The following is a 55403-nucleotide window of genomic DNA, read 5'->3' on the forward strand; positions in this document are numbered from 1 at the left end:
CAGTCGGCGGGCTGGCTGGCAACCAGATTGATCTGGCTCGCTTTTTTGAAGGCTTCGGTGGCGCCATTGCGGCGAGCTTCACCGGAGGCGTTACCGGCTTTACCTTCGATAATCGCCACTTCGCCGCCTTCCGCACCCAGCTTGTCGATAATAAAAGCCGCGCCCTTCGCCCCAACCGCCACGTTATCGGTGGTGACGAAAGCCTCGACGTTGCCGCCGGCTTTCTTCAGGTTATCCATATCGATTTTTTCATCGAGGTTGACCAGATAGATGCCCTTTTTCCAGGCTTTAGCCACCGGCATCACCAGGTTTACCGAGGAGAGGGGCGCAAAGGCGATACCTTTGTAGTTTTTGTTGCTCAGGTCTTCAAACAGCTGCAGCTGCGACTGAAAATCGCCTTCGGAAGGGGAGGCAAAAATATCGACGCTTACGCCCAACGTTTTGGCTTCGTCTTCTATGCCCTTTTTCATATCCACCCAAAACGGATTGGATAAGGTTTTTAAGACCACAGCATAATCGGCGGCGGCAAAGGCGCTGGTGGATAACATTACGCCCATGAGCGTGCCGCTGAAAATTTTCAGATATTTATTCATGGCAGTATTCTCAGTGTAGGATACAGTTATATTGATCCCACCAACGTGGGATCGGTTTTTTATTTAAGCGCGCCGGGTGAAAAGAAATTAACAATCGCGCCGGTTTTTTGCATATTTAAATTCGCTTGTTCAATATTCAGCTGGGCAACGGAAACAAAAAAAGCATCTAATAATGTGAGTTGTAATATACGCGCTGAGGCGTTACGGCCTAATAAAGGCGTCTCTGGTGCTGGCGAACAAATAATAAAATCAGCTAGTTTGGCAATCGGTGAATGATAGCTATGGGTGATACAAATAATTTTTGCGCCGTTCTTTTTCGCCAGCTCCACCGCCGATTTGATATCGCTGGTGCGTCCGGAGTGCGAGACCACCAGTACCACATCGCCTTCCTTCAGCAGCGAGGCGGACATCATCATGATATGCGCGTCCGGGTAGGCCTGGCAGCGCACGCCGATGCGTAAAAACTTATGCTGCACGTCCGCGCAGATGGCGTTTGAACCGCCTGCGCCATACAGGTCACGCTGGTTGGCCTGGGCGAAAAAGCGCGCCGCGCGATGAATTTCGTCGACGTTAACGATCGACTGGCCTTCCATAATGGTGCGCAGGGTGATGTTAAACACCTTATTCACCACATCCTGCGGCGCTTCATCAAAAGAGAGCTCAGTCGGCAGGACCTGCTCAGACTGCGAGAAATAGGCTTCCAGCGCGCTGCGCAGATTACGAAAACCGCTAAAACCAAGCAGTTTAGAGACCTTAACGATCATGGCCTCAGACACCGACAGCGCCTCTGCGACGTCCTTAATGGCCGGCGCATCGCTCAGATTGCCGGGGGTAAGCAACCATTCGACGATGCGGCTTTCATTTTCGGTCATCCCTTCCTGCTTCATGCGAAGCCAGGGGGCAAGGCCGATACCGTTGGGGAGCGAACTGGATTCTGACTGACTCATCGCTTTCTCATTGTCCATAAAATGAAGACGTCACTATATCACCACAGGCAAAACAGAAAAGATACAATCAACTTCACAAATTTTATATTTTTATAAAGTATTGTCTGTTGTGAAGTTTTGGGTGGGCGGATTTTTCGTTTTTTGATTTGTTATTTATTAAATATCAATAAATTATATGGTTAATATTGATGTTTTTAACGGCGTGATTGTTTGAGGCAAAAGAACACTGACGCTTGATTTGTGAAATTACAGCGTGTAGAACAGGCCCTGGCTGCGGTGTTTTTGACGCTTATTTGGCCGATAAATGCCGTTTAAATCACAACATAAAGCATTTCCGTAAAGTGAATAACAGGCGAGGCTACGTATGAAAAGGATTGCAATTGGCTGCGATCATGTCGGGTTTATTCTGAAAGACGATATTGTGTTGCATCTGCGTCAGCGCGGAATGGAGGTGGTGGATAAAGGCGCATGGTCAACGGAACGCACCGATTATCCGCGCTATGCCAGCGCCGTCGCGCAGGCGGTTGCCGCCGGCGAAGTTGACGGCGGGATTCTGATCTGCGGCACCGGCGTCGGCATCTCCATCGCCGCCAATAAGCACCCGGGCATTCGCGCGGTGGTGTGCAGTGAGCCTTACTCCGCGCAGCTTTCACGCCAGCATAATGACACCAACGTTCTGGCCTTTGGCGCCAGGGTGATCGGCCTTGAACTGGCGAAAATGATCGTTGATGCCTGGCTGAGCGCCGAATTCGAGGGCGGACGCCATCAGGGCCGGGTAGACGCCATCGGCGCGATTGAACAGCAGCGGATTTGAGATTCCTCCGCTACTCGCCGCGATAGCCCTTGATTAACGTAGAGCCAGCCCCCTGATGAGACTGGCTTTATGAAACGTTACTCTACTGCTTTGCTTTTCTGCGCTCTTTCCTTCGCCAGCCAGCTGGCGCACGCCGATATTATTGACGACGCGATCGGCAATATTCAGCAGGCCATTAATGACGCTTATCAACCCAACGGCAGCCGTTCCGATGACGATGATTATGATGATGGACGCTATCAGGGCAGCCGTCAGCAAAACGCCGATCGCCAGCGGCAGTATGACGATCAACGGCGACAGCTGGAAGATCGTCGCCGCGAACTTGATGAGCGTCAGCGCCAGCTGGACCGGGACCGCCGTCAGCTGGAAAGCGACCAGCGCAGGCTGGATGATGATTATTGATGCGGCGCGACCCGCGGCCTTCGTCGCGCCCGGTTAATCCAGCACAATCTCCATACCGTCAAATCCCGCTTCAAATCCCGCAGGCAGAGAATTTTCCATCATCCACGCATCGAACTGGTGGCTGATATGGGTAAGGATCACCCGCGGGCAGCCAATCACCTGGTTAATGGCCCGCACGGTGTTGAGATCGCAGTGGTTGCGCGGGGGCTGCGGGCGCGGCTCGTGGCTACAGTCGATGATGATAAGCTGCGGTCGGTTGTTAAGCAGGAACTTGAGGGTTTTTTCCGGCAGGGCGGCGGTGTCGGACAGCCAGGCGACCCGGCTATGGGCCGATTCCAGCAGGTAGCCGAAAGTGAGCTTTGAGTGGTTCAGCGGCAGCGGCGTAACGCGCAATCCCTGAAGTTCAAACATCACGAACGGCTCAACGGTATGGCTGAAATCCAGCAGGCCCGGATGCCTGAACAGGTCATCGCAGCCCTGTTCATCGGGCGGGCCGTAAACCGCAATAGGTTCGCCCACTCCCCAGCGCAGGGGGAACAGGCCCTGCACGTGATCCATATGATAATGGGTGAGCAGAAACTGCTGAAAGCTGCCGGCGGGCCACCGCTCCAACAGATCCGGCAGCCCGGCATCGAGCAGCGTCACCGCGTTGTTGAACTTCACCGCCGCGCTACAGGGGCGACGGCGATGCGCGTCGTCGGCGCGGGCGCGGCGGCAGGCGCGGCAGTCGCAGCCGAAAACCGGCACCAGCTGCGCGCCGCCGGTGCCGGTCAAGCGGATCGTCAGGCTCATGTTTTCTCCTCGTCTCAGGCAATTTGCTGCTCGCGTCGGTTGCCGTGAACGCGAATCAGCGAGACCAGCGCATCCACCGACTGGCTCAGACGGCCATCGTTATTCAGGGTCAGACACGCGCTCGGCGTATAGCGCGCCGCGCGTTCCAGCCGCTGGGCGATTTCCGTCTCGTTCTCCCTTCCACGCTGCTCCAGGCGCTGTCGCAGCACCTCCGGCGAGACCTGCAAACAGATGGGCAGCAGGGCGTCGGCATAGCGCGCCTGCGCCTGCGCGAGGTGGGCGCGGGAGCCATTAGCGACCACGTCAAACCCGGCGTGCAGCCACAGGTCAATCTCGATGCCGATGCCGTAGTAATTATTGTTAGCGTGCCAGCTAAGGGCAAACAGATGCTGCTCGGCGCGGGTAAAAAACTCATGTTCGCTGAGGGCGATATGGTTTTCACAACCCGCGTTGTGCGGGCGGGTAATGTAGCGGTGCGCTACCAGCAACTGGGGATGTTCCCGCTGGCGCAGCGCCGCCAGCAGGCTGTCTTTACCGGAGCCGGACGGGCCGACCAGCCAAATCAGTTTTCCTGTCATCAGAAGACCCTCTTGCCTTGCCGCCAGACGCGATCAATATGGATATGCTCGCCGCGACGGTGCGCCAGCACCAGATCCGCCCGTTTACCTTCGGCAATCACCCCGCGGTCATGCAGCCCCAGCGCCTGCGCCGGGTTTTTGCTTACCAGGCGAATGGCCTGCGCGAGGGTAAAGGCGTTGCCCTCGTCGTCGGCGATGCGGAAAGCGGCATCCAGCAGGCTGGCGGGATAATAGTCGGAGGAGAGAATATCCAGTAGACCGCTGGCCGCCAACTGGTGAGCGGCGATGTTGCCCGAGTGGGAACCGCCGCGCACGATATTTGGCGCGCCCATCAGAACGTTCATGCCGTGCCGGCGCGACGCCTCCGCGGCAGCAAGGGTGGTGGGAAATTCGGCGATGGTGCTGCCAAGCTGGCGTGATTCGAGCACATGTTCGCAGGTGGCGTCATCGTGGCTGGCCAGCGCGATATTGCGCTCGCGGCAGATAGCGGCGATGCGCTGCCGGTTGGGCTGCGACCAGGCTGCCGCCAGCGCCATCTGCTCCTGTTCGAAGTTGTCCATCTGTTCGTTGGTCAGATGGTATTTGCCCTGATAGTAGTCGCGATATTTGCTGAGGTCGGCGTACTGGCGCTGGCCGGGGGAGTGATCCATCAGAGAGACCATGCTCACCGGCTCGCGGCCTACCAGCTTCTCAAACAGCGGCAGGGTGGTGTGATGCGGCAGTTCGCAGCGCAGATGCAGTCGGTGTTCGGCGCGGTTGAGGCCGCGCTTTTGCGTCTCTTCGACGGCGTTGATCATTTTTTCCAGGTTTTCCAGACGGTCGCCGCCGTCGCGCACATCGCCAATAGCCACGGCATCGAGCACGGTGGTGATGCCGCTGGCGACCATCAGCGCGTCGTGGCTGCTCATCGCCGAGTGGGCGGGCCAGTCCACCTTGGGTCGCGGGGTGAAAAACTTGTCCAGGTTGTCGGTATGCAGCTCGATAAGCCCCGGCAGCAGCCAGCCGCCTTCGCCGTCAACCGCCTCCGCCAGCCGGCTCTGGTTTTCGGCAAAGGCTGAGATTCTGTCGTCGTGAACTTCCAGCGAACCGTTAACCACCTCGTCTTCGAGGACCAGCTTTACGTTATTAATAATCATGCTGAAATCCCCATCGGGTGCAGGCGGTCGGCGACCTGGTTGCGCGTGGCCTCGTCGTGGAAAATACCGACGATCGCCGCGCCGCGGGCTTTGGCTTCGTGAATCAACGCCACCACCGCGGCGCTGTTGTTAGCGTCCAGCGAGGCGGTGGGTTCGTCGAGAAGCAAAATCGGGTAGTCGACCGCGAAGCCGCGGGCAATGTTGACCCGCTGCTGTTCGCCGCCGGAAAAGGTTGAGGGGGCGAGGTGCCACAGGCGTTCGGGAACGTTCAGGCGCGTTAGCAGGCGGGCGGCTTTCGCGGCGCTCTCTTCGCGCGAGGCGCCCAGTTCGAGCAGCGGTTGCATCACCACGTCGAGGGCGGAGATACGCGGGATCACCCGCAGAAACTGGCTGACCCAGCCGATGGTAGTTTTGCGCACCTCCAGCACTTTGCGCGGCGTGGCGGTAACCAGGTCGACCCATTCGTCGCCGTGGCGAATATGAATGTGGCCGCTATCGGGAAGATAGTTGGCGTACAGCGAGCGCAGCAGGGTCGATTTGCCGCTGCCGGAGTGGCCGTGCAGCACCACGCATTCACCGGCATTCACGGTCAGCGAGGCGTCGGCGAGGACCGGCAGACGGACGCCGTGCTGCTGGTGCAGAACAAAGGTTTTATGGATGTTTTCAACGCGGATGGCGTTCATTTTTAGCCTCATCGTGCCTGAATTTCCCCGGATCGCGGCGTAAACGCCTTATCCGGGCTACCTGATGCATTAACTCACGAAGCGCGACCGGGGATTCCCGGAGGCGGCGCGTTGCGCCTGTCCGGGCTACCGGCTCGCAGACGGTCCGGCACCCGTAACCCCGGTAAGCGCAGCGCCACCGGGGAGTGGACCTATGTTCAGTTCTGCAACACTGACGACACCAGCAGCTGGGTGTAGGGGTGATGGGGATCGTCGAGCACCCGGTCGGTTAAGCCGCTTTCCACCACCTGTCCTTGTTTCATCACCAGCAGACGGTTAGCCAGAAGGCGGGCGACGCCGAGGTCGTGGGTCACAATTACCACCGCCAGGTTTAGCTCCACCACCAGGCCGCGCAGCAGATCGAGCAGGCGCGCCTGCACTGACACGTCCAGCCCGCCGGTGGGTTCATCCATAAACACCAGCTTCGGCTGGGTCACCAGATTGCGGGCGATTTGTAGACGCTGCTGCATACCGCCGGAAAAGGTGGTGGGCAGGTCGTCAATGCGCGAAGGCGGGATCTCCACCTCCTGCAACCACTGCTCGGCGGTGGCGCGAATATCACCGTAGTGCCGCGCGCCGGTCGCCATCAGGCGCTCGCCGATATTCCCCCCCGCCGACACCTGGCGGCGCAGTCCGTCCATCGGATGCTGGTGCACCACGCCCCATTCGGTGCGCAGCAGGCGGCGGCGATCCGCTTCGCTCATCGCGTACAGCGAACGGTTCTGATAGCGCACGTCGCCCTGCTGCGGCGTCAGGCGGGCGGAAATCGCCTTTAGAAGGGTGGTTTTCCCGGAGCCGGACTCGCCGACGATACCCAGCACCTCTCCCGGCCACAGTTCAAACGAGACGTCGCTGAAGCCTTTGCCCGGCGCGTAGAGGTGGGTCAGATTATTGACCGCCAGTAACGGATGACTCATTTTTTCTGCTCCTCGCTCTGCTGGCGGCAATAATCGGTATCGGAACAAACAAACATCCGTTTGCCGCTGTCGTCGAGCACCACTTCATCAAGATAGCTATGGCGCGAACCGCAGATGGCGCAGGGTTCATCCCACTCCTGAACGGTAAACGGATGATCGTCGAAATCGAGGCTTTCTACCGGGGTGTACGGCGGCACCGCGTAGATGCGTTTTTCACGTCCGGCGCCGAACAGCTGGAGGGCGGGCATCATATGCATCTTCGGGTTATCGAATTTCGGAATCGGCGACGGGTCCATTACGTAGCGGCCGTTGACCTTCACCGGATAGGCGTAGGTGGTGGCGATATGGCCGAAGCGGGCGATATCTTCGTACAGCTTCACCTGCATCACGCCGTACTCCTCCAGCGCGTGCATGGTGCGGGTTTCGGTCTCGCGCGGCTCGATAAAACGCAGCGGCTCCGGGATCGGCACCTGGAAGATCAGGATCTGATCTTCAGTCAGCGGCGTTTCCGGGATCCGGTGGCGGGTCTGGATCAGCGTCGCGTCTTCGGTGCGCTCGGTGGTCGCGACGCCGGTGACGCGTTGGAAAAACTGGCGAATCGACACCGCGTTGGTGGTGTCGTCGGCGCCCTGGTCAATCACCTTCAGCACGTCATTTTCGCCGATGACGCTGGCGGTAAGCTGGATACCGCCGGTGCCCCAGCCGTAGGGCATCGGCATCTCGCGACCGCCGAAGGGCACCTGGTAGCCGGGGATGGCCACCGCTTTCAGGATGGCGCGGCGGATCATGCGTTTGGTTTGCTCGTCGAGATAAGCAAAGTTGTAGCCGGTCAATGCGTTAGCCACGTTGATTCTCCCGTTGCAGGCGTTTAAGCAGCGCCAGTTCGGCCTGGAAATCGACATAGTGGGGAAGTTTAAGGTGCGAAACGAAACCGGCCGCCTCGACGTTATCGGCATGCGCCAGCACAAACTCTTCATCCTGAGCGGGGCCCGCCACTTCTTCGCCGTACTCCGGCGCCTGGAGCGCGCGGTCCACCAGCGCCATCGCCATCGCTTTACGCTCGCTCATGCCGAACGTCAGGCCGTAGCCGCGGGTAAAGTGCGGCGGTTCATCCTCAGGGGCGACAAAGCCGTTAACCATTTCGCATTCGGTCATCAACAGTTCACCGATATTGACGGTGAATCCCAGCTCTTCGGGAGCGATCTCCACCGCGACGTAGCCGCTGCGAATTTCACCGGCAAACGGGTGGTTGCGCCCGTAGCCGCGCTGGGTGGAGTAGGCCAGCGCCAGCAGATAGCCCTCGTCGCCGCGCGCCAGCTGCTGCAGGCGCGAAGAGCGCGAGCAGGGATAGACCGGCGGATGGCGGGTGATATCGTCGGGCTGCGCGTCGGTATCTCGTTCGGCTTTCGCCAGTTCTTGCTGAACCAGCAGATTAAAAACGTGCGGCGCGGCTTCCTGCGGCGCGCTATCGGTCGCCAGCGGCGGCGTTTCGCCGTTGGCCAGCAGGGTAAAATCGAGCAGGCGGTGGCTGTAATCGTAGGTTGGGCCGAGCAGCTGGCCGCCGGGAATATCTTTATAGACCGCCGAAATACGGCGCTCAAGGCGCATTCCGGCGGTGTCGACGGGCTCGCTGACCGCCAGCCTTTGCAGCGTGGTGCGGTAAGCGCGCAGCAGAAAAATCGCTTCGACGCTATCGCCGCTGGCCTGCTTCAGCGCCAGCGCCGCCAGCTCCCGGTCGGCGATACCGCCTTCGGTCATCACCCGGTCCACCGCCAGATTAAGCTGCTGGCTAATCTGGTCAACGCTGATTTCAGGAAGCCGTCCATCGCCTCGGCGTTTCTGTTCCTGTAGGGCGTGAGCGGCGACGATCGCCTTCTCGCCGCCTTTGACGGCTACGTACATTAGCAGACCTCGACATGGGTGGTGCGCGGGATAGCCAGCAGGCGTTCGCCGCAGGTGAGGATCAGATCGATGCCCAGCGGGAACGGATGCGGGCGCTCGGTCAATTCTTCAATAATGCATTCCGGCAGCTGCGGGGCGATCATCCGCTCTTCGGCGATCCCCGCGCCGGTCAGCCGCAGCATTCGGCCGCCGCTCAGGCTGGCAAGCTGGACCACCAGCGTGACGCCGGTTTCCGGGGCGACGACGGTTCCGGCGGAAAGCACGTTAAGCTGCTCGGCGCTGATGGTGTCGCTGGCGACGGCGAAGATCGCCTGCTGCGGCTGCTCAACCAGCGGCGCGCCGGTATGAAAGCGCAGATTCTGGCCGACGAGATCGTTATGCAGCGCCGGAGCCAGCCAAACCGGCGTGTCGTGATCCACCAGCGTCAGCAGCAGGCTGGTGGAGGCGACGTTCAGCGGCTGCCAGCCGTGCTGAAGCTGTTGCAGGGAGACAATCACTCCCGGCTCGCTCATCGCTTTCAGCAGGCGGCGGAAACTGTGCTGGGCGTCCTGCACAGCCAGGGTAAAGGCGGGTTGTAGTGTCATGCGTTATCTCCGCGAACCAGAGTAAAGAAGTCGACCCGGCTGGCGTTGACTTCGGCGCGTCGGGCTTCAATGCGCACGCTACGTTGTTCTTCCAGCGGGGTTATCAGGGTTTCCATCAGGGTGTGAAAATGGTGTGGCGACTGCATCAGGGCATCGATAGCCGCGCAGCGTTCAGCGTGCGGACGGTCGCGGCCCAAAATCCAGCTATAGCCGAGCGTTCCGTCGGCCAGGCGAATGGCGGCGCGGGTTAAGGTAGCGTCTCCGGCAAAGAACCGGTCGCCGATGCCGCCCATACGCGCCTGCAGCTGAACCAGTCCGGTTTCCGGGGCGCGAATCAGCTCATACTGCGGCGCGAGCTGCAGGGTCTGCATCCGCGCCGCCAGTTCTTGTGGTTCACTGTGGGCCAGCACGGACATCCAGCGCTGGCGGATAGCGGTATCAAAGTGCATTCAGTGCTCCATGGTGAATTCAATCATGTCGGCGCGGGTCAGGCTGACGGAGTACTCCGTCGCGTTCTGCTCGTCCTGGCGATGATTCAGGGTGCGCACGCACAGCAGCGGCGCCATGTTGGGAATGCCGAGAATAGTGCTCTCTTTGGCCTGCGCGCGGCGGGCGCTGATTTTGGTGCGTACGCGGGTCAATTCGATATCAAGCCGGTCGCGCAGCAGGTCATGGAGAGAGCCGTGGGTAAAGGTTTGCAGAACCGGCCACAGTCGCAGGTCGGTAAAGTAGTGGTCTATCAGGCACAGCGCGACGCCGTTAACGCGGCGCAGGGTGCGCAGGTGGATGACGTTATCGCCTTCATTAATGACAAAGGCTTCGGCAACGTGGCTGCTGGCCGGGCGTAACACCGACAGCAGCTTCTCGCTGGTCGGATGGCTGCCCTGTTCGAGAAGATTCTGGCTAAAGCGGGCCTGGGCGTTGAGCGGATAATCGATCGGGCGCATCAGAACCAGCACGCCGACGCCCTGGCGGCGCTGGACCCAGCCGCGTTCGACGAGCTGATCGATGGCCCGGCGCAGGGTATGGCGGTTAACTTCAAAGCGGGTCGCCAGCTGCTGCTCGGCGGGAAGATAGTCGCCGCAGCGGTAGTGGTGGCGAAGCTCTTGCTCAAGTTTGGCGGCAATTTCCTGATATCGTGTCGGGTAACTGGTCGGATGTCTGGATAAGTACATGTCAATCGAGCCTCACTATGGACATGAAGGAGTTTCCCTCTGAGCGTGGGCCGATCCTGACGGTTTTTTGTTACATTTCGGTTAACTCATGATGACCGGGGGATGAAGAGTTAATGCCGGTGGGATGACAGGGGGAGGGGGAATGAACGCACGGATGCCCTCACCCCGGCTCTCTACCGGAGGGTGAGGGGAGGAAGGTAAGCGTTAAGGCTCTTTCACCACGTTGACCATCCACGGGACGCCAAAGCGGTCGATGACTTTACCGAAGCCGTGCGCCCAGAACGTTTCCTGCCAGGCCATCTCTATCTGGCCGCCGTCGGCGAGGCCGTCAAACCAGCGTTTACCCTCGATAACGTCTTTTGGGTCGAGCACGATGGTAAACCCGGCGTAGCGCTCCATTTTGCTGGAGGGGCTGTCGCTGAGCATCAGGATGCCATCCGCGATGCGCAGGCTGGCGTGGGCGATACCGTCGGCAGCCAGGTGCTGGCCGGAAGGGCAGCCATCTTCGGCGTCCTGGCTATTCTGCGGCATTTCACCCCAGGTGATTTTGTGGAGCAGCTCAGCGCCCAGCGCCTGCTGGTAGAAAGCGATGGCGGCAGCGCAGTTGCCGCTAAAAGCGATATAGGGACTTAAGGGCATAAGCATTACCTCAGGTAACGAATATTCCATTAAGCGTAGAAGGGGATTGCGGAATTAAGCCAGGCGGCAGCGACGGGTAAAGTGAGTACGAATGCGGGAAGGCTGGCCAGAGCGCGGAAAAAATATATTTCCCCCGACGATAGGCGTCGGGGGAATAAAATCAGTTCTTTTTAACAAATTCGGATTTTAGCTTCATTGGGCCAAAACCATCAATTTTACAGTCAATATTATGATCGCCTTCCACCAGGCGGATATTTTTAACTTTAGTACCAATTTTTAGCATCGAAGAGCTGCCTTTAACCTTCAGATCTTTTACTACGGTGACGCTATCGCCGTCGGCCAGTAAATTGCCGTTGGCGTCTTTGACAATCAGCGCGTCGTTATCGTCCACAGGCTCGGCATTGTTCCATTCGTGGGCGCATTCCGGGCAAACAAACATGCCGTTGTCTTCATAAGTGTATTCAGAATGGCATTTTGGGCAGTGGGGCAGTTGCATGACGTTCCTCGCGATTACTGGGTAAAACAGGACGTTGGTCCTTTAAATGGCGGCTGATAGCCGAAAGTGATGCTGATTATAGCGCAATCCCGCACTTTTGTCGGGCCTTTTTTATGACACTTCCCAGCGGAGAAAGAGAATATATATTGTGGGGATAGGCGGGGTTATTTCCTTAAAAACCGCCAGTTATTTCCGGAAATGTATCGCTAAGTTCCAATATTCATTGAACTTATTGGTTTGAGATGACTCTGTTTAAGGGTAGGTAAATTTTTGTGAAGTTGATCCCAAATTTAAACGCTGTTAGGGTAAAAAGGCGAGAACGCAAATTCACTACACTTATTAGCGGCACCGCTTATTTGATTATGGCCAGAGCAGGCGTCAACAGGTTCGGTTGTACGGACTGTCAGCAGACAGTGCAGGCAAACCTGCTACGCTTGAAATGTGGAGCACAGCAATTCGCCGCTCCCAACGCATGACGCGAATGACCTTGTCATTCGGCGGAGATTCGTGCGCTCAAGGCGAGAGCAAAAGAGGAAAATTATGCTTAAAAGGAAAAAAGTAAAACCCATCACGCTTCGGGATGTGACCATCATTGATGATAGCAAACTGAAGAAAGCGATTACCGCAGCGTCGCTGGGTAACGCGATGGAATGGTTCGATTTTGGGGTTTATGGTTTTGTTGCGTATGCCCTGGGTAAAGTCTTTTTCCCCGATGCCAACCCCAGCGTGCAGATGATCGCCGCGCTCGGTACCTTCTCGGTTCCCTTCTTAATTCGTCCATTAGGCGGCCTGTTCTTCGGGATGCTGGGCGATAAATACGGTCGACAAAAGATTCTGGCGATAACCATTGTCATCATGTCGATAAGTACATTCTGTATCGGTCTTATTCCGTCGTATGCCACGATTGGCATCTGGGCGCCAATACTGCTGCTGCTGTGTAAAATGGCGCAGGGTTTTTCGGTGGGCGGAGAATATACCGGCGCATCGATCTTTGTGGCGGAATACTCGCCTGACCGTAAACGCGGCTTTATGGGCAGCTGGCTGGACTTCGGTTCAATAGCCGGTTTTGTGATGGGCGCGGGCGTGGTGGTACTGATTTCCAGCGTGGTGGGTGAAGAGAACTTCCTCAGCTGGGGCTGGCGTATTCCGTTCTTCCTGGCGCTGCCGTTAGGGATTATTGGTCTTTATCTGCGTCATGCGCTGGAAGAGACGCCGGCGTTCCAGCAGCACGTTGATAAAATGGAGCAGGGCGATCGCGAAGGCCTGCAGGAAGGACCGAAAGTCTCCTTCAAAGAGATTGCGACCAAACACTGGCGTAGCCTGCTGACCTGTATCGGTCTGGTGATTTCCACCAACGTGACCTACTACATGTTGTTGACCTATATGCCGAGCTACCTGTCGCATAACCTGCACTATTCAGAAGATCACGGGGTGCTGATCATCATCGCCATCATGGTCGGGATGCTGTTCGTTCAGCCGGTTATCGGTATGCTCAGCGACCGTTTTGGCCGTCGCCCGTTTATTCTGATTGGTAGCGTGGCGCTGTTCGCGCTGTCGATTCCTGCCTTTATCATGATTAACAGTAACGTTCTCGGCCTGATTTTCGCCGGTCTGCTGGTGCTGGCGGTAGTGCTGAACTGCTTTATCGGGGTGATGGCCTCGTCGCTGCCGGCGATGTTCCCGACCCACATCCGCTTTAGCGCTCTGGCCAGCGCCTTTAACATCTCGGTGCTGATTGCCGGTCTGACGCCAACCCTGGCGGCGTGGCTGGTAGAGAGCACGCAGAACCTGATGATGCCGGCTTACTATCTGATGGTGATTGCGGTTATTGGCCTGATTACCGGCCTGTCGATGAAAGAGACCGCCAATCGTCCACTGAAAGGGGCGACGCCAGCGGCTTCGGATATTCAGGAAGCGAAAGAAATTCTCGGCGAGCACTACGATAATATCGAGCATAAAATCGAAGATATCGATCAGGAAATCGCCGACCTGCAGGAAAAACGTTCTCGCCTGGTGCAGCAGCATCCGCGCATCAACGACTAAATCGTTTTGCTGGTAACTCATGCCGCCGCGGGCTTCCCCCGGCGGCATTTTTTATGCCCTGCTGAGGTTATTCGCGGACCGCCCAGGCCCGGTAAGGACCGGGCGATGCCGCGGCGAGGGCTTAGCTATGCGTCAGAAAGCGCGCCAGCCGCTGCTGCAGGATTTGATTTTCGCGGCTCAGGCGCGCGTTCTCGTCCAGCAGCGTTAAGGCGACAGCGATACCCGGCCAGTCCAGCTCCAGCTCTTTGCGCAGGCGTACGGCGCGGTGCACGATGGTCACCGCGCTATCGTCAAACAGCCAGTTTTCCCGCTGCGGCTGGCGCGGCTCAATCATGCCGAGGCCGACAATCTCGTTAAGCTCCTCTTCGGAAAGGCCGGTGTGGAGACAAAACTCGGTAATCGTGAACGTCACTGTTATCTTAGCCATCAGGCTTTCCCCCATGTCTTACGCGGCTCGAAGCTGGATTGCGCATCCGCCAACTGCTGCCAGAGCGCGCGGCTCTTCTCATCTGGTTTTGGCGGCATGACGATTTTAATCACCGCATACAGGTCGCCGGTGGTGGTTTTGCTGGTCAGCCCTTTGCCTTTCACGCGCAGCCGCTGACCGGCCTGGCTGCCCGGCGGAATGGTTAGCAGGATGCTCTCTTTCAGCGTCGGGATGGTAACTTTAGCGCCCAATGCGGCTTCCCACGGCGCCAGCGGCAGGACGATTTCAAGGTTATGGCCGACGACATCAAACAGCGGATGCGGGGCGATATGGATCACCAGCCACAGATCGCCGTTGGGGCCGCCATTTTCACCGGGAGTACCCTGGCCTTTCAGACGGATGCGCTGGCCGTCGACGACGCCCGCGGGAATTTTCACGTTCAGGGTTTTCGGCGTTTCGCTTTCGACCATGCCAAAGACGTTATAAACCGGCAGCTTATAGCTGATGGTGCGCGTCTGCTCCGCCAGGGTTTCTTCAAGGAACACCGCGACTTCTATCTCTAAGTCATGACCGCGGACGCCGTGCTGGCGGCGGCTATGGTGCGCCTGCTGGCCAAACATGGTGGAGAAGATGTCGTCGAAGTCCTGCTGGCTATAGCTCTGCTCGCGGGAATGCTGCTGCTGCCGGCCAAACTGCGGATCGTTGCGGTGCTGCCAGAGCTGGTCGTATTCGGCGCGGCGCTGGTCATCTTTAAGCACTTCCCAGGCTTCGGCGAGATCTTTGAATTTGGCTTCGGCATCGTTTTCTTTGCTGACATCGGGGTGATATTTACGTGCCAGACGGCGATAGGCGGTCTTAATGGTTTTCAGATCGTCCGTTGGCTGAACCCCTAGAATGGCATAATAATCCTTTAATTCCATGGTGTTATCTCATTTATGCGCAATATGACGGTTACAGATCCCTGGATCAGGTGTCTTTATTAAGCTTAGGGCAAATGAGGGCGGATGGGGCGGAAAAGTGGCGCAAACTTGACGCCGTCGGGATTGACGGCGGCCGATCGATAATATCCCTATTCGGTGGAGCGCCTGCGGTTTCTGCGCAGCCCTTCGAGCAGCACCAGGGCTGCGCCAATGGTTCCACCCATCAGTGGGAGAGCGGCGGGCGCGTTGGGGAAGAGATGAACGATGGTCACATCGGTCACCATCATTGAACCGGCTATCCAGCCGATGAGCGCACCGCCCAGCATCACCACGGACGGGAAACGGTTGAGGATTGCCAGCACCAGTTTGCTGCCGAGGACGATAATCGGAATGCTGATTAATACGCCCAGCGCGACCAGCAGCAGATGGCCTTTCCCGGCGGCGGCAACCGCCAGTACGTTATCCAGCGACATAATGACGTCGGCAACGGTAATGGTGACCGCGGTACGCCACAGGCTGCTGGAACTGCTGACCTCGCTTTCTTCTTCCTGATTAGTCACCAGCTTGATGCCAATCCACAGTAGCATCAGCGCGCCGACCACTTTAAGCCACGGTAGTGAGAGTAAATAGATGGCGACGGCCAGCAGCAGCACGCGTGCCGCAATCGCGCCGAAGGTACCGATAATAATGGCTTTGGTACGCTGCTGCGGCGGCAGCTTACGGCAGGCCATCGCGATCACCACCGCGTTGTCGCCGCCCAGTAACAGATCGATAGCGATAATTTGCAGCAGAATAACCGCCACGTCCCACTGACTGAAAAACTCATTCATAGCCAACTCATCGAACCACCAAAAAAGACCCTACAGGAAAACGCAGGGGCGAAGGGTACTCTCGTTCGGGCGCCTTGACCACCTGTCCGAGAACCCGAACGCAGCGAGTTATTGAAAAATATAGTTACCAATCATTGCCTCGTCCGGCAATGATTCGCAGGTAAAGGATGATATTTTGTTCGTAGAAACACATCTGCCGTTCACCTATCGCAAGGACTAACCACATGCCCGGCCACAAGAATTTACTCACATTTGCCTTTATTGGCGCCTCCCTGTTTCCGGTTATGGCGACCGCTGCTGACGCACCGACCTTTACGCCTGAACAAGAGGCCCGTATTGGCAAAATAGCCGCGGATTATTTAGTTGCGCATCCGGAAGTGCTGCTGCAGGCCAGCCAGAAGCTGCAGCAAATTCAGCAACAGCAGCAGGCCAGCGCCGCGACCCAGGCGGTACTGAAGAACGCGGCCGCGCTGACCCAGGATAAAAATACGCCAACCTACGGCCCGAAAGAGGGCAAAGTTACGGTCATTGAATTCTTTGATTATCAATGCGTTTACTGCAGCCGTCTGGCGCCGGTAATGGAACAGGTGATCAAAGAGAACCCGCAGACCCGCTTTGCCTTTAAAGAGTGGCCAATTTTTGGCAGCCGCTGGGAAACCTCGCTTGCAGCAGCGAAAACCGGCCTGCAGATTTATCAGCAGAAGGGCGCCGAGGCTTATCTGACCTACCATAACGGGATCTATTCCACCGGGCATAACGAAGGCAAGCTGACGGCCGCCGACATCCAGCAGCAGGCGAAGAAAGTGAATTTCGATGCCGGGAAAGCGGCGGACGTTGAACCGGCGCTGGAAAGCATCAATCAGCTGGCGCAGGAAATTGGCCTGAGCGGGACGCCTGGAGTTATCGTGATGCCCACCACCGGCGCCACGGAAGCGACGATCACCGTGTTCCCGGGGCTGGCGGATAAAGCCTCGCTGGATGCGGCGATCAAGAAAGCGGGCGGCTGATAATCATCAACGCGACCGCCGGGCGGCGGGCGCGGCTTAGCGATGGCAGCAGCGCTGCAGCATCGACATAATCACCTGAAAGAGCTCATCTTTAGCCTGCTGCTCCGTGATAACGCCGTTCACGACCGCGGCCGATAGACCGTCGGCGGACCCGAGCATGGCGAGAATGGCCGCTTCGCTGAGGTTGTCACTTTCGCAAAGCGGCGCAAAATAGTCCCGGCATTTCCCGGTAAAAGTGGCGATGCACTCTTGTTTGATCTTCTCCAGCTCGGGCGTCCCGGCGAGCGCGGCCATGACGCTCGGCATCTCGCGCCCTTGAAGCAGCACGCACTCGATATAGGCGTTGGCGATCGCCGCGGCCAGTTTATCCGCATTCGGTTCGGTATTGCGCAGTATTTCATCCATTCGCGCCGTCTGGCGCTGGTCGTATTCCGTGTATAGCGTCGCGAAAAGTCCCGAACGGCTGTCAAAATGATCGTAAACCACCGGTTTAGTGACTCCCGCCTGCGTCGCCAGGTAGCCCAGCGTCAGGGCATCGGTCCCTTCTTGCCGAATAATCTGCCAGGCAACATCAATCAGCTGTTTGCGCCGCTCTTCTCGCGTTAAACGCTGCCGTACGAGTGGTTCAGACATAGAAGCATTCTCCCGTTGACATGCTTATATACCAAAGGTAACTTACTATTGGTAGGTTACTGTTAGTATATAAGACTACGTCCAATATCGTTGTATAGCAACTGGGGTATCCGTCATGCATGCATTAATCGTGGTTTCTCATCCTCTTAATACTTCTCTGACTCACAGCGTTGCGGCGGCGATTGCGCAGGGGGTTGCCGAATCCGGCTCGCATCACAGCGCTGAAATTGCCGATTTAACCCGGGAAGGCTTTAGCCCGGTTTTTGCCGAACCGGATATTGCCGCCTTTCGGCAAACCGGCGCTACGCCGTCCGATGCGATCGCTGAACAGGCCAGAATCGATAACGCCGACGCGCTGGTGCTGGTGTTTCCCATTTACTGGTGGTCGATGCCGGGGCTGCTGAAAGGCTGGATTGATCGGGTGTTTTCAAACGGCTGGGCCTATGAGGAGACCGCCGACGGCAACGTAGTGAAGAAGCTGGGACGCCTGCGGGTACATCTGGTGGCATTAGGCGCAGCCAGTCAACAAACGTATGACAAGCACGGGTTTACCGATGCTTTTAATGCGCAAATTGTCCACGGCATTTTTGATTACTGCGGGGCTACGGTCGCCAGTTCGCAGATGTTGCTATTGCCGGACCTGCAAACGACGGAAGCGCATCTGGAGGCGGGGCGCCAGCTAGGAAGGAAGATGTTTGGCTGAGGCGCGTTTAGCTACCGAGCCTGGATTTCCGCCGGGTGGCTTTATCCGCCCCGGCCTGAAAGAATATATTATCTATGAAAATCTCACAGCATCCTGACAGGATATAATTCTTGATCAATAGTATGATATTTGTTTTCATACTGAAATGTATAGTGATAATAAAGATGATGGCTGGGTCTGGCGTTATACCGAACAGGAAAATGATCTTATCTATTCCAGAGAAATGGATAAGATTCATTGCTTGATAAATAAATTTAAGAACAGCCTTGCTGATGAGAATAAAATTTTTGTCGTAAAAAGCAATGGCAATAATCTTGATGATATAGTATTCGCTTTAGCAAAAGAGTTTAAGAGGCACGGTAACAGTAAAATACTTTACGTGAAAAGTAACGTGGAAAGTTCAGCTGTAGGCGAAATCAAGAAAGTGACTGATAATCTTTTTATTGGCGCGATCGATAAATTCGCCGACTATAGCCGGGCAAATGAATACTCGCGTGAAGGCTGGCAGGCAATAATTGATAATGCTGTAAAGGTGATGTGAATTTTTAGCAGCGTATTAATATACGCTGCATTTTTTAGCTGGTAGTAATAAAGCACGTTTTTGGGTAATGATTTAACAGCGAGTAATTATAAACGGCTTCATTTTTGTAGTATGAGTTAGGGTAGAAATTGACTTCTTTTCCCAGCAGGGATGCTAAAATTGCTACATGCAGTCTATCGGTATTTACAACTTTATACTCTTCAAGGAAGTTGATCATGCAACGGGTAGAGTTTCGTGCCAGAAATTCATTATCCCAATAGTCGCCATTCCACGTGAGCGAAATATCATGATTGTTTTCTTTATGTTCTCCTGTTAGAGACTCTGAGTCTGTTCTGAAACAGTTTGCCTGTTGTTTATAGGCCGGTTTAAGAGACAGGTATTTACTAAGATCGAGATAAAATGCCATGTCATCAGCAATGAATACGTTCTTATTTGGCTCATAGCTGAGAGATTTTATATAATCGAAAGTGGTATTTTCACGGCAAAACACTACTAATTTATCGATATTATTAGTGAATAAATCGCTATACCCTCTGATTGTCGAAGGCATAATGATCGTTTTGTGAAATTTATGAATATTATTTTGGATGAAATCGCGGCCTTCAGCATATAACCCTTCGATGAGGTTTCCTCCGCCACCAAAAATTAAAATATCAGTATCAGCGCTGTAACGCTCATCGGCTCTGTAAGGAACATAGGTAAGCGCATTTCGTTCGAAAAAATCGTACGTTGCAGATGCAATCACGCCATCGCCCGCGTTACCGGGGTTTGCCTTATAGACAAATCGATGAGATGGATGATAGGATTTTAGAAATAAATCAAATTTTAACTCTGCACTGGTCATTTTTTATCCTGTTTAACAGAAGCTATTGATTGCTATCTTAATATTACTTCAACTCACTCATTATTATAGAAAAGTCTAGGTTACTAAGGAAAGATCACAATGAAGAAAGTTCTTATAATGACGCCGGACATAGAGGGGCCTGTCCGTAACGGCGGCATTGGTACTGCTTTCACAGCCCTTGCCACTACTTTGGCAAAAAAGGGGTATGATGTCGATGTATTGTATACATGTGGTGACTATTCAGAGTCATCTGCATCAACTTTTAGCGATTGGTCACGTATTTATAGCACCTTTGGTATTAATTTGCTGAGTACCGGTCTGGTAAAAGAGATTAATATCGATGCTCCCTATTTTAGAAGAAAAAGTTACTCAATTTTGCTCTGGCTGAAAGAGAATAATGTCTATGACACTATTATTTCTTGTGAATGGCAGGCAGATCTTTATTACGCTTTATTAAGTAAAAAGAATGGCACTGATTTTGAAAATACCAAATTCATTGTCAATACCCATAGCTCAACGTTATGGGCTGATGAAGGTAACTACCAGCTCCCATATGATCAGAATCACCTTGAACTCTATTATATGGAAAAAATGGTAGTTGAGATGGCTGATGAAGTCGTTAGTCCGTCTCAGTATTTAATTGATTGGATGTTGAGTAAACACTGGAATGTTCCTGAAGAACGCCACGTTATTTTAAATTGCGAGCCATTTCAAGGGTTTGAAAAGAGAAGTGATGTTGTCGTTAAAGCCAATGAAAAAACCGCTTCAGGCGTTGAGCTTGTATTTTTCGGCCGACTTGAAACCCGTAAAGGGCTCGATATCTTCCTGCGCGCATTAAGAAAACTCTCTGCCGAAGATAAAGAGACGATCTCTGGTGTGACCTTCCTCGGGAAAAACGTCACGCTGGGTAAAATTGATTCATTTACCTATATCATGAACCAGACCAAAAACCTGGGTCTGGCAGTCAATATCATCAGCGATTATGACCGTACCAATGCAAACGAATATATAAAAAGAAAAAATGTATTAGTCATCATCCCATCGCTCGTTGAAAACTCCCCATATACCGTTTATGAATGCTTGATTAATAACGTTAACTTCCTCGCCTCAAACGTTGGAGGGATTCCAGAACTTATTCCACAGGAGCATCATGCTGAGGTTCTGTTTACCCCAACGCCGGTTGATTTATACGGTAAAATTCACTATCGCTTAAAAAATATAAACATCAAACCCGGACTGGTTGAATCACAAGAAAATATCCAGGCAGCGTGGTTTGCCGCCATTGAAAGAAAAGATAACTGCGTCTTCAAGAAAATTGATGAATCTAATCGTCCGTTAGTGAGCGTATGTATTACTCATTTCGACCGTCATCATTTGCTCCAGCAGGCACTTGCCTCAATAAAAACGCAGACGTACCAAAATATTGAAGTTATCTTAGTTGATGATGGAAGCACAAAAGAAGAATCTCATCGTTATTTGAACCTTATCGAGAACGACTTTAACGCTCGAGGCTGGAAAATTATCCGCAGTTCTAATAACTACCTGGGCGCGGCACGAAATTTGGCCGCTCGACACGCCTCCGGTGAATATCTGATGTTTATGGATGATGATAATGTCGCTAAACCTTTTGAGGTTGAGACATTTGTCACGGCAGCATTAAACTCCGGAGCCGATGTGTTGACCACCCCAAGCGATCTCATTTTTGGTGAGGAGTTCCCTTCGCCATTCCGTAAAATGACGCACTGCTGGCTCCCGTTAGGCCCTGATTTAAATATCGCCAGCTTTAGTAACTGTTTTGGCGATGCTAATGCTCTGATCAAGAAAGAAGCTTTCGACAACATCGGCGGTTTTACTGAAGATTACGGTTTAGGTCATGAAGATTGGGAGTTTTTTGCGAAAATATCCTTACATGGCTATAAATTGCAAATCGTCCCTGAGCCGCTATTTTGGTATAGAGTAGCAAACTCCGGAATGTTGTTAAGCGGGAATAAGAGCAAAAACAACTACCGTAGCTTCCGTCCATTTATGGATGAAAATGTGAAATATAACTATGCGATGGGCTTGATTCCTTCGTACCTCGAAAAAATTCATGAACTGGAGAATGAAGTGAGCCGACTGCGCAGCATCAATGGCGGCCATTCTGTCAGTAATGAACTACAGCTTTTAAATAATAAGATTGATGGTCTAATTTCTCAGCAAAGAGATGGCTGGGCCCACGATCGCTTTAATGCTCTTTATGAAGCGATTCATGTCCAGGGCGCAAACAGAGGCAGGAGCCTGGTTCGCCGTGTGGCCCGCAAAGTAAAGTCATTGTTGAAATAGCCTAATCCGCGGAGCTCGAAAGAGCTCCGCAAAAAATAGTTTTAATGAAGCTTAATTGTTCGACGCACTCAACTCACCCCGGATACCAACGTCTGCTTATTCCGCGATTAGGCTGCTTTTAGGCGGGTTCTTTAAATAGTGGTGCCCGGACTCGGACTAACGCCGCAGGCGTTGAACTGCGCTTGTCGCGCTGCCCCCGAAGGGGTGAGCCGCCGTGCGGCGAATCATCGAACGCCGTTTGATGGAGTGTCCGGTCGTAGAAAAGCAAAAACCCAGCCATAGGCTGGGTTCTCTGAATAGTGGTGCCCGGACTCGGAATCGAACCAAGGACACGGGGATTTTCAATCCCCTGCTCTACCGACTGAGCTATCCGGGCAACGGGGCGCATTAAACCGTAATCCGTACGCCCCGTCAATCAAATTTCTCGTTTTATCTACTGGTTGCTTAACTTTGCGGCAATTCTGCGCCCAAAGGCGCTTTTTTGCTGAAAATTACATCATACCGTTGTCGCCTTCGCGGATTTTCCAGCCGCTGGTCACCGAGATAGCGCGGCGCAATCCGGAGATCGCGTAGTCGCCAACGATGTCTTCGTCATCGCGCGGCGAGCTGAGCGTGATTTCCGCGTCGACGCCGTGGCGATAGGCGCCATGGTGGCTAAAGATGGTGCCGATAAAACATTTATCGTTGAGCCAGACCGGGATATACGCCACGGTTTCGTAGATATAGTTCGATGGTACGCCGCTGTAGTAGTTTTCCGCGTCGTCGGATGACGTGCCAGGAGGAATAGGACAAATCGGCGCGTCATTGTCGCTCTGCGGCTTATCCTTGAGCAGGCTGCTCTGCATCACTTCCAGCGACTTCAGCAGGTCTGATTTTTCCCTGTCATTCAGCGCCGGCGTCAGGGGTTGACCTTTTTCCGGCGAGCTGATGTCGTTGAGGGTGTAGCGGTAGCGGATCGTCACTGCTGGCGTACTGCCTGAGGGGCCAAACGGGCGCAAGAGATAGAGATTATCTTCGCCAAACTGGCCGTTGTACCAGAGCGCATAAACTTGGCCATTAATGCGTACCCAGTGGCTCCACTGGTTGGCGCCGCGGCCGTTAAGAGAGTAGAGCGCGCCCGGAACGCCTGCGTCAAAATCATCGCCGTTGCCGCTATCATCGCTGTTGACCGCAGCAAAAGCGTCGTCGCTGCGTTTTAATATCCCGGTATAGCTAAAGAGTCCGGTACCGCCGACGTAGCTGTCGATGATTAAATCACGTTTACCGTCTCCGTCGAGGTCAACCAGCGTAAAGCTGACTTTGCCGTTTTCGGAGTCGGCGCTGATATCGGACTGGAGAAACGTCTGCCACTCATCATCGCTGATATCGGCGGAGGGCTTCGTCGTCGAGACCAGAGAGTCGTCCGCGTAGGTCAGCGTAAAATGGCTGACGTTGCCGCTGAGGGGAAACTGCTCGGCGATCTTATTCAGATCCAGTTCAGGATTGACCTTCTGCTCTTTTAACACCGCGTTGTATAACGCTTTCAGCGCGTTGTTATCGGCATCTTTCTGCTGCTTTGGGATAACCTGGCCCACAAAGGTGGGCAGCATCCACGCGCCTCCGGGGGCGATTTCCCGGCAGTCACCGGTGGTGTACTTCAGGCTCTGGATAAACGTTTTACCGTCCCAGACGCGCTCTTCGCCGCTGATGCAGTCGGCGATACCGCGGCCTTTATTGAAAAAGGTGAGCACGCCGTCGGCATAGCTGGAGGCGTCGGTGGTGACCAACTGAGGCGGGGTCATAAATCCTTTGTCCACGACCCACACTGCATAGCCGTCGTTGTAGGCCGCGCGCCAGCACAGGGCCTGAATCAGCGTGTGGTTTTTATCCAGCGGGGTTGCGGTGAGTTGGCGCTCAGACGCCGGGATATCCGCGTTTTGCCAGTCGTCACAATGGCTGTTCAGGAGCGGGACGAGCTGGGGAAGGAGTTTCTGCCGCTGCTTTGCCGTCAGCGGCGCGGTAGCGGCATCGTGAACCGCCGGCGCGGCGATAATTTCCGGCGCGGGCGCTGCCGTTAAAATATTGTCATCACCGGCGTCGCCCTGGCGTAACAGCGCATCGGCAGTGCCCAGGCGCCGCTGGAACTCATCCATCTTCAAAAATACGGCGCTGCTGCCTGCGTCGGAAAGCGTCTTACGCTCGCCGTTAAGCGCCAGCTCAATTTTGCCGTTGTGCTCAAGGGCCTGAATCAGGGCCGCCGTCTGGGTATCATCGAAGCGAAAGTGGCTCTCGTCGGCGACCTCAAGCGGACCGTGATCCCGATCGTCAATAAACAGGTTTACCGCGGCATCGGGAGGAATATCGCGTTCGGTTTGCGCGAAGGTCGCGACAGCGATGACGTGCTGCGCCACGCCCGCATTGCGGGTCAGCAGAACGCTGACTTCGCCCACGGTGGTGCCATACCCCGCGGCCCGACAGGTCCCGGTGTTGTCGCAGGCGAGCTCCCAGTCTTTATGCGCGAAAGAAAAGCCTTGCGGAGAGGCTGCCAGGAGCGGTGTTGAACACAGCCCCATGGCGGCAAGCCAAAGAAGAGAGCGCATATCAAACCCTGTCAGCATATCGATGAAGGGGAATTATATGCGCGATGAATCAGTTAAGATATCGGAATCAGGTCAGGGCGCCGCCCATACGGCACTGGGCAAAACGCAAAATGTCTTCAGCCAGGCGACGCGCGGTATCGACGTCCGTCTGGCTGCGTTTGATCAGCAGTCGGCTCAGGCAGCCTTCGATGATCAGCTCCATCTGCTTCGCGACCATTGCTGGATCGTCAACTTCGAGCTGGCTAAGCAGTTCGTGGGTATAGGCCAGCGAAGCCTGCTTTTGCTGCTCGGCCAGCTGATGGATCGGATGCTGAGGGTCCGGGTAAAAAGTACAGGCGGCGATAAACAGGCAGCCGGGATAACGATGGTTGCTCACGCAGGTGGTCAGCGCGGCGTAGCGGGCCAGCAGCTTCTGCTCCGCGCTGAGCGACTCGTCCAGCAAAAGCTGGCGGCGCCAGGCATCGACCTGATGGCTGAGATAGCGAAGCGCGTCATATAACAGCGCCTCCTGGTCAGGCCAGAAACGTTTGAGGTCATTGAGCGGGTAAGCCACGCGCTCGGCGACCATTTCAAGCGTGGTGTTAGCGATACCCTCGATTTCGAGGATTTGGATGGCTTCACCCAGGACATCTTCACGTTGCACGGTCTTTTCCTCCATTTTTCCTCCTACAGTGTCGCTCACGGTTGTCGATCGCGCAAATGGGCGCTGAATGCCGCGGCATCCATAAAGCCGGTGACGCGCTGCGCGGGCTGCTCCTCGCCCCGTTCGTTGAAAAACAGAATCGTGGGCAAGCCGAGCACCTGGAGGTGCTTCAGCAGCGCCGCGTCCTGCTCGCTATTCTTCGTGACATCAACCTGCAGCAGAACGGTCTCTTTCAGGGCCTGTTGAACGTCAGGTGAACTGAAGATGTATTTCTCGAACTCTTTGCAGGCCACGCACCAGTCGGCGTACAGATCGAGCATCACCGTTTTGCCTTTCGCCTGCGCCAGCGCCTGATTGAGCTCATCGACGTTATGGATGCGGGTAAACTGGAGATGGGCCTGCTGTTGGGCGACCGGCGCATCGAAAGCCCAGTCCTGCAGTGGACGGGCGCTGACCAGCGCGGCGCCGAGCATCGCTATTTGCACGATACGCAGCCAGGGGCGCGTGCCGCCCAGTGAGGTGATAAACGCCCAGCTAAAAAAGGCGACGCCCAGCAGCGACCAAAGCCGCAGGCCCCACGGTTCGCCCACGATACGCTCCAGTAAAAAGACCGGCAGCGCGAGGATCACAAAGCCAAAGGCGGTTTTGACGTGGGCCATCCACGGGCCGCTTTTCGGCAGCAGGCGGTTACCGAATACGGTCACCAGGATCAGCGGCAGCCCCATTCCGAGCGCGTAGAGGTACAGCGTTCCGCCGCCCAGCCACAGATTACCGCTCTGGGCGATATAGAGCAGAATGGCGCTCAGCGGCGCGGTGGTGCATGGCGAGCAGATTAATCCAGCAATTGCCCCCATGGCGAATACGCCGCCGGTTGAACCGCCCTGGCGTTTGTTGCTCATCAGCGTCAGACGCGTTTGCAGCGACGAAGGCAGCTGGAGCGTAAATAGACCAAACATCGACAGCGCCAGCAGGATAAACACCACCGACAGGCCAATCAGCACATAAGGGTGCTGCAGCGCCGCCTGGAATTGCAGGCCCGCAGCGGCAACAACCAGCCCCAGCGAGGTGTAGGTTAAGGCCATACCCTGAACGTAGATAAAGGCCAGCAGCAGCGCGCGGGCGGTGGAGAGGCGTTTTTGACCGCCCAGCACGATACCGGAAATGAGCGGATACATCGGCAGAACGCAGGGGGTAAACGCGATGCCGATACCAATCAATAGCGCCCACAGCGCGCTAAAGGGCAGATCGGCGCTTTTTTCGTCCGTAGCGGGGGGCGCAAGGTCAGCGGGTGACTCGACCGGCAGCGCCGGGCGCGTTTCCAGCGGCAGGGACGGATTAAGCATCGGTTTTTTATCGCCGGATTGCGCCAGCGCGTTGCCGAGCGGCACGATTTTGGTTTCCGGCGGATAGCAAAAACCGGCATCCGCGCAGCCTTGCCAGGTGACGGTCAGGGTCGCCCCGGCGGCGGCGTGAGTCAGAGTGACCGGCACGGTCAGGCGCTGGCGGTAAATTTCGCTTTTACCGTAAAACTCGTCCTCATGCCATTCGCCTGCGGGCAGCGAAGGTTCGCTAAACGCCGCATCGGCGGACGTCAGCTTTATCTGTTTACGGTAAAGATAGTAACCATCCTTGATTTGCCAGGTCAGATTAAGGTCGTGTTGATTCTGCTGAAAATCGAAGGCAAAAGCCTGGTCAGCAGGAACAAAGTTCGAACGGCCAGGGGCGTCGAACAGGCCGGCAATGGCCGAAGTGCTGCAAAGCAGCAGGATCAGCGTAATGATGCGTTGAGCCATGAGAGGTAATCGTTGTCTCCGTGAATAACGGGCAGAACCAGAAGTTCAGGGGTTTGATACGGGTGATGGGACTTCAGGCAGTCCAGCAGCGCCTGCTGATGGGCAAGGTCGGTTTTCAGCAGCATTTGCACTTCATACTCCTGCTCCAGTTTTCCTTCCCAGTAGTAGAGCGATGTCGCTCCCGGCAGGAGAGTGGCGCAGGCGGCGAGTTTTTCCGCCAGCGCTTTGGCCGCCAGGTCCTGGGCGGTCGCTTCATCCGGCGCGGTACAGAGTACAACAACAGCATCAGGCGTAGTCATCGTGAACCTCGTATCAGCGAAAAGAGGCACTATAGCACGCAAGGTGGGGAGGATTAACGCAACGGGCCAGGATCTGGCCCGAATTTGAAGAGATTTACAGCATGATGCCACCGAAAATAAACCCGAGGATCACGCACAGCGTAATGGCGATGACGCCGGGGATCAGGAAAGCATGGTTAAAGACGTATTTGCCGATGCGGGTTGAGCCGGTGTCGTCCATTTCGACCGCCGCCAGCAGGGTTGGGTAGGTCGGCAGAACGAAAAGGGCGGAGACGGCGGCAAACGAGGCAATGGCGGTAAGCGGGCTCACGCCCAGCATCAGCGCGGCGGGCATCAGCGCCTTGGTGGTCGCAGCCTGGGAATAAAGCAGGGTCGCGGCGAAGAAGAGCACCACCGCCAGCAGCCACGGGTAGTTGTGCAGCAGGTCGCCCGCCACGGTCTGGATATCGCTGATGTGGGCTTTGACGAACGTATCCCCCAGCCATGCGACGCCGAGAACGCAGACGCAGGCGCTCATGCCGGATTTAAAGGTGCTGGCGTTGAGGACTTCACCAGTGTCGATTTTGCAGGTAATGCTTATCAGCGTCGCGATTGTCAGCATAAATACGACGATCGCTTCGTTACGCGGCAGGACCGGGTTCTGGATCAGGCCTACGGTATCGCTAATGGCGGTGGCGTAGAACATCACCGCGATGATACCAATCAGAAACAGTAAGACCGAGCGTCTGGCGTGCGGCTTCAGTTCAAAAACCTGGCTACCGCGCAGTTTGACTTCCCCTTTTGCCAGTCGCTCCTGATAAATCGGATCGTCTTTCAGCTCGCAGCCGAGGAAGTTACAGACGATGGCGGTAAGCATGACGGCAATCAGGGTAACCGGAATACAGATCGCCAGCAGGGTCAGGTAGCTGACGCCCAGCGGCTCAAGAATGCCGGCAAAAAAGACCACCGCTGCCGAAATCGGCGAGGCGGTAATCGCAATCTGCGAAGCGACCACCGCGATAGAGAGCGGGCGCGAAGGGCGGATGCCCTGTTCTTTTGCCACTTCGGTGATCACCGGTAGGGTCGAGAACGCGGTATGCCCGGTTCCGGCAAGTACGGTCATAAACCAGGTGACCAGCGGGGCGAGAAAGGTGATGTATTTGGGGTGACGCCGGAGCATTCGTTCGGCGAGACTGACCAGATAGTCCATCCCTCCGGCGACCTGCATGGCGGCGATAGCGGCGATAACCGCCATAATGATTTCAATGACGTCGAAGGGGATCGCGCCGGGTTTAATTTGAAAAACGAGAGTCAGGACGAGGACGCCCAGGCCACCGGCGAAACCGATGCCGATGCCCCCCAGTCTGGCTCCCAGATAAATAGCCAGCAGGACAATAACGAGTTCTGCACCAAACATATATGCCTTCCTTGTTTTATTAACAAGTTGATATTGGGTTGTTGTGATTTAGTAAATCAATAAGAACAAAAAAGGCATGTCATCGCTGACATGCCTGTGGTAAGTCTACTCTGAAGACCTATTGTTCGCTTTCATCGGTGTAACGCTTCGCTTTATAGGCCGGGTGCATCAGGTTCTGCGCAGAGAAGATGTCATCCAGCTCCGCTGCGGTCAGTAGCCCGCGCTCAAGCACCACGTCCCTGACGCTCTTGCCCGTTTCGGCGCAAATCTTGCCGACGATATCGCCATTGTGGTGGCCGATATACGGGTTGAGGTAGGTGACGATGCCAATCGAGTTATAGACGTAGCTTTCACATACCGCTTTGTTGGCGGTAATACCGCTGACGCATTTTTCCAGCAGGTTGTAGCAGGCGTTGGTCAGAATATGAATAGATTCAAACATCGCCTGGCCAATCACCGGTTCCATCACGTTCAGCTGCAGCTGGCCCGCTTCGGAAGCCATGGTGACGGTGGTGTCGTTACCGATCACCTTGAAGCACACCTGGTTGACGACTTCCGGGACCACCGGGTTAACTTTGGCGGGCATGATGGAAGAGCCCGCCTGCAGTTCAGGCAGATTGATTTCGTTCAGGCCAGCGCGTGGGCCGGAAGAGAGCAGGCGCAGGTCGTTACAGATTTTGGACAGTTTTACCGCCAGGCGCTTCAGGGAACTGTGGACCATCACGTAGGCGCCGCAGTCGGAGGTCGCTTCGATCAGATCTTCTGCGGGTACAACCGGCAGGTTGCTGACTTCCGCCAGTTTTTGTACCGCTAACTGCTGATAACCATCCGGGGTGTTCAGGCGTGTGCCGATAGCGGTCGCGCCAAGGTTCACTTCCAGCAGCAGTTCCGCAGTGCGCAGAATGCATTTGGTCTCTTCGTTAAGCAGAACATTAAACGCGTGGAACTCCTGACCGAGGGTCATCGGCACCGCATCCTGTAGCTGAGTCCGACCCATTTTCAGAATGTCCTGGAACTCAACCGCCTTCTGCTGGAAGCCTTCGCCCAGCTGGTTAATCGCATCGATCAGCTTGAGGATGGAGGCGTAGACCGCGATGCGGAAACCGGTCGGGTAGGCATCGTTAGTGGACTGGCATTTATTAACGTGGTCGTTAGGGTTGAGGTACTGATATTCGCCTTTCTGGTGGCCCATCAGCTCAAGGCCGATGTTGGCCAGTACTTCGTTGGTGTTCATGTTTACGGAAGTGCCCGCGCCGCCCTGGAAGACGTCGACCGGGAACTGGTCCATGCATTTGCCGTTATTCAGGACCTCATCGCAGGCGGCGATAATGGCATTGGCAACGCTTTTGGGGATAGTTTGCAGCTCTTTGTTAGCCTGCGCAGCGGCCTTCTTCACCATCACCATTCCGCGGACAAATTCAGGGATATCGCTGATTTTGTTGTTGCTGATGTAGAAGTTTTCAATCGCTCTCAGAGTATGGACGCCGTAGTAAGCGTCAGCTGGAACTTCCCTGGTACCCAACAGGTCTTCTTCGATACGAATGTTGTTTAACATGTGAACCTTCTCTTTCAAGCTGCCTATGAATTCACCAAATACGCAGAATTTATCGGATCTAGCGCATTTTCTGGCCGCAGATTATTTCCTTAATCGGCCCGGTACCCACGATCATATGCTGATGATAGCGAATATCAGCCGCCCTGATCACTTATTATGTAGTGAATCTTATAAGAATTATTAATCTGTGAAATGGGTCACCGGTTTTCTATTGTTGAAAAAAATAAGCTTTTTTTACGATTGAAAAGTGACGTTTTGGCCCAACATCTTTTTGATGCGAATAGCACATCTATGACTACGGGCGCCGACGCGGGCGTCTGTTTATGAAGGAGACGCCGGTGCGTTGGATTCCGTTAATTGCCGTTTTTTTATACGTTTACATTGAAATCTCGATCTTTATCCAGGTCGCCCATGTGCTTGGCGTCCTGCTGACGCTGATTCTGGTGATCTTCAGCTCGGTGGTGGGGATATCGCTGGTGAAAAACCAGGGTTTTAAAAACCTTATGCTGATGCAGCAGAAGATGGCGGCGGGGGAGAGCCCGGCCGCTGAGATGATCAAAAGCGTGTCGCTGATTATCGCCGGTCTGTTGTTACTTCTGCCGGGGTTCTTTACCGATTTCCTGGGTCTGCTGCTGCTGCTGCCTCCGGTGCAGAAGCATCTGACCTTGAAGCTGATGCCGCATCTGCGTTTTAGCCGGATGCCTGGCGGCGGGTTTAGCGCCGGAACGGGCGGCGGCGATACCTTTGAAGGCGAATATCAGCGTAAAGACGACGAGCGCGACCGTCTCGATCATAAAGACGATCGCCGCGACTAACATCCTCCAGGCCGGTTACTCCGGCCTGGAATACCTCTCTGCCAGCCGGCGCTTCGGTAAAAACAGCCACAGTCCCGCCAGCATGATAAACGCGTACAGACTCTTCCAGCCAACCATCGCCAGCAGCACCAGGCACAGTACGCTGCCAAACGCCGCTAACAGACGATAACGTCCCTGAAGCAGACGGCAGCCCGCCAGCATGCACAGCAGATAGATCATGATAAAAATGCCGTTGGCGTAGACGATCAGCGCATCAAGGTTGATATTGAGCGCATAAATGCACAATGCGCTAATCACGCAGCAGCCGAGGACCGCGTTCAACGCGTTACGCGGAATTTGCCGCGGCGACAGGCGGGACAAATAGCTATCGGGTTTGTGCTGCGCCTGCGACCAGACCAGGCGGGCAAAGCTCTGAATATAAATATTGAGGCTGGCGAAGCAGGCGAGATAGCCGATAACGCAGGCGATCCATAGCGCCTGAACGCCGAACAGGCGTACCACGATATTGGGTAGCGACGCGGCGGCGGCCATCTCCTCGCCAAAGGCATGAAAATGCAGGACCAGCACGGTACAGGCCCAGTAGACTGAACCCGCCAGTAACAGGCCGATCATCAGCGCGCGGGGGAAATCGCGTTCCGGCTGCTTAAATTCAGAGGCCAGGTGCGCGAAGGCCTCAAGACCGACAAAACACCAGAACATCACCGAAAGGGCAGAAAAAAGCTGCGAACTGTCGATATCAGAAGGCGGCGGGAAGGGGATCTGTGCTGGGTTTATCGCGCCGCGCCACCAGATGGCGACAATCAGGGCGACAATCAGCACGGCAACCAGCGTTTGTAGATTGGCGCTGGAGCTGGCTCCGCGAGAACCGACCCACCAGATAATCGCCAGCGTTCCCAGCTCGGCCAGCAGCAGCTGGCTGTCGTGCCAGCCAAAGAGCGCCTGACCAAAGCCGGTGGCGATATGCAGGGCAGCGGGTAACCCAACCGGGATCACCGATAAAAAGAGCCAGCCGGTGACGCGCGCCAGGCGCGGGCCAAAAGCCATATGCACAAAATGCGCTACGCCGCCTGCGCTGGGAAAGTGGCGGCCCAGCGTGGCGAAGACGATAGCGATGGGAAACACCAGTAAAATCAGTGCGGGCCAGGCCCACAGGCTGTTATCGCCGGCGACCAATGCCGCCAGCGCCGGAACGGCGAAAACGCCGGTTCCCAGTAATGATGTGGAAAGTAGCCCCACTCCTTGAGCAAGCCCCAACTCCTGTTTTAAACCACTCATGATTCAACCTTGCGCCCGGCAAAAAAGGGATGGTATCACAATCGCTTTTGCTTATGACGTCAGCTGAGGGCGGCAAATTAGTGTGCGTCTGAGCACGTGGACAAATTTTTTTTTGCTTTTCCCCTTGAAGCGGGAAAACCCCATCCCCATCTCTCAGGGCACTAGCCGGAAAACCGTGTGCGGACCGGCGTCATCCATAACTGATAATGACTTTCTCAAAGGAGAGCTATCAAAATGAGTATTCGTCCGTTACATGATCGTGTGATCGTCAAACGTAAAGAAGTTGAAACGAAGTCTGCTGGCGGCATCGTTCTGACCGGTTCTGCGGCAGCAAAATCAACTCGTGGCGAAATCATCGCTGTCGGTAAGGGCCGCATCCTGGAAAACGGAACCGTGCAGCCTCTGGACGTTAAAGTTGGTGACATCGTCATTTTCAACGATGGCTACGGCGTAAAATCCGAGAAGATCGACAATGAAGAAGTGTTGATCATGTCCGAAAGCGACATTCTGGCAATTGTTGAAGCGTAATCCGCGAACGACACTGAACATACGAATTTAAGGGAAAGATAAAATGGCAGCTAAAGACGTAAAATTCGGTAACGACGCTCGTGTGAAAATGCTGCGCGGCGTAAACGTACTGGCAGACGCAGTTAAAGTAACCCTGGGCCCGAAAGGCCGTAACGTGGTTCTTGACAAATCCTTCGGTGCGCCGACCATCACCAAAGACGGCGTGTCCGTAGCGCGTGAAATCGAGCTGGAAGACAAGTTCGAAAACATGGGCGCGCAGATGGTTAAAGAAGTTGCCTCTAAAGCGAACGACGCTGCAGGCGACGGTACTACCACCGCAACCGTACTGGCGCAGGCTATCATCGCTGAAGGCCTGAAAGCCGTCGCTGCGGGCATGAACCCGATGGATCTGAAACGTGGTATCGACAAAGCTGTCGTAGCCGCTGTTGAAGAACTGAAAACGCTGTCCGTACCGTGCTCTGACTCTAAAGCCATTGCTCAGGTTGGCACCATCTCCGCTAACTCCGACGAAACCGTAGGTAAACTGATCGCTGAAGCGATGGATAAAGTCGGTAAAGAAGGCGTGATCACCGTAGAAGACGGTACCGGTCTGGAAGACGAACTGGACGTGGTTGAAGGTATGCAGTTTGACCGCGGCTACCTGTCTCCGTACTTCATCAACAAGCCGGAAACCGGTGCTGTTGAGCTGGAAAGCCCGTTCATTCTGCTGGCTGACAAAAAAATCTCCAACATCCGCGAAATGCTGCCGGTTCTGGAAGCCGTAGCGAAAGCTGGCAAACCGCTGGTTATCATCGCTGAAGACGTTGAAGGCGAAGCGCTGGCGACCCTGGTGGTGAACACCATGCGCGGCATCGTTAAAGTGGCTGCGGTTAAAGCACCGGGCTTCGGCGACCGTCGTAAAGCTATGCTGCAGGACATCGCAACGCTGACCGGCGGTACCGTTATCTCTGAAGAGATCGGTATGGAGCTGGAAAAAGCGACTCTGGAAGACCTGGGTCAGGCGAAACGCGTTGTTATTAACAAAGATACCACCACCATCATCGATGGCGTGGGTGAAGAAGCTGCGATTCAGGGCCGCGTTACTCAGATCCGTAAGCAGATTGAAGAAGCGACTTCTGACTACGACCGTGAAAAACTGCAGGAGCGCGTGGCTAAACTGGCCGGCGGCGTTGCGGTAATCAAAGTCGGCGCGGCTACCGAAGTTGAAATGAAAGAGAAGAAAGCACGCGTGGACGACGCCCTGCACGCGACCCGTGCTGCGGTAGAAGAAGGCGTGGTTGCTGGTGGTGGCGTAGCGCTGGTTCGCGTTGCTGCTAAACTGGCTGGCCTGACCGCTCAGAACGAAGATCAGAACGTCGGTATCAAAGTTGCGCTGCGCGCAATGGAAGCACCGCTGCGTCAGATCGTTTCCAACGCTGGTGAAGAGCCGTCTGTTGTTGCTAACAACGTGAAAGCGGGCGAAGGTAACTACGGTTACAACGCCGCTACCGAAGAATACGGCAACATGATCGACTTCGGTATCCTGGACCCAACTAAAGTGACTCGTTCTGCTCTGCAGTACGCAGCATCCGTTGCTGGTCTGATGATCACCACCGAGTGCATGGTCACCGACCTGCCGAAAGGCGATGCTCCTGATTTAGGTGCTGCTGGCGGTATGGGTGGCATGGGTGGTATGGGCGGCATGATGTAATCGTGCGCTATACCCCTTAGAAACAAGGAAACCCTCGGGCAGAAATGCTCGGGGGTTTTTCTTTTTGTCGTCTTTTTAGTATAAGGTTGTACATCCGGGCCAGTGCGTCCAGCTCATTGATCGTGGGGAATAACATGCAGGTAAAATATTTAGCAGGGATTGTCGGCGCAGCATTGTTGTTAGCAGGTTGCAGCTCCAGCAACGAATTGACCTCTGGCGGCCAGAACGTACGCTTTGTTGAAGATAAGCCGGGTTCTGAATGCCAGCTGTTAGGAACCGCGACCGGCACGCAGAGCAACTGGCTATCCGGGCAGAATGGGGATGAGGGTGGCTCTATGCGCGGTGCGGCAAACGCCCTGCGTAACCAGGCGGCAGCAATGGGCGGTAACGTGATTTACGGCGTCAGCAGCCCGACGCAGAATCTGCTGTCGAGCTTTGTCCCGACCGATAGCCAAATGAACGGCCAGGTTTATAAGTGCCCGAACTGATTTAACTGCGGGTTATCCCTCTCCTGATGGAGAGGGGAACCCGGGCAACGGCTGGAAAGGTAGAGCCGTTTTCTACGTCCTTGTAGATGCCCAAATTAGTAACTAATTAAGCCTGGTTTGCATTTTAAGACAAAATGCGTGTAATTGGTCCAGACATTCCTCTTTTGTTAATATTTTCCCCGGTTGGCATGCGATGACCTCATAAAAGGTTTCACATAGCGGATATTTTTCCTGGATAGCTTTAAATTGCGGAGTTAATTTAGCCACTTTCTGAGTGATACTTTCTATGTCATGCGGGTTTGATAGGGCATTAACTTTAATTACTGCACCTGCGAGATTACTTTTTCCTTGCTCAGTTTCGAAGCAATAAACTACTGTAACATAGTCTGAATAAATGTCTTTTTTCCATGGTTCATGATGCACTTCTTTATAATTTAAGCATTCAAGATTCGTTAAATCAACGGAGTAAATTAAAATAAAATCGAGCAATGAACCAATGAGTTGTGTGATCTCATTATCTCCGATAGTATTAAATGATTGTTGAATTGCAACGATAATGAATTCAGTTTGAGTGTCATCTATATCTAGCGTTATTATTTTATCATTTTGTAATATAGCAACAAGTGTAAATTTATCATTTTTGAACTTTGGGGCTAAGCCTGTAACTAAGTATCCTGGATCGGGCTGCATGGCTTCTGCAGTGACAATCTCAGGCGTATTCGCAGATAATGACTCAATGCTGGCCATGATTTTAGATTTATATACTTCATGGTTATCAGATAAATACTGGGAAATTTTAAGCATCCGGAAGCGTAGAATGATTAGTAAGTCAATTAATGTAGTGACTTGCATATACATTATATGCTGCTTATCGTTAGTATCTTTAATTTTGAACATCATTAGACACAGATGTTCTCCATGTTTAATCGGTGCAGTGTTGAGTCCTTTGAGTATCATATTATATGGTCCTTATTTAGCAGGATTACGACATAGATATATATTCAGACAAATCAATGACACGGTCTGCTGATGCAATTGTGGAGGGGCGATGTGCAACTATAACTCGTGTGATACTTAAATTGGAGATAGAATTATTAATACTAGCCTCGTTCCCAAGGTCAAGATGACTTGTAGCTTCATCCATAAATAAAATTCCTGGTTTACGATACAACGCTCGTGCAATTAATAGTCGCTGTTTCTGCCCGCCAGAGACACCGGTACCTAATTCACCAATAAGTGTTTCATAGCCCATAGGCATTTTCATTATTTCATCATGAATATTGCTGTAACGTGCACATTCAATAATCAAATCTTCATCAGCATTATCCTCGAACCCACTAATGTTTTCAGCAATGGAACCAGAAAATAAACGGTCTTCCTGTAAAACGCATGCCGTACTTAGACGATAGTTATTTAGACCTATTTTATTAACATCAAGATTGTCTGCCAGTACATCACCGTAAGTAGGAGAAAGAAGACCACACATGACTTTCAATAAAGTAGTTTTTCCAACGCCGGAAGGCCCGACAATAGCTATTGATTCCCCGGGATTAATCGTTATATTTAGATTCTTGAAAATAGGCTGAGAAAAAGAATCATACTGATAACTTAAATTTTTAACTTCAAGCTTAATGCCTTTATCTTGCTGGAATACTCGTCGGACGGGCATTTCTGCTTCTGGCTCACAAAATACAATTTCAGAAAGTCTCTCATTATGTAGGGATAACATACGAAGCTGCATAAAGAGATCGATAAGACTGGATGCGCGTTGAGAAAATTGCCCTCGATAGGCATTGAAAGCCATAAACATCCCTAAAGTCATATTATTATCAATTACTGCCAGCGCCCCAAGCCAAAGAATTACAACTTGATCTATAGATGAAATTAAAGTATTAACTCCACCAAACATCATATCGAAGCGGGTTTGTTTTATTCCTGCATTACAGGAGTCAATATTAAGATTTAACCAGTGGTGTGAGCGCCTTTCTTTAAGATTTAAAGCTTTGATTGTTGCAATACCATAAAGAGATTCCATAAAGTGTGAACTGGAACGTGCTCCTTTTATTACCTGTTCTTCAGATACCCGACGGTAAAATCGATAGGTGGCTAATCGCATAATGGCATAGCACATTGTAAACCCTACGACTACCCAGACGAGCCACCCACCATATAAAGTCAACATAATTAAAAGACCTATGGTCATTATGCTGTCAATAATACCGGTAACTATACTATTAGTAAAAGTGGAACGAATAACATCTAGTGATGAAAAACGTGATTGAATATCGCCTAAATGCCGTTTTTCAAAAAATGATAAGGGCAAGCGAGTCAGATGGTCAAAAAGTGAAGTTTTCCATTGTATATTTGTAAGGGTATTTAGCGTTAAGGATGTCCATGCCCTTAGCATACTGATAAAAGTACGAAATAATGTGAAGGAAACCAATCCAATACAAATAACCGCAAGTAAACTTTGATCATGAGCCATGATAACATGGTCCGTAACCATTTGCGTACCTACCGGAAGTAAAAGGCCAATGGCCTCAATGACTATCGAAAAAGCAAAGATTTTTACAAGTGTGCTTTTCAAACCAACAATGTTACGCATTAGATCAAGTAAGCGTAAACGAGATTTTACCTGCTCTTGCTGAAAATTTTGATCTGGCCAAAGTTCGAGGGCTATACCTGTAAAATAATTTGACATTTCTTGCATGCCAATAATGCGCTTGCCGAGTGCTGGATCATGCACAATAAAACTATTTTTACGTACCTTGGTCAATACAACATAATGATTCATCCCCCAATGAATAATACAGGGGAGTTTTAATTGATTAACTTCGTCAATATCTAATGATAATGCTCTGCTTTTTAATCCAGCCCGCTCAGCTGTTTTACTAAGAGATAATAATGTGACGCCTTGAGTAGGGCTACCATATCGTTGACGGAAATTAAATAAATCTATATTTAGACCATGAAAAGCAGATATCATCGCCAGGCATGCGATACCGCATTCAGCAGCTTCTGACTGTAAAATTACTGGGATTTTTTTTCTCAGTGAGAAATTAAGCTTGTCAGTGATTGTTTTAAATAATGTATCAGTCATGGATTGGGCCACTCACACTCTGAGAAATTTTGTATATTGGTGTAAACATCCACATATAAAGTGGACGCTCCTCAAGAAAAACAATAGCCTGAGCTTTTAGGCCATTTGATAATTCCAGAGTTTTGCCATTATAAATGAATTGATTGTTTTTAATTTTGACTATAGCTTTATACAGTGCGAGTTCCTGTTGATTAGAACCTGTTGCAACATTAGTATATTCGGACATTTCTTGCCGAGAGGCTGGCACCGAAGATATTGATATCACTTTCCCGGGGAATTGGCCAAATTTATCTGACGGGAAGGCATCGTAACGTATATTAACAATGTCTCCAGATTTTACATAGGGTATTGCATTGTTGGGTAGCCATAATATCAAAAAATATTCAATATTCCCTGTTGGTTTTATTTGAGCGAGACTGCTTCCTTTATCAACCATTTGTCCTGCAGTTACAGCTACTGATTCAATTTTACCATCTGATGTTGCTTTGATGACAAGATTACCATTGGCATTTGATTCTACACGCTGATTTTTAAAATCATTGATTTGGTTTTTTTGATTAGAAATTTGGTTGTCATAATCTGCAGCTTTAGTCACTATGTCACTTTTTAGCTGTGTCAACTGAGACTCAAGTTGCATTCTTTGGCTAATGAGCGATTGGTATGTACTCTGTTGTTGGAAGTAAAGAGAATGTTGATAATTATACTGATCTTTAGTAATTAAACCTTGCTTGAGATATTGATCATAACTGGAAAGGTTTTCTTTCATTTTTTTTAGACCAGAGTCAGCGTTGGCTAACATTTTGGTAGTCTCTTTAAGGGAAGTAGAATATTGATTAACCTGAGTATTTAATGCATCTAAGGTTTCTTCTTTGTTTATCAAAGTTTTTTCAATGATTTCTTCCGCATTAGTTATTTTTTCAGTAATAACAGCTGACATGGTGTCAGTGACGTTGCCGTTAACGGTTGAGCGTGAGATATCAAGCTCGTAAAGAGGGGTGCCTTTTTTAATGATATCGCCAATGTTAACATATTTCTTTACCACAAATCCTTGTTGCGGTGCAAAAACATTAATAGAGTGAGGAAGCGTAATTACTTCACCACGCACATCTATTCTTTGCGTATAGCAACAGAATTTAAGCGTGAAAATCAAAACGCATAGAAAAAATAATGATATTGAAAGAATAGCCCATGCAGGCATTCCCGCTAATAATAATGCTTTTCCTTTCCAATGGTTTTTCTTATGTTCAATCGCTTCCTTGCGATAGAGTTTTTTATTCATAGATAATCACTTATTTATGTTGATATTAATTTTTGATTTTTTATAAAAAGAAACTTAAAAAGCATACAGTAAAAACTGTATGCTTTAAGTTATAAACTAAAAGAAATTAAGACGGTTTATAAGCGCCGGAAGAGCCATCAAGAACACCTTCAATGATGCCAGTTGACATATCATTAATGTATTCAGTACCTCTGTATACGCCCATTACAGCGCCCCAGATGCCACCCTGGATTGCTCCCCAGATAGCGCCAATACTGGTACTAATAACGCCAATGCCAAGCATGCCGCCACCTTTACCATTACCAGTAAGGCCACCCTGCAAGCCGCCTGCCGCTGAATAAGCAACTAAGCCAAATATTCCACCAAGGACGCTATCAACAAGAGCACTACCAAAACTTTGGGTTCCATCGATAAGCTGCTGAAGACCAGCACCAGAAACATCATTCATTTCAGTTAGAGTCAGTTCTTTCATTTTTTTCTCCTTGAGAGATTCTCTCGATGATAAATCAATTACAATGCGATATAATATCCGCTGGTGTTATTGATTTAATAAGCCAAATATATTTGTTGATTATGAACGATTCAATTCATTGATAGAAAGGTTATTAAGGATATAAACAATATATCAATGTTTTTCATGACCTGTCGTTCTTCAGGTGATTATCACTTTTATCTAAGAATTATAGATTAAAACCAGCCATTAGGCTTATAGGCACCACCGGTGCCATCCAGTACACCATTTGCGATTATATCTGCATATTTGTTAACGTAGTCAGAACCATTATAGATACCTGCTACGGCACCATAAATGGCACCGTGAATGGCTCCCCAAATAGATCCGACAGCGATGGATACTAATCCAAATCCTAATAAGCCACCGCCAGCACCGCTACCGGTAACCCCACCCTGCAGACCGCCAGCAGATGCAAATGCAAGGGCTCCAATTACACCACCGATGGCGCTGTCAATTACTGCCTCACCCAAACCTTGGGTTCCCGCAATAAAATCCTTGAGTGAAGCACCAGAAACATCATTCATTTCAATAATAGTTAGTTCTTTCATTATATTTCCCTTTAGTGATATTCCTACGGACTAATATCATGTGCAATCAAAAGATTATTTTGATTGTAATACGTGCAAATGTACACCTACCAATAATGCTATTCGCGATAGGTCGCAGAGAAATATAGACTATAAAAAAATATTTCCAATATATTTATTGCATGTTCATATTGAATTTTACTACATCATGTACTAGCTTACACAATTCACATTACGTTGTTTTGTGAAATGAATATATATTGAGTTAAGTAATTATCTATCATGAATGGTTTGATATATAACGCTCTTAACTAAAAACGTGAGTTTTATTTATTGGATTTATTGCTGTTTATAGAACTGATGAATGTGGCTATTTTACGTGGAGAGGGGGATAAGTTAGTTTAAATGGGTAAATGTGTTCTTAGAATTACTACGCTACACCAAGATATGAAAATCACTATTGGTGTAGCGTACTTATTATACGATGCTATTTTTCCTGGAGGATAATTTCGAATTGACCTTTAACCTCCCCGGTAGTGCCAACTGAAACATCATCTGAGAGTTTATAGTAATCAGCGGTAAGTTCTAAAGTTTGGTTTTTTGCCATACTCCTGTACTCATAGCTATCCAGATCATAAAATTTAATTGGGCTTGCTCCTTTTTTAATTATAAAACCAACATTTTTTGCTCCACTTGGTAGTGCGTTTAGCAATACACCGTCAGTCGTAGATGAGTTCTCTGTAATAGGGTTGAACCAGTATAGATAGTTAAGGCCTACTTCTGAGTCTGGACAGCTAATGTCTAATGTTATTTTTTTCTGTTTACCTGTGGCAGCTCCTTGCCCTAATGCTTTCAACTGAGATACATCTATACTCTGTAGCATCACAGTGCTCCCGCCTCGCGGGTTAACATTACATGTTGTTTCTTTAAATCTTATAGAGCTTAGATTGATGTTAATTTTTAATAATTGCGAACTATTAGGGTTACCTGTACCTTGCGTTTGGGAACCTGGAGCTCCGGCTAAAAAATATACAGTAATTAAACCAGGTAATTGATTTTTTGTAATCGGACCTGTTTTAACTAACCAAACAGTGACTTGTCCCGAAATACTTGTTTTAGAATAAGTGTGACTGTTGGCCGGTATAGGATCGTTCAACTTGGCAGGAATAGGCCGTCGAATTGTGCCAATTGTTATATCTGACATTTGATAACCGATGCCAGGAATTCCTGTAGCGTAAACCGGCATATTCTGGACTCCAGTTACGCCAGTATCAATATCATTTGTACTTCTTATAACAAAGATATCATCAGGAGCACAACCCGAATATGTTTTAATATCAGTAACATTACCACCGCGAACAGCAGTAGCCAGTATTGAACCATTTGGTAGTGTTGAGTCAGCAAGGATGGCTGTAGTGCCGAAGTTAACCGTTATTCCACCACCACCACTTCCATACTTTTGACAATTTGCTTGCGCTTGCCAGCTAATGCCGCTTATCAAAATAACTAAAATAAATAAATTTTTCATAGTATTCGTTATCCCTATTAACGGCAAACAGCAGTAGCTTGCGTGATGCCTTCGATCACCGGTACCAGGCTATATGTCGCTTTACATTGCTGCTCTGTTTTAGTTCCCCATTGAGCGTAAACTTCACCATTATCTTTCAGGCCTGACAGATAGACCATGCCGCCATCAGAAACGATACTGGCTTGAGCCTTTTTATCTGCTGTTAAGGTTACCGTAGCACCATAAGGAACATTATCGCCCGATGTCCTTTTCAGTATCAGGAACGCACGACGACCAATATTTCCCTCGAAATTTGCCCGTACGATTGCCGCGCGAGTAGGAACTACTTTTTGGGTAGTATTTGGCAGTTCCATATTATCACTCAGGGTAGTGTTATCTAAGGTCACGCTGGTACGATGGTATGGTGTGACGTAAGGGATAATAGCATAACCGCGATAATCAGTTTCAATGGTTGCATCGTTCTCGAGACGAACATGATCTAAACCTGGCGCTTTGACTAATACGGAGGTTTCGGACATCTCCTGACCTAACGTAACGCCATCAGCATGAACCAATATCCCGCCGTTCAAGCCATAATTCAGTAGTTGGCTATGTTTGCCATAGCTGTACCCACCATTAACTGAGCCCATTGAACCACGGTAATTGCTATATACGCCACCGCTGGCATCTTCCCGGTTGCTATAACCTTGCTGAACGTTCCAGTCCAGATTATGATTCTCCAGCGCTACGCCGCTAAGAGATACATACTCATCTGTAGATCCAGGGCTGCTGTTAGTCACGTTATAGGTTGCATAGGTGTTCGGCAGCCAGTCACCTAGCGGCACTGTGATATTAAAGGAAACTACGTGGTCGTCTTCTACAGTGCGGCTTGAGCCGTTACTGCCCCAGGAATAACGGCTATAGCTATAACCTGCATAATAGTTAAAGCGACGGAATCCACCATTGTAGCCAACGTTTAATGAGTTGTTGTGGCGATTGCTATCCCAATAGTCCTCGAATATGCCGGATACGGAAAGACTGCCTAAACCAGCCCCCAGGCTTTGGCTGACGGTAATATTGGTGCGGTTACGTATCGAGTGAGACGTATAACCACCATAACGGTTGTTATAAGAATTCATCACATCGGTAAGTGTATTAAAGCCGGAAGTTGAATAGCGATAACCAGCGACGGTAATATTAGTACCGGTTTCAATAATATTTTTACCATATCGGATGCGCCAGGACTGCCCGGACGTTTTATCCGCATCTTTCTTCTTAGACCACGCTTCGGTGACGTCAGCTGAAAGTGCGCCGATATCGCCAAGGTTTTGCCCAACGCCAAATGCCAGCGCCTGATAGTTAGATGCTGCCTGTATACCGGTATAAAACGTTGTATTACTTAACGCGCCATAGCTTATGGTGGCCTGCGTAAAGGGTTTTTCATCAATATTGTCGTCATAGGGACGATATTGACCGCTGGTAATTTCATACTCCATCTGGCCTTCTCTGAGCATCAGCGGCAGAGAAGCGTATGGCACGACGAAGTTTTGACGGGAACCATCGGCTTCTTCTACGGTAACGTACAGATCGCCGTTACCGCCGGTAGAGTAGAGGTCGGTTATTTCAAAGGCACCGGGAGCAACAAAAGCCTGGTAAATCTGATAACCATTCTGTTTGATAACGACACGGGCGTTAGTTCTGGCAATGCCGCGAACAATTGGCGCGAAACCGCGTAGGCTTTCCGGGATCATGTCCTCGTCTGTCGCCAGCTGAACCCCTGTAAAGGGCACGCTATCAAAAATGCTCGACAGGGATGAGCTTTCCCCCATTACCAGCGTGCTCTTTAATGGAATGATGCTGCGCTGAGCATACAGATAAACGGAGTCCCAATCGCTTTTCGCTCCTGCTGATTTATTCCAGGTGCTAAGGTTTCGAAGTCGCCATGGCCCGATATTCAGCCCGGACTGCAGGTTAAGGTTATAATATTCGTTATTGGCCTCGTAGTCTTTGCCTGAACTGAACTGATAATTGGTCAGCAATGCGTTGATCCCGTCATCATATTCTTCAGGAGGAACAAAACCTTGTGCTTTAGTTGACAGTGCTGCTTGCGGTATAGAGATAATCAGCTGTTGAGTATTGAAGTTAAAATCGGTTGTAAAGTTAGGAATGATACTCGAGTCCACACACCCGTTAGTGTCCTCTTTTAGAGCCGGGAATGCTTCAGAGCGTAAACCATAGCTAATTAACTTAGCCATGCTCAGGCACGGAACCAGTTTCAAATCGCCCGAAGCAGGATCTTTTTTTTCGACAAACCGAATATCAGCTGTTTCCTGTAGGTCGTTATTTAAAATCACATCAATGCGATATTCACCCGGTGCCTGAGCATCTTTCGATGCGTATAAGGATAAGTCCGGTATTGAAGAGGGATCGTTTTGACCAACTGATTTTATAAAATCAGGATCAAAGAAATCACGCGCCAGGGCATTGTTGCACAAACCGAGGGCTAACGCAGGAACAAGCACGAAAAATGTGTGGGACACACCAGAAAAAACACTATCCCTTTTTTTTATTAAAATAGACATACTTTTCACCCTGGCCGATCGAACAGAACAAAATTATATTGATGATGAATAGGCAGAACCCGTGCCTCCATTGTCAGTAGCAACTTTCCACTCTATTTCTGAACCATTAACACCAGCTGGCAAAGGGAATTCTTTGGTAGTAAATGCATCTATATTATTAACGGAACCACTGATTTCCTTACCATTGATTTTTATAGATTTAAAATAGATAAAGAATGGCGTCGGATTTTTTAACGTGATTTTATTACTTGATTTATGCCACTCTAGTTTTTTTGCTTCTTGGTTGACTGTCAGATCCTGTAAGGACAATGGGCGGTAGATAAGACGCATTCTATGGCGTACAGCTAATTGAATCTTATTTTTATCAGTATCCGCGTCATTGGTTGGCGGGATAGACATAACATTGAAATAGTAAACAGTCTCTCGATCCTTAGGCGCATTGGTTATATGGGCGTTAGGAAATATTCGTAACGTATTCTTCTGTTTTGCTTCCAGACGAAAAAGTGGGGGAGTCACCATAAAAAGAGAGTTTTGGCTACCTTCACGGGGCTCAACCCATGACTTGATTAAATAAGGAATGTCATCTTTATTTTCCAGGTTGGCGCTTATCTCTCTCGAGCCCTCTTTAAAAAGATGTCGTGTAGAGTCCACGACTACACCGCTATGGGCAAAAAAACTAGCTGAAAGAGAAAAGGCTGCCACTATTTTTAATGATGACTTCAACATAATTCATTCCCTGAATACAATAATAGGGCTTACCAGTGGTAAGCCCTGCTGAGTATTAATAGTTGATAGTAAAGGTTGCAACACCTTTAACAGCACCCTCGGTTACACCGTTCGCTGTTTTAACATATGCTGCTTTATAACGCATATAAGACGGAGTGCCTGCGGTATAAGCGATAGTTTTTGCAGTTGTGCCAGTAAAGCTAACGCGTGAACCGTCGGTATTAATAACGGTTACAGCGGCGTTAGTTGCTGGGCTAACCGCGGTGTTAGTCAGAACATTATCCTGACCGCTGATATAGTCACCAGTTACAGTAACGTTCAGGTTACCAGTGTAATCAGTTGCACCTTTCTGACAGTCTTCGATTTTGTACTCAATATCTTTAGCCAGCGCCATATATGGAGTGTTAACCCCCTGACTTTCCAGGATAGAGGCTTTTACATCATCCAGAGTTAAGGAACCGCCTTGGATCTGAGCTGATGGAGTAACGTTACAGGATTCACCAGTATTGGTTACGTTGCCGAGAATTGTCAGTTGAGAACTGTTCCCTGCCGCGAAAGCCTGTGCGCTCAGAACTGCAGATGCAGCGACCATTACAGCTACGATTGTTTTTTTCATTTATTTAATCCATTTATAAAAGCTTAAAAATTCCTGAATAGATGCCTGGCTTGGTTATCAACTATAACTATTGTTAATAATTAACTAGTAGTTAATAACTGACTGACCTTTATCTGCGCCTGAGCCCTATCGTTTCCTTTCGCTCGTCCTTAACGCCAGTCTTCAGGCTTTATAGGCTAGAGCGACGACGAATTTAAATGGAAGGGGGGCAAAATGCATGTGAATTTTATCTAAAATTTATTTAAAACTTGAATTGTCATTAGTTCATGTTTTGTTGTCTGTTTAGTAATGGTTTAAGATGGCTAGTATAATAATGGCGCCATCGTCTCTTTGCCTAAAAATAACATGTTAATCTTGTTCATGTCGGACGGATAACGTGGTTTTTTTGTCTGCAGTCAACTGACTCCGGTTGTGAAAAGGATTTTCTGGCCTTTGACGATGAACTCTATTTTTATTTGTTGTGATTTCACATATCCAATAAAGGAAGGGATAACATTATGGTATTCAACGAATATATCATTAATAATGAAGTTATTTTTGATACAAATGTGAATAAACTAAAACCATTAGGTGAGCACGGTGATTGCGTTGCTCTAAATGCACCTACCGCGCGTTGTCTTCAACTATTGCTGGAAAGCAATGGAAAAGTTATATCTCGTGAGGAGTTTTTAGATGCAGTGTGGAAAACGAGAGGCGTTGTTGTCTCGCAAAATACATTCTATCAAAATATTTCGCTATTAAGAAAGTCACTACTAAAAGCTGGATTATCGCAAGATATCATTGTTACTGTACGGCAGCGTGGCTTTGTTTTGGCAGCAGATTCCCACGTTGATTTTTTGTCCAGAACCGATGAAGAAGAGTCAGGAAATTTAGAAAACATACCGATAATAAGCAATGTTGCTCCTCTCATGGCGGAAAGGAAGGTGCTTGATAACCCCGCAAGGCCTCCAGAGTTACATATAAATGATAATAATAAGCAGCCAGCTTTGAGTTTGCCGGGCTGGTTTTTGCTGCTACTGGTAGCCTTAATAGCAACCAATATACTTTCTTTAATATTATGAATAAAATTAATATGTGCTTAGGCTATTCTTTTATACGTATATGTAATATTTAGCTGGGTTGATTTTTTCACGTGAAGTAATGTTGCATTTGCGTTCTGATGTCAGTCAGTGACTGCATCCTGATAGTGTCTGCCAGGCCGGGCCCGGCAGACATATTGATTAGCGCTGTTTTAAGCCCAAATCCAGCGGTGTTTTGCTCGGTTCACCACCGATTTCCCGTGCAAGTTTTGGTACTAAATAACCAGATACCATCGTGAGCAGTTCACGCATAATCTTCCTCGCCTCTTCGTCGCTGACCATAAAATGTGCTGCGCCCTGCACTCTATCCAGAACGTGAAGGTAATAAGGCATGACTCCGGTATCGAATAACGCATTGCTTAGATCGGCGAGCGTGCGCGCGTCATCGTTTACGCCGCGCAGTAGTACGCTTTGATTAAGTAAAGTGACGCCAGCTATACGCAGACTCTTCATCGCGGTACGAAAAGCCGCATCTATTTCGTTAGCATGGTTGATATGGTTCACCAGCAGTACCTGCAACGATGAAGCAGAGATACGCGCAACCAGCGTATCGGTAATGCGCGCAGGAATCACAATAGGCAACCGACTGTGGATACGCAGGCGCTTAATATGCGGGATGGCTTCCAACTGCGTAAGCAGCCAGTCTAGTTCTGGGTCTTTCGCCATCAGCGGGTCACCGCCGGAAAAAATGATTTCATCCAGCTCTGGATGAGACGCAATGTACTCCATGGCCATCTGCCAGTTGCGCTTATTACCCTGGTTTTCAGCATAGGGAAAGTGGCGGCGGAAGCAATAACGACAATTAACCGCACAGCCGCCTTTAACCAGCAGTAACGCGCGGTTGCTGTATTTATGCAGTAGACCAGGCACAACGCTGTGCTGTTCTTCCAGCGGATCGGTGGTAAATCCCGGAGCATTAACAAACTCCTCCCGGGAGGTAAGTACCTGACGGAGAAGTGGATCGTTGGGGTTTCCTGGTTCCATACGGGCAATAAATGCCCGCGGGACACGCAGTGCGAACAGGCGCCTGGCATCGCGTCCCGCCAATAGATTCGCATCAGCGTCTACATTTAAAAGATGCAGCAGTTCATCAGGACTGGTCACAACATCGGCAAGTTGCGTTAACCAATCTTCTCTGGATGGGGTATTTAGGGTTACAATATGCGCCATTTTGTGGCTTAGCTACCAATTAACAAAGTTTCAGAGGGCCTTATGGCGACTTACTATAGCAACGATTTTCGTGCCGGTCTTAAAATCATGATGGACGGCGAACCTTATGCAGTTGAAGCCAGTGAATTCGTTAAACCAGGTAAAGGCCAGGCTTTTGCGCGCGTTAAGCTGCGCCGCCTGCTGACGGGTACCCGTGTAGAGAAAACCTTCAAGTCTACGGATTCCGCTGAAGGCGCGGACGTTGTCGATATGAACCTGACTTACCTGTACAACGACGGTGAGTTCTGGCACTTCATGAATAACTCTACTTTCGAACAGCTGGCCGCTGACGCTAAAGCCGTTGGCGACAACGCTAAATGGCTGCTGGATCAGGCTGAATGTATTGTGACTCTGTGGAACGGTCAGCCAATCTCCGTTACGCCGCCGAACTTTGTTGAGCTGGAAATCGTTGAAACCGATCCAGGCCTGAAAGGCGATACTGCTGGTACCGGCGGTAAACCTGCAACTCTCTCCACTGGCGCCGTGGTTAAGGTTCCGCTGTTCGTACAGATCGGCGAAGTCATCAAAGTGGATACTCGCTCTGGCGAATACGTATCCCGCGTGAAGTAATTTATGCGCTGAGATGGTTGGCGCAGCGTTTCGCTGCGCCCTCTACCGAGCGTAGACGCAGGCAGGGAAGATGGCTCATAAATTAAAACTTCCGGTACTACTATTATTACTAAGCTGCGCTCTTCTGGCCGGATGCAATACGGCTCGCGGCGTCGGTGAAGATATCCAAAGTCTGGGCCATGTCATTTCTCATGCTGCCAGTTAACCTGATTTCATCAGGAAATCCTCATTCACAATTAGTTTCTCCGTTTGGCTCAATCCTTTTAACCTCTTTTTCTCTTAAAAATCGCCGCGTTTCCCTCATCCTGGACCAGTTTGTCTATGCTTATAGAGCACGATAACTAAAACTGGTTAATAAGGATGACATTATGGTAAAAAAAGCGATTGCAGCGTTCTTTACGGTTTTGGCTCTTTCCTCTGTACTGACTGCATGTAACACCACGCGCGGTGTTGGTCAGGATATTTCAGAAGGCGGCAGCGCGATTTCGGGCGCCGCGACCAAAGCTCAGCAATAGACCATAGCGGTACGGCCGCTGGTCGTACCGTTCTTCCTCACCTTAGTCACGTCGTGTATAATTCCTGTGAAATATCATCTGCCTTACGGGACGACCTGTAAGCGTTTCACATCTGGGGACGGCCCCATCAAAGGAGCCATATGTCCTGGTTAGTTCTGTTTATCGCTGGTCTGCTGGAAGTCGTCTGGGCAGTCGGTCTGAAATATACCCACGGTTTTAGCCGCCTGGTGCCAAGCGTGATAACGATTGCCGCCATGGTCATCAGCATGGCGCTGTTGTCATGGGCGATGAAAACGTTGCCCGTAGGGACGGCTTACGCCGTTTGGACCGGAATAGGCGCGGTCGGCGCAGCCGTGACGGGTATTATCCTGCTGGGCGAATCCGCCAGCCCGATGCGCATTGCCAGCCTGGCGTGCATTGTGATTGGCATCATTGGCCTGAAAATGAGCGCGCATTAATACTGCTGATTGACCCATAGTAGTTTGCTCACGTCGAATCCTTGCCGGGTAGCGATATCCAGCATCTGCTGCTTCACTTCCGGCGGGATTTTCGGCGTGCGCGCAAGTAGCCAGAGATAGTCGCGATCGGGTCCACAAACCAGCGCGTAGCGATAATCCTTATCCAGCGCTATCACGCTATAACCGCCATAGAAGGGGCCGAAAAATGAGACCTTCAGCGCGGCGCGAGTGGGTTCCCCGGTAAAATAAGCTACGCCATCGGTTTTTTGCCACATACCCCGATCGGGGTTGTAGCCTTTATTTACCACGTTCAGCCCGCCATCATCGCGCAGGCTATACGTTGCGGTGACTTTTTCCAGGCCGCTTTCAAAACGGTGATCGAAGCGGGCAATCTCATACCAGGTACCAAGATAGCGTTGAGCGTCGAAGGGGCTAACCACGGTTACGCCAGGAGGCGGTGCCGGCGTAGTACAGGCTACAAGCAGAAATGAAGCGGCAACAACCGCAATAACGGGTAGCAGACGCATAATTTTTTCCTTGCCAGTTTTAAGCTAAGTGTAGAGTCAGGCAGGAAAAATGCGGCAGAATTTTCTTGAGAAGCGAGCCCGGTAACAGAATGCTACCGGGCTTATTGCAGCTGAGGTAAAAGCCGCGTACGGCTATCCGTTTAGATGAACAATATGCCGACGAGGGTGACGACGGTCAGAATCGCCGCGAGTCCATAGAAGACCCACTTACCGTTGGGTACGTGAATTTTCAAATCGTGCATCGCATGGTGAATACGGTGAAGCCCGCACCACAGCGGCAGAACAATCATCAGGAAAATGAATGCACGGCCAATAAAACTATGGGCAAAAGCCAGTACGCGTTCATAGCTGAATGCGTCAGCAGGCGCGAGGCCCAGCGGCAGCATAATACCTACCAGCAGCACAATGACGGGGGCGATAATCGCTCCCCACATGCCGCCAGCGCCAAACAGCCCCCAGAATACCGGCTCATCCGAACGTTTTGGATTGGGATTAATCATTCCAGCCTCCTTACCAGAACAGCGCGACAAACAGGATCACCACGGTGACGACCGCAGTGACGACCCAAAGCCCTTTAATAATTGGCTCTGGCCCCATTTTCTCGCCTTTAAGGATAATATTGGCGGCTTTCGGCGCCAGCTCAAACCAGGTTTTGGTATGCAGCAGCGCGGCTGCAAGCGTGATCAGGTTCAGGATCACGACAATCGGGTTTTGCAGAAAACCGATATAGCCCGCCCAGCTCTCCGCGCCATGCTTCAGTGCGAACAGCCCGTAAATCAGCACGATGCTGAACCAGACCGTGGGTACCGCCGTTCCTTCACGCAGCATATAGAAGCGATAAAACGGCAGCTTTTTCCACCAGGTGGACGGCATCGGCCGCACGTAGGGTTTGCGTTTAGTCGTCATACAGCACTCCTTAGCGTGGTTTCAGGGTGGCGATAAGAAAGTCTTTCGAGCTTTCTACCTTGCCCTGCTGGATCGCGGCCGCCGGGTCGACGTGTTTCGGGCAGACTTCGGAGCAGTAGCCTACGAAAGTACATGTCCAGACGCCATTCTGGCCGTTAAGCTGCGCCATACGTTCCTTTTTACCGTGGTCGCGGCTGTCTTCGTTGTAGCGATGGGCGAGGGTGATCGCCGCCGGGCCGATAAACTCCGGATTAAGACCAAACTGCGGACAGGCCGCATAGCACAGGCCGCAGTTGATGCAGCCGGAGAACTGGTGGTACTTGGCCATTTGCGCCGGCGTCTGCGTGTTCGGGCCCTGATCGGGCGTGCGCGGGTTGCCAATGATGTACGGCTTAATGGCTTCCAGGCTTTCGATAAAGTGGGTCATATCGACCACCAGATCGCGCTCGATTGGGAAGTTGGCCAGCGCCTCGACTTTAATACCTTTGGTGTATTCGCGCAGGAAAGTTTTACAGGCCAGCTTTGGCACCTTGTTCACCATCATGCCGCAGGAACCGCAAATCGCCATGCGGCAGGACCAGCGGTAGCTGAGGTCTGGCGCGAGGTTGTCCTTGATGTAGCCCAGGGCATCAAGCAGTGAGGTTTGCTCATCGTAGGGAACTTCATAGAAAGCGCTGTGCGGTGCGATGTCCACTTCCGGGTTGTAGCGCACCACTTCGACTTTCATATTTTTCATCTCAGCCATTCGTCGTCTCCTTCTTCTCGGCTGCTTCCGCTTCCGCACCGTACACGCGTTTTGCCGGCGGCAGAGTGGTGATTTTCACATCACTGTACTCCAGACTGGTATTACCGTCGGCATCGCGGAAGGCGAGGGTATGCTTGAGGAAGTTGACGTCGTCACGCTCGGTGCAGCCTTCGTCCAGACGCTGATGCGCGCCGCGGGACTCTTTACGCGCGAGGGCGGAATGCGCCATACATTCGGCGACGTTCAGGCCATGGCCCAGTTCGATGGTGTACAGCAGGTCGGTATTGAACACGCTGGAGGTGTCGGTGATACGCACGCGCTTGAAGCGCTCCTGCAGCTCGGCCAGCTTATCAACCGTTTTCTGCATAAGCTCCGGCGTACGGTAGATACCGCAGCCTTCTTCCATTGACAGGCCCATTTCGTCACGAATCTTGGCCCAGTTCTCGTTACCTTCCTGATTAACCAGATCTTTCAGGCGGTTCTCGATATCGACGACCTGCGCGTCCAGCGCGGCGCTATTGGCTTCGCCCGCTTCGGTTGCGCGCTGCATGGCCTGTTCTCCGGCCAGACGGCCAAACACCACCAGCTCCGCCAGGGAGTTGGAGCCAAGGCGGTTGGCGCCGTGCAGGCCGACCGAAGAACATTCGCCCACGGCAAATAGCCCTTTGATGCGGGTTTCACACTGCTGGTCGGTTTCGATCCCGCCCATGGTGTAGTGCGCGGTCGGACGTACCGGAATGGGATCTTTCACCGGATCGACGCCAACGTAGGCCTTCGAGAGTTCGCAGATAAACGGCAGACGTTCAAGCAGCTTTTTCTCGCCCAAATGGCGCAGATCGAGATAGACCACATCGCCTCGCGGCGTGGGGATCGTGTTGCCCTTACGCCATTCGTGCCAGAAAGCCTGGGATACTTTATCGCGCGGGCCCAGCTCCATATATTTATTTTTCGGTTCGCCCAGCGGAGTTTCCGGACCCATGCCGTAATCCTGCAGATAGCGGTAGCCGTTCTTGTTGACCAGAATACCGCCTTCGCCGCGGCAGCCTTCCGTCATCAGAATTCCGGAACCCGGGAGACCGGTGGGGTGATATTGCACGAACTCCATATCGCGCAGCGGTACGCCGTGGCTGAGCGCCATACCCATACCGTCGCCGGTGACGATACCGCCGTTGGTATTGTAGCGATACACGCGTCCTGCGCCGCCGGTCGCCAGAATGACCGCGTTGGCGCGGATTTGCACCAGCGTACCTTCCATCATATTCATCGCGACCAGACCGCGAGCCTGGCCATCATCCACCAGAATATCCAGAACAAAATGCTCATCGAAGCGCTGGATTTGCGGGAATTGAAGCGAGGTCTGGAACAGGGTGTGCAGCATATGAAAGCCGGTTTTATCGGCAGCGAACCAGGTTCGCTCGATCTTCATGCCGCCGAATCGCCGGACGTTGACGCTGCCGTCCGGGCGGCGACTCCACGGGCATCCCCACTGTTCGAGCTGGGTCATTTCCGTCGGGCAGTGATGAACGAAGTAGTCAACGACGTCCTGCTCACACAGCCAGTCGCCGCCTGCAACGGTGTCGTGGAAATGGTACTCAAAGCTATCATGATCCTGCGCGACGGCAGCGGAACCCCCTTCAGCAGCAACGGTATGGCTGCGCATAGGATAGACTTTTGAAATTAGAGCGATTTTAGCATTTGGATTAGCTTGCGCGGCGGCTATTGCGGCGCGAAGACCTGCTCCGCCTGCGCCTATTACGGCAAGATCGGCTTGAAAAGTTTGCACGACATTCCTCCAGTTTTTGTTTATTTCGCCGCCGGGCTGGCGAAAACGTATCACTGCTCCTTTATAGGTAAGGAGTATAGCCGTAGGGTCATAAGGGAAAATTGACGTGTTCGATTTTTTTATCGTTCTGTGCGGTTGTTTATCTGCTTGCTTTATGCTTTTGGGTTATCAATAAATTAAGTGTATGTAACGCGTTTACGCATTCGCACAAAATTTGTTTCATCTGCCAGTTACGAGTAGACTTCGTGCCCTTGTTTCAAATCGGAGAAAGTACCATGAGCGAAACGGCAACCTGGCAGCCGAGCGCATCCATTCCAAATCTGTTAAAACGTGCAGCGGTGATGGCGGAAATTCGCCGTTTCTTTACCGACCGCGGCGTGCTGGAGGTGGAGACGCCCTGCATGAGTCAGGCGACGGTGACGGATATTCATATGGTCCCGTTTGAGACGCGTTTCGTTGGTCCTGGCCACTCTCAGGGGCTGAACCTGTACCTGATGACCAGCCCGGAATATCACATGAAGCGCCTGCTGGCGGCCGGCTGCGGCCCAGTGTTTCAGCTATGCCGTAGCTTCCGTAATGAAGAGATGGGGCGTCACCATAATCCGGAATTCACCATGCTGGAGTGGTATCGTCCGTGCTATGACATGTACCGGCTAATCAACGAAGTAGACGATCTGCTACAGCAGGTACTCGACTGCCAGCCGGCCGAAAGCCTCTCTTATCAGCAAGCCTTCCTGCGTCATCTGGAAATCGACCCGCTGTCGGCAGATAAAACGCAGCTGCGCGAAGTGGCGGCGAAGCTCGATTTGAGCAATATTGCCGATACGGAAGAGGATCGGGACACGCTGCTTCAGCTACTTTTTGTCATGGGCGTCGAGCCGCATATTGGTAAAGATCGTCCGACGTTTATCTATCATTTCCCGGCCAGCCAGGCGTCACTGGCGCAAATCAGCACTGAAGATCATCGCGTAGCGGAACGTTTCGAGGTCTATTACAAAGGCATTGAGCTGGCTAATGGTTTTCATGAGCTCACCGACGCCCGCGAACAGCGGCAGCGTTTTGAGCAGGATAACCGCAAGCGTGCGGCTCGCGGCCTGCCGCAGCAGCCCATCGATCATCATCTGCTGGCTGCCCTGGAAGCCGGGCTGCCGGATTGTTCCGGCGTAGCGCTGGGCGTTGACCGGGTGGTGATGCTGGCGCTGGGCGCAGAAAGCATCGGCGACGTTATCTCGTTTACCGTCGACCGCGCCTGATCTTCCTTTCCACTTTCCTGCAGGACATTGACGGGGATGACCGCCGATGTACGGCGGTATGGTTGATTGTCCGGTAGTGCGATCGTTCTGGCCTTGCCTGTGTTCAGGCAAGGCCGTTCTTACAGGCTGCCGGGCGTGCGGCTGGTTTTCCCTGCCGAGGTCAGCGCTCTGCTGCTTTTTCTGCCATCGATGCTCTCCAGGCGCATCTGGAACGGCGGGAACGGCATATCGATACCGTGCTCGCGGAACCCGGCCAGAATCAGCTGATGCATCTCGTGGCGCAGCGGCATACGGTGACCCATTTCGGCGGCGTAGATACGCAGCTCGAAAATCTGGATCCCCTGCTGTAGGTCAACGAGGAACGCTTCCGGCGCCGGGGTATCGATAACCAACGAACAGCGGTGCGCGGCATTTAACAGGATCTGCGCCACCTCTTCGGTATTGGCATCCACCGGCGCAGGCACCGTTAACACTACGCG

The 55403-nt window shown here is 51.7% G+C and carries 59 protein-coding genes and 1 tRNA gene (2 of these 60 cut by a window edge); 17 read left to right on the top strand and 43 right to left on the bottom strand.

Translation table 11 applies throughout. The features are described from left to right. Positions 1-593 carry the 5' portion of a D-allose transporter substrate-binding protein gene (alsB, locus tag CMQ96_RS16385; protein ID WP_082236831.1) on the bottom strand. It extends 343 nt beyond the left edge of the window, so the window shows 593 of its 936 coding nt (coding positions 1-593); it begins with the start codon at positions 591-593; the stop codon falls past the left edge of the window. 59 nt (positions 594-652) lie between these two features. Next, positions 653-1540, bottom strand: a complete 888-nt coding sequence (gene alsR / locus CMQ96_RS16390) for a D-allose utilization transcriptional regulator AlsR (RefSeq protein ID WP_004137474.1) — start codon at positions 1538-1540, stop codon at positions 653-655. 364 nt (positions 1541-1904) lie between these two features. On the opposite strand from alsR, the gene rpiB reads away from it, so the two are divergent. After that, positions 1905-2354: a bifunctional allose-6-phosphate isomerase/ribose-5-phosphate isomerase RpiB gene (rpiB, locus tag CMQ96_RS16395; RefSeq protein ID WP_004137473.1), complete on the top strand. Its 450-nt coding sequence runs from the start codon at positions 1905-1907 to the stop codon at positions 2352-2354. Between the two features lie 69 nt (positions 2355-2423). Further along, positions 2424-2756 carry a DDRRRQL repeat protein YjdP gene (gene yjdP, locus CMQ96_RS16400; RefSeq protein ID WP_004137472.1) on the top strand — a complete coding sequence of 111 codons (333 nt, stop codon included), beginning with the start codon at positions 2424-2426 and terminating at the stop codon, positions 2754-2756. A 33-nt stretch (positions 2757-2789) separates the two neighbouring features. Here the strand turns inward: yjdP and phnP are convergent, their stop codons facing one another. The 12 genes from phnP to CMQ96_RS16460 all read right to left on the bottom strand — a co-directional run bounded on the left by phnP (position 2790) and on the right by CMQ96_RS16460 (position 11697). Next, positions 2790-3548 carry a phosphonate metabolism protein PhnP gene (gene phnP, locus CMQ96_RS16405; RefSeq protein WP_004137470.1) on the bottom strand — a complete coding sequence of 253 codons (759 nt, stop codon included), beginning with the start codon at positions 3546-3548 and terminating at the stop codon, positions 2790-2792. Between the two features lie 14 nt (positions 3549-3562). After that, the gene (gene phnN / locus CMQ96_RS16410; protein WP_004137468.1) at positions 3563-4126 is read right to left on the bottom strand and encodes a ribose 1,5-bisphosphokinase; all 564 of its coding nucleotides are present in this window, start codon (positions 4124-4126) and stop codon (positions 3563-3565) included. Continuing rightward, positions 4126-5262, bottom strand: a complete 1137-nt coding sequence (gene phnM, locus CMQ96_RS16415; RefSeq protein WP_098067031.1) for an alpha-D-ribose 1-methylphosphonate 5-triphosphate diphosphatase — start codon at positions 5260-5262, stop codon at positions 4126-4128. The genes phnN and phnM overlap by 1 nt, the downstream gene beginning before the upstream one ends. Continuing rightward, positions 5259-5945: a phosphonate C-P lyase system protein PhnL gene (gene phnL / locus CMQ96_RS16420; protein ID WP_049089201.1), complete on the bottom strand. Its 687-nt coding sequence runs from the start codon at positions 5943-5945 to the stop codon at positions 5259-5261. The genes phnM and phnL overlap by 4 nt, the downstream gene beginning before the upstream one ends. Before the next feature lie 197 nt (positions 5946-6142). Next, positions 6143-6901 (bottom strand): phosphonate C-P lyase system protein PhnK, encoded by a 759-nt coding sequence (gene phnK / locus CMQ96_RS16425; RefSeq protein WP_064411546.1) that lies wholly within the window; start codon positions 6899-6901, stop codon positions 6143-6145. Further along, positions 6898-7746, bottom strand: a complete 849-nt coding sequence (locus tag CMQ96_RS16430; protein WP_004137461.1) for an alpha-D-ribose 1-methylphosphonate 5-phosphate C-P-lyase PhnJ — start codon at positions 7744-7746, stop codon at positions 6898-6900. The genes phnK and CMQ96_RS16430 overlap by 4 nt, the downstream gene beginning before the upstream one ends. Next, complete coding sequence (locus tag CMQ96_RS16435) at positions 7739-8803, bottom strand: carbon-phosphorus lyase complex subunit PhnI (RefSeq protein ID WP_004137451.1); 1065 nt, start codon at positions 8801-8803, stop codon at positions 7739-7741. The genes CMQ96_RS16430 and CMQ96_RS16435 overlap by 8 nt, the downstream gene beginning before the upstream one ends. Beyond that, complete coding sequence (phnH, locus tag CMQ96_RS16440) at positions 8803-9387, bottom strand: phosphonate C-P lyase system protein PhnH (RefSeq protein ID WP_024360221.1); 585 nt, start codon at positions 9385-9387, stop codon at positions 8803-8805. Before phnH ends, CMQ96_RS16435 begins: the two co-directional genes overlap by 1 nt. Further along, positions 9384-9836, bottom strand: a complete 453-nt coding sequence (gene phnG / locus CMQ96_RS16445; RefSeq protein WP_049089199.1) for a phosphonate C-P lyase system protein PhnG — start codon at positions 9834-9836, stop codon at positions 9384-9386. The genes phnH and phnG overlap by 4 nt, the downstream gene beginning before the upstream one ends. Beyond that, positions 9837-10562 carry a phosphonate metabolism transcriptional regulator PhnF gene (gene phnF, locus CMQ96_RS16450; protein ID WP_064411544.1) on the bottom strand — a complete coding sequence of 242 codons (726 nt, stop codon included), beginning with the start codon at positions 10560-10562 and terminating at the stop codon, positions 9837-9839. It lies immediately after the preceding gene. Positions 10563-10766: 204 nt separating this feature from the next. Next, positions 10767-11201, bottom strand: a complete 435-nt coding sequence (yjdN, locus tag CMQ96_RS16455; protein ID WP_004137437.1) for a VOC family metalloprotein YjdN — start codon at positions 11199-11201, stop codon at positions 10767-10769. Positions 11202-11361: 160 nt separating this feature from the next. After that, entirely contained in the window at positions 11362-11697 is a 336-nt protein-coding gene (locus CMQ96_RS16460) for a zinc ribbon domain-containing protein YjdM (RefSeq protein WP_004137429.1), read from the bottom strand. 540 nt (positions 11698-12237) lie between these two features. On the opposite strand from CMQ96_RS16460, the gene proP reads away from it, so the two are divergent. Beyond that, positions 12238-13740, top strand: coding sequence for a glycine betaine/L-proline transporter ProP (proP, locus tag CMQ96_RS16465; RefSeq protein ID WP_024360222.1), 1503 nt, complete (start codon positions 12238-12240; stop codon positions 13738-13740). A 121-nt stretch (positions 13741-13861) separates the two neighbouring features. Here proP and cbpM read toward each other — a convergent pair whose 3' ends face one another. The 3 genes from cbpM to CMQ96_RS16480 all read right to left on the bottom strand — a co-directional run bounded on the left by cbpM (position 13862) and on the right by CMQ96_RS16480 (position 15917). After that, positions 13862-14167: a chaperone modulator CbpM gene (gene cbpM / locus CMQ96_RS16470; RefSeq protein WP_004097873.1), complete on the bottom strand. Its 306-nt coding sequence runs from the start codon at positions 14165-14167 to the stop codon at positions 13862-13864. Beyond that, positions 14167-15087 carry a curved DNA-binding protein gene (cbpA, locus tag CMQ96_RS16475; protein ID WP_049087484.1) on the bottom strand — a complete coding sequence of 307 codons (921 nt, stop codon included), beginning with the start codon at positions 15085-15087 and terminating at the stop codon, positions 14167-14169. Before cbpA ends, cbpM begins: the two co-directional genes overlap by 1 nt. A 149-nt stretch (positions 15088-15236) precedes the next feature. Beyond that, entirely contained in the window at positions 15237-15917 is a 681-nt protein-coding gene (locus tag CMQ96_RS16480) for a TerC family protein (RefSeq protein ID WP_024360224.1), read from the bottom strand. A gap of 224 nt (positions 15918-16141) precedes the next feature. Between CMQ96_RS16480 and CMQ96_RS16485 the strand changes: the two genes are divergently transcribed. Then, entirely contained in the window at positions 16142-16924 is a 783-nt protein-coding gene (locus CMQ96_RS16485) for a DsbA family protein (protein WP_004137423.1), read from the top strand. Positions 16925-16960: 36 nt separating this feature from the next. On the opposite strand, the gene CMQ96_RS16490 is transcribed toward CMQ96_RS16485, so the two are convergent. Next, a complete protein-coding gene (locus CMQ96_RS16490) occupies positions 16961-17557 on the bottom strand; it encodes a TetR/AcrR family transcriptional regulator (protein WP_049089195.1) in 597 nt (198 codons plus the stop codon). Between the two features lie 115 nt (positions 17558-17672). Between CMQ96_RS16490 and CMQ96_RS16495 the strand changes: the two genes are divergently transcribed. Together CMQ96_RS16495 and CMQ96_RS16500 are read left to right on the top strand one after the other, a co-directional pair. Continuing rightward, positions 17673-18260, top strand: coding sequence for an NAD(P)H-dependent oxidoreductase (locus tag CMQ96_RS16495; RefSeq protein ID WP_024360226.1), 588 nt, complete (start codon positions 17673-17675; stop codon positions 18258-18260). Positions 18261-18405: 145 nt separating this feature from the next. Continuing rightward, the gene (locus CMQ96_RS16500; protein WP_064411542.1) at positions 18406-18801 is read left to right on the top strand and encodes a hypothetical protein; all 396 of its coding nucleotides are present in this window, start codon (positions 18406-18408) and stop codon (positions 18799-18801) included. 34 nt (positions 18802-18835) lie between these two features. On the opposite strand, the gene CMQ96_RS16505 is transcribed toward CMQ96_RS16500, so the two are convergent. After that, positions 18836-19645, bottom strand: coding sequence for a polysaccharide pyruvyl transferase family protein (locus CMQ96_RS16505; RefSeq protein ID WP_004137416.1), 810 nt, complete (start codon positions 19643-19645; stop codon positions 18836-18838). A gap of 99 nt (positions 19646-19744) precedes the next feature. On the opposite strand from CMQ96_RS16505, the gene CMQ96_RS16510 reads away from it, so the two are divergent. After that, positions 19745-21967: a glycosyltransferase gene (locus CMQ96_RS16510; protein WP_024360229.1), complete on the top strand. Its 2223-nt coding sequence runs from the start codon at positions 19745-19747 to the stop codon at positions 21965-21967. A gap of 300 nt (positions 21968-22267) precedes the next feature. Here CMQ96_RS16510 and CMQ96_RS16515 read toward each other — a convergent pair. The 7 genes from CMQ96_RS16515 to aspA form a co-directional block, all read right to left on the bottom strand. Then, positions 22268-22343, bottom strand: a tRNA-Phe gene (locus CMQ96_RS16515). A gap of 115 nt (positions 22344-22458) precedes the next feature. Then, a complete protein-coding gene (locus CMQ96_RS16520; RefSeq protein WP_098067032.1) occupies positions 22459-24546 on the bottom strand; it encodes a DUF1176 domain-containing protein in 2088 nt (695 codons plus the stop codon). Between the two features lie 67 nt (positions 24547-24613). Continuing rightward, a complete protein-coding gene (locus tag CMQ96_RS16525) occupies positions 24614-25204 on the bottom strand; it encodes a transcriptional regulator (protein ID WP_004127985.1) in 591 nt (196 codons plus the stop codon). A gap of 20 nt (positions 25205-25224) precedes the next feature. After that, positions 25225-26982, bottom strand: a complete 1758-nt coding sequence (locus tag CMQ96_RS16530; protein WP_098067033.1) for a protein-disulfide reductase DsbD — start codon at positions 26980-26982, stop codon at positions 25225-25227. Continuing rightward, the gene (gene cutA, locus CMQ96_RS16535; RefSeq protein WP_004109254.1) at positions 26958-27281 is read right to left on the bottom strand and encodes a divalent cation tolerance protein CutA; all 324 of its coding nucleotides are present in this window, start codon (positions 27279-27281) and stop codon (positions 26958-26960) included. The genes CMQ96_RS16530 and cutA overlap by 25 nt, the downstream gene beginning before the upstream one ends. A gap of 94 nt (positions 27282-27375) precedes the next feature. Continuing rightward, positions 27376-28677 carry an anaerobic C4-dicarboxylate transporter gene (locus CMQ96_RS16540; RefSeq protein ID WP_004871172.1) on the bottom strand — a complete coding sequence of 434 codons (1302 nt, stop codon included), beginning with the start codon at positions 28675-28677 and terminating at the stop codon, positions 27376-27378. 118 nt (positions 28678-28795) lie between these two features. Then, entirely contained in the window at positions 28796-30232 is a 1437-nt protein-coding gene (gene aspA / locus CMQ96_RS16545) for an aspartate ammonia-lyase (protein WP_004097898.1), read from the bottom strand. Positions 30233-30570: 338 nt separating this feature from the next. On the opposite strand from aspA, the gene CMQ96_RS16555 reads away from it, so the two are divergent. Further along, a complete protein-coding gene (locus CMQ96_RS16555; RefSeq protein WP_004097899.1) occupies positions 30571-31047 on the top strand; it encodes an FxsA family protein in 477 nt (158 codons plus the stop codon). Between the two features lie 15 nt (positions 31048-31062). Here CMQ96_RS16555 and yjeH read toward each other — a convergent pair whose 3' ends face one another. Then, on the bottom strand, positions 31063-32322 hold the full coding sequence (gene yjeH, locus CMQ96_RS16560; protein WP_024360233.1) for an L-methionine/branched-chain amino acid transporter: 1260 nt from the start codon (positions 32320-32322) through the stop codon (positions 31063-31065). Between the two features lie 234 nt (positions 32323-32556). Here yjeH and CMQ96_RS16565 point away from each other — a divergent pair, with 234 nt between their 5' ends. The 3 genes from CMQ96_RS16565 (at position 32557) to CMQ96_RS16575 (ending at position 35028) form a co-directional block, all read left to right on the top strand. After that, entirely contained in the window at positions 32557-32850 is a 294-nt protein-coding gene (locus CMQ96_RS16565) for a co-chaperone GroES (protein ID WP_003855929.1), read from the top strand. 43 nt (positions 32851-32893) lie between these two features. Next, positions 32894-34540 (top strand): chaperonin GroEL, encoded by a 1647-nt coding sequence (gene groL / locus CMQ96_RS16570; protein WP_004871165.1) that lies wholly within the window; start codon positions 32894-32896, stop codon positions 34538-34540. A gap of 134 nt (positions 34541-34674) precedes the next feature. Continuing rightward, entirely contained in the window at positions 34675-35028 is a 354-nt protein-coding gene (locus CMQ96_RS16575) for a DUF4156 domain-containing protein (protein WP_004871163.1), read from the top strand. A gap of 102 nt (positions 35029-35130) precedes the next feature. Here CMQ96_RS16575 and yjeJ read toward each other — a convergent pair whose 3' ends face one another. The 9 genes from yjeJ to CMQ96_RS16620 form a co-directional block, all read right to left on the bottom strand. After that, on the bottom strand, positions 35131-35985 hold the full coding sequence (gene yjeJ, locus CMQ96_RS16580; protein ID WP_024360234.1) for a YjeJ family protein: 855 nt from the start codon (positions 35983-35985) through the stop codon (positions 35131-35133). Between the two features lie 25 nt (positions 35986-36010). Beyond that, positions 36011-38128 (bottom strand): peptidase domain-containing ABC transporter, encoded by a 2118-nt coding sequence (locus CMQ96_RS16585; RefSeq protein WP_024360235.1) that lies wholly within the window; start codon positions 38126-38128, stop codon positions 36011-36013. Further along, a complete protein-coding gene (locus CMQ96_RS16590) occupies positions 38121-39407 on the bottom strand; it encodes an HlyD family secretion protein (protein WP_024360236.1) in 1287 nt (428 codons plus the stop codon). Before CMQ96_RS16590 ends, CMQ96_RS16585 begins: the two co-directional genes overlap by 8 nt. Positions 39408-39513: 106 nt before the next feature. After that, positions 39514-39879 carry a hypothetical protein gene (locus CMQ96_RS16595; protein WP_098067034.1) on the bottom strand — a complete coding sequence of 122 codons (366 nt, stop codon included), beginning with the start codon at positions 39877-39879 and terminating at the stop codon, positions 39514-39516. 215 nt (positions 39880-40094) lie between these two features. Further along, the gene (locus tag CMQ96_RS16600; RefSeq protein WP_024360238.1) at positions 40095-40469 is read right to left on the bottom strand and encodes a hypothetical protein; all 375 of its coding nucleotides are present in this window, start codon (positions 40467-40469) and stop codon (positions 40095-40097) included. Between the two features lie 466 nt (positions 40470-40935). After that, a complete protein-coding gene (locus CMQ96_RS16605) occupies positions 40936-41976 on the bottom strand; it encodes a fimbrial protein (protein WP_032711106.1) in 1041 nt (346 codons plus the stop codon). 17 nt (positions 41977-41993) lie between these two features. Then, positions 41994-44537: a fimbria/pilus outer membrane usher protein gene (locus CMQ96_RS16610; protein ID WP_024360240.1), complete on the bottom strand. Its 2544-nt coding sequence runs from the start codon at positions 44535-44537 to the stop codon at positions 41994-41996. A 33-nt stretch (positions 44538-44570) separates the two neighbouring features. After that, positions 44571-45263 (bottom strand): molecular chaperone, encoded by a 693-nt coding sequence (locus CMQ96_RS16615; protein ID WP_024360241.1) that lies wholly within the window; start codon positions 45261-45263, stop codon positions 44571-44573. Positions 45264-45318: 55 nt separating this feature from the next. Continuing rightward, positions 45319-45879, bottom strand: coding sequence for a fimbrial protein (locus tag CMQ96_RS16620; RefSeq protein ID WP_024360242.1), 561 nt, complete (start codon positions 45877-45879; stop codon positions 45319-45321). Positions 45880-46376: 497 nt separating this feature from the next. Here CMQ96_RS16620 and CMQ96_RS16625 point away from each other — a divergent pair, with 497 nt between their 5' ends. Beyond that, positions 46377-46940 (top strand): transcriptional regulator, encoded by a 564-nt coding sequence (locus tag CMQ96_RS16625; RefSeq protein WP_049099666.1) that lies wholly within the window; start codon positions 46377-46379, stop codon positions 46938-46940. A gap of 159 nt (positions 46941-47099) precedes the next feature. On the opposite strand, the gene epmB is transcribed toward CMQ96_RS16625, so the two are convergent. Further along, positions 47100-48128 carry an EF-P beta-lysylation protein EpmB gene (gene epmB, locus CMQ96_RS16630; protein WP_098067035.1) on the bottom strand — a complete coding sequence of 343 codons (1029 nt, stop codon included), beginning with the start codon at positions 48126-48128 and terminating at the stop codon, positions 47100-47102. A gap of 42 nt (positions 48129-48170) precedes the next feature. Here epmB and efp point away from each other — a divergent pair, with 42 nt between their 5' ends. The 4 genes from efp to sugE all read left to right on the top strand — a co-directional run bounded on the left by efp (position 48171) and on the right by sugE (position 49710). Further along, positions 48171-48737: an elongation factor P gene (gene efp, locus CMQ96_RS16635; RefSeq protein WP_004097931.1), complete on the top strand. Its 567-nt coding sequence runs from the start codon at positions 48171-48173 to the stop codon at positions 48735-48737. A 70-nt stretch (positions 48738-48807) separates the two neighbouring features. After that, the gene (locus CMQ96_RS16640) at positions 48808-48942 is read left to right on the top strand and encodes an entericidin A/B family lipoprotein (protein WP_049250003.1); all 135 of its coding nucleotides are present in this window, start codon (positions 48808-48810) and stop codon (positions 48940-48942) included. Between the two features lie 163 nt (positions 48943-49105). Next, complete coding sequence (gene ecnB, locus CMQ96_RS16645; RefSeq protein WP_004097935.1) at positions 49106-49252, top strand: lipoprotein toxin entericidin B; 147 nt, start codon at positions 49106-49108, stop codon at positions 49250-49252. A 140-nt stretch (positions 49253-49392) separates the two neighbouring features. Further along, a complete protein-coding gene (gene sugE, locus CMQ96_RS16650; RefSeq protein WP_004128029.1) occupies positions 49393-49710 on the top strand; it encodes a quaternary ammonium compound efflux SMR transporter SugE in 318 nt (105 codons plus the stop codon). Here sugE and CMQ96_RS16655 read toward each other — a convergent pair. From CMQ96_RS16655 to frdA, 5 genes are all read right to left on the bottom strand, one after another. Further along, positions 49707-50237: a lipocalin family protein gene (locus CMQ96_RS16655; RefSeq protein WP_024360245.1), complete on the bottom strand. Its 531-nt coding sequence runs from the start codon at positions 50235-50237 to the stop codon at positions 49707-49709. The two genes, sugE and CMQ96_RS16655, sit on opposite strands and share 4 nt — an antisense overlap. Before the next feature lie 140 nt (positions 50238-50377). Then, complete coding sequence (gene frdD / locus CMQ96_RS16660) at positions 50378-50737, bottom strand: fumarate reductase subunit FrdD (RefSeq protein ID WP_004871139.1); 360 nt, start codon at positions 50735-50737, stop codon at positions 50378-50380. A 10-nt stretch (positions 50738-50747) separates the two neighbouring features. Further along, entirely contained in the window at positions 50748-51143 is a 396-nt protein-coding gene (gene frdC, locus CMQ96_RS16665; protein ID WP_004871138.1) for a fumarate reductase subunit FrdC, read from the bottom strand. A gap of 10 nt (positions 51144-51153) precedes the next feature. Next, a complete protein-coding gene (locus CMQ96_RS16670; RefSeq protein ID WP_004097940.1) occupies positions 51154-51888 on the bottom strand; it encodes a succinate dehydrogenase/fumarate reductase iron-sulfur subunit in 735 nt (244 codons plus the stop codon). Continuing rightward, on the bottom strand, positions 51881-53671 hold the full coding sequence (frdA, locus tag CMQ96_RS16675; RefSeq protein ID WP_049086631.1) for a fumarate reductase (quinol) flavoprotein subunit: 1791 nt from the start codon (positions 53669-53671) through the stop codon (positions 51881-51883). Before frdA ends, CMQ96_RS16670 begins: the two co-directional genes overlap by 8 nt. A 275-nt stretch (positions 53672-53946) precedes the next feature. Between frdA and epmA the strand changes: the two genes are divergently transcribed. Continuing rightward, on the top strand, positions 53947-54924 hold the full coding sequence (gene epmA / locus CMQ96_RS16680; RefSeq protein ID WP_004117360.1) for an elongation factor P--(R)-beta-lysine ligase: 978 nt from the start codon (positions 53947-53949) through the stop codon (positions 54922-54924). Positions 54925-55043: 119 nt separating this feature from the next. On the opposite strand, the gene mscM is transcribed toward epmA, so the two are convergent. Beyond that, positions 55044-55403 carry the 3' end of a miniconductance mechanosensitive channel MscM gene (gene mscM, locus CMQ96_RS16685; RefSeq protein ID WP_049086624.1) on the bottom strand. Its footprint extends 2967 nt past the window's final position, so the window shows 360 of its 3327 coding nt (coding positions 2968-3327); its start codon lies off the right edge, out of view; its stop codon occupies positions 55044-55046.

The organism is Klebsiella sp. MBT K-1 (genome assembly GCF_002556465.1).
Taxonomy (GTDB): domain Bacteria; phylum Pseudomonadota; class Gammaproteobacteria; order Enterobacterales; family Enterobacteriaceae; genus Klebsiella; species Klebsiella grimontii.

What these genes read in the sequence shown, in the direction of transcription:
- alsR (WP_004137474.1), bottom strand. Translation starts at nt 1,540, where the DNA reads ATGAGTCAGTCAGAATCCAGTTCGCTCCCCAACGGTATCGGCCTTGCC.
- rpiB (WP_004137473.1), top strand. Translation starts at nt 1,905, where the DNA reads ATGAAAAGGATTGCAATTGGCTGCGATCATGTCGGGTTTATTCTGAAA.
- yjdP (WP_004137472.1), top strand. Translation starts at nt 2,424, where the DNA reads ATGAAACGTTACTCTACTGCTTTGCTTTTCTGCGCTCTTTCCTTCGCC.
- phnP (WP_004137470.1), bottom strand. Translation starts at nt 3,548, where the DNA reads ATGAGCCTGACGATCCGCTTGACCGGCACCGGCGGCGCGCAGCTGGTG.
- phnN (WP_004137468.1), bottom strand. Translation starts at nt 4,126, where the DNA reads ATGACAGGAAAACTGATTTGGCTGGTCGGCCCGTCCGGCTCCGGTAAA.
- phnM (WP_098067031.1), bottom strand. Translation starts at nt 5,262, where the DNA reads ATGATTATTAATAACGTAAAGCTGGTCCTCGAAGACGAGGTGGTTAAC.
- phnL (WP_049089201.1), bottom strand. Translation starts at nt 5,945, where the DNA reads ATGAACGCCATCCGCGTTGAAAACATCCATAAAACCTTTGTTCTGCAC.
- phnK (WP_064411546.1), bottom strand. Translation starts at nt 6,901, where the DNA reads ATGAGTCATCCGTTACTGGCGGTCAATAATCTGACCCACCTCTACGCG.
- CMQ96_RS16435 (WP_004137451.1), bottom strand. Translation starts at nt 8,803, where the DNA reads ATGTACGTAGCCGTCAAAGGCGGCGAGAAGGCGATCGTCGCCGCTCAC.
- phnH (WP_024360221.1), bottom strand. Translation starts at nt 9,387, where the DNA reads ATGACACTACAACCCGCCTTTACCCTGGCTGTGCAGGACGCCCAGCAC.
- phnG (WP_049089199.1), bottom strand. Translation starts at nt 9,836, where the DNA reads ATGCACTTTGATACCGCTATCCGCCAGCGCTGGATGTCCGTGCTGGCC.
- phnF (WP_064411544.1), bottom strand. Translation starts at nt 10,562, where the DNA reads ATGTACTTATCCAGACATCCGACCAGTTACCCGACACGATATCAGGAA.
- yjdN (WP_004137437.1), bottom strand. Translation starts at nt 11,201, where the DNA reads ATGCCCTTAAGTCCCTATATCGCTTTTAGCGGCAACTGCGCTGCCGCC.
- CMQ96_RS16460 (WP_004137429.1), bottom strand. Translation starts at nt 11,697, where the DNA reads ATGCAACTGCCCCACTGCCCAAAATGCCATTCTGAATACACTTATGAA.
- proP (WP_024360222.1), top strand. Translation starts at nt 12,238, where the DNA reads ATGCTTAAAAGGAAAAAAGTAAAACCCATCACGCTTCGGGATGTGACC.
- cbpM (WP_004097873.1), bottom strand. Translation starts at nt 14,167, where the DNA reads ATGGCTAAGATAACAGTGACGTTCACGATTACCGAGTTTTGTCTCCAC.
- cbpA (WP_049087484.1), bottom strand. Translation starts at nt 15,087, where the DNA reads ATGGAATTAAAGGATTATTATGCCATTCTAGGGGTTCAGCCAACGGAC.
- CMQ96_RS16480 (WP_024360224.1), bottom strand. Translation starts at nt 15,917, where the DNA reads ATGAATGAGTTTTTCAGTCAGTGGGACGTGGCGGTTATTCTGCTGCAA.
- CMQ96_RS16485 (WP_004137423.1), top strand. Translation starts at nt 16,142, where the DNA reads ATGCCCGGCCACAAGAATTTACTCACATTTGCCTTTATTGGCGCCTCC.
- CMQ96_RS16490 (WP_049089195.1), bottom strand. Translation starts at nt 17,557, where the DNA reads ATGTCTGAACCACTCGTACGGCAGCGTTTAACGCGAGAAGAGCGGCGC.
- CMQ96_RS16495 (WP_024360226.1), top strand. Translation starts at nt 17,673, where the DNA reads ATGCATGCATTAATCGTGGTTTCTCATCCTCTTAATACTTCTCTGACT.
- CMQ96_RS16500 (WP_064411542.1), top strand. Translation starts at nt 18,406, where the DNA reads ATGTATAGTGATAATAAAGATGATGGCTGGGTCTGGCGTTATACCGAA.
- CMQ96_RS16505 (WP_004137416.1), bottom strand. Translation starts at nt 19,645, where the DNA reads ATGACCAGTGCAGAGTTAAAATTTGATTTATTTCTAAAATCCTATCAT.
- CMQ96_RS16510 (WP_024360229.1), top strand. Translation starts at nt 19,745, where the DNA reads ATGAAGAAAGTTCTTATAATGACGCCGGACATAGAGGGGCCTGTCCGT.
- CMQ96_RS16520 (WP_098067032.1), bottom strand. Translation starts at nt 24,546, where the DNA reads ATGCGCTCTCTTCTTTGGCTTGCCGCCATGGGGCTGTGTTCAACACCG.
- CMQ96_RS16525 (WP_004127985.1), bottom strand. Translation starts at nt 25,204, where the DNA reads ATGGAGGAAAAGACCGTGCAACGTGAAGATGTCCTGGGTGAAGCCATC.
- CMQ96_RS16530 (WP_098067033.1), bottom strand. Translation starts at nt 26,982, where the DNA reads ATGGCTCAACGCATCATTACGCTGATCCTGCTGCTTTGCAGCACTTCG.
- cutA (WP_004109254.1), bottom strand. Translation starts at nt 27,281, where the DNA reads ATGACTACGCCTGATGCTGTTGTTGTACTCTGTACCGCGCCGGATGAA.
- CMQ96_RS16540 (WP_004871172.1), bottom strand. Translation starts at nt 28,677, where the DNA reads ATGTTTGGTGCAGAACTCGTTATTGTCCTGCTGGCTATTTATCTGGGA.
- aspA (WP_004097898.1), bottom strand. Translation starts at nt 30,232, where the DNA reads ATGTTAAACAACATTCGTATCGAAGAAGACCTGTTGGGTACCAGGGAA.
- yjeH (WP_024360233.1), bottom strand. Translation starts at nt 32,322, where the DNA reads ATGAGTGGTTTAAAACAGGAGTTGGGGCTTGCTCAAGGAGTGGGGCTA.
- CMQ96_RS16565 (WP_003855929.1), top strand. Translation starts at nt 32,557, where the DNA reads ATGAGTATTCGTCCGTTACATGATCGTGTGATCGTCAAACGTAAAGAA.
- groL (WP_004871165.1), top strand. Translation starts at nt 32,894, where the DNA reads ATGGCAGCTAAAGACGTAAAATTCGGTAACGACGCTCGTGTGAAAATG.
- CMQ96_RS16575 (WP_004871163.1), top strand. Translation starts at nt 34,675, where the DNA reads ATGCAGGTAAAATATTTAGCAGGGATTGTCGGCGCAGCATTGTTGTTA.
- yjeJ (WP_024360234.1), bottom strand. Translation starts at nt 35,985, where the DNA reads ATGATACTCAAAGGACTCAACACTGCACCGATTAAACATGGAGAACAT.
- CMQ96_RS16585 (WP_024360235.1), bottom strand. Translation starts at nt 38,128, where the DNA reads ATGACTGATACATTATTTAAAACAATCACTGACAAGCTTAATTTCTCA.
- CMQ96_RS16590 (WP_024360236.1), bottom strand. Translation starts at nt 39,407, where the DNA reads ATGAATAAAAAACTCTATCGCAAGGAAGCGATTGAACATAAGAAAAAC.
- CMQ96_RS16595 (WP_098067034.1), bottom strand. Translation starts at nt 39,879, where the DNA reads ATGAAAGAACTGACTCTAACTGAAATGAATGATGTTTCTGGTGCTGGT.
- CMQ96_RS16600 (WP_024360238.1), bottom strand. Translation starts at nt 40,469, where the DNA reads ATGAAAGAACTAACTATTATTGAAATGAATGATGTTTCTGGTGCTTCA.
- CMQ96_RS16605 (WP_032711106.1), bottom strand. Translation starts at nt 41,976, where the DNA reads ATGAAAAATTTATTTATTTTAGTTATTTTGATAAGCGGCATTAGCTGG.
- CMQ96_RS16610 (WP_024360240.1), bottom strand. Translation starts at nt 44,537, where the DNA reads ATGTCTATTTTAATAAAAAAAAGGGATAGTGTTTTTTCTGGTGTGTCC.
- CMQ96_RS16615 (WP_024360241.1), bottom strand. Translation starts at nt 45,263, where the DNA reads ATGTTGAAGTCATCATTAAAAATAGTGGCAGCCTTTTCTCTTTCAGCT.
- CMQ96_RS16620 (WP_024360242.1), bottom strand. Translation starts at nt 45,879, where the DNA reads ATGAAAAAAACAATCGTAGCTGTAATGGTCGCTGCATCTGCAGTTCTG.
- CMQ96_RS16625 (WP_049099666.1), top strand. Translation starts at nt 46,377, where the DNA reads ATGGTATTCAACGAATATATCATTAATAATGAAGTTATTTTTGATACA.
- epmB (WP_098067035.1), bottom strand. Translation starts at nt 48,128, where the DNA reads ATGGCGCATATTGTAACCCTAAATACCCCATCCAGAGAAGATTGGTTA.
- efp (WP_004097931.1), top strand. Translation starts at nt 48,171, where the DNA reads ATGGCGACTTACTATAGCAACGATTTTCGTGCCGGTCTTAAAATCATG.
- CMQ96_RS16640 (WP_049250003.1), top strand. Translation starts at nt 48,808, where the DNA reads ATGGCTCATAAATTAAAACTTCCGGTACTACTATTATTACTAAGCTGC.
- ecnB (WP_004097935.1), top strand. Translation starts at nt 49,106, where the DNA reads ATGGTAAAAAAAGCGATTGCAGCGTTCTTTACGGTTTTGGCTCTTTCC.
- sugE (WP_004128029.1), top strand. Translation starts at nt 49,393, where the DNA reads ATGTCCTGGTTAGTTCTGTTTATCGCTGGTCTGCTGGAAGTCGTCTGG.
- CMQ96_RS16655 (WP_024360245.1), bottom strand. Translation starts at nt 50,237, where the DNA reads ATGCGTCTGCTACCCGTTATTGCGGTTGTTGCCGCTTCATTTCTGCTT.
- frdD (WP_004871139.1), bottom strand. Translation starts at nt 50,737, where the DNA reads ATGATTAATCCCAATCCAAAACGTTCGGATGAGCCGGTATTCTGGGGG.
- frdC (WP_004871138.1), bottom strand. Translation starts at nt 51,143, where the DNA reads ATGACGACTAAACGCAAACCCTACGTGCGGCCGATGCCGTCCACCTGG.
- CMQ96_RS16670 (WP_004097940.1), bottom strand. Translation starts at nt 51,888, where the DNA reads ATGGCTGAGATGAAAAATATGAAAGTCGAAGTGGTGCGCTACAACCCG.
- epmA (WP_004117360.1), top strand. Translation starts at nt 53,947, where the DNA reads ATGAGCGAAACGGCAACCTGGCAGCCGAGCGCATCCATTCCAAATCTG.